Origin of the sequence: Streptomyces sp. NPDC091271 (genome assembly GCF_044757505.1) — a bacterium.
Taxonomy (GTDB): Bacteria; Actinomycetota; Actinomycetes; order Streptomycetales; family Streptomycetaceae; genus Streptomyces.
The window spans coordinates 1-57,083 of sequence record NZ_JBIVVD010000011.1 but is presented as its reverse complement, the minus strand read 5'-3'; the positions used below and the strand labels follow the sequence as shown (position 1 = coordinate 57,083).

The window sequence follows — 57,083 nt, the reverse complement described above, 5'->3', positions numbered from 1 at the left end:
GGTGAGCGCGGCGTGCGCGGCCCCGACGGCGCTGCGGTGATCGTCCAGCACGGCGAGGGCCGTTCCGGCGAGCGCCTGGGCGTCGTGGAGCAGCTCACGTGCGGCTCTGCCCGTCGGCGTCCGGCCCGCCGGCGTTCTTCCCGTCATGTACGTCCTTCTGTCCCCGTGGCCCCTCCGTGACCGGCGGCCGTGCCTCCCCGGGCGCCTCCCATCGTGCCACGGGCGCGGGGCGGCGCCGCACCTCACCGGGAGGCCTGCCGAGTCGCGGAACGGTACTACCGGCGCTGGGTGTCACGCGCTGAGCCCCCGGCAGCCCGGCCGGCCCGCCGGGGCTGCGGTTGTCAGTGCCCGGTGCAAGACTCGGAGGGTCAGGACGTCTGGCGTGAACAAACGCGTGAGACACGGATTCCGCCCGAGGAGCACACCATGCTCGACCCGGCCTTCGTAACCGGCGCCCCCAACTGGATCGACCTCGGGACCCCCGACATCGACGCGGCAACCACCTTCTACAACGGCCTCTTCGGCTGGGACCTGGTGGCCGGCGGCCCCGAGACCGGTGGCTACGGGATGTACCAGTTGCGGGGCAAGACCGTCGCCGGTGTGATGACCGTGCCGGAGGACCAGGGGAAGCCCGCCTGGTCGGTGTACTTCCAGACCCCCGACGCCGACGCCACCGCAAGGACGGTCGAGCAGGCCGGGGGCACCGCCGCGTTTCCTCCGATGGACGTGCTCGACTACGGGCGCATGGGCGGCTTCACGGACAGCACCGGGGCGTACTTCGGCGTCTGGCAGCCCGGGACGAACACCGGCCTCGGCATGATCATGGAGCCGGGTGCGCTGATCTGGTCCGAGCTGTACACCCCGGACGTCCCCGCGGCGGCCGCGTTCTTCCACACCGTCCTCGGCTGGCAGACCGACGAGATGTCGTACCCCAGCGGCACCTACACGATGATCCAGCCCGCCGGCAGCAAGAGCGTCGACTCCTCCTTCGGAGGGATCGTGCCCCTCGACGCGGTGCCCGCCCAGGCCGACGCCGGGCCGCACTGGCTGCCGTACTTCGCCGTGGACGACACCGACGCGGCGGTCGCCGGGGTGGAGCGGCTCGGCGGCCGGGTCACCATGCCGGCCACGGACGTGCCGGAGGTCGGACGGATCGCCACCTTCGCCGATCCCGCGGGTGCGGCGTTCGCGGTGATCAAGCCGGCACCCATGGGGTAGGACGGACCGGGCCGGGAGAGGCGGCAGGCCCCGGACCGGCCTGCCGTTGAACAATCGTTGATCACTTGTTTATCGCGACCGGGCACCGTGTGGCGCATGCCGACCAACACCATGACCGACCCCGACGAGCTCGCCTGGCAGGAGACCGCGCTGTGCGCGCAAGCCGGCCCCGAGTTCTTCTTCCCGGCGCCGGGCAGCTCCACCCGCGAGGCCAAGCAGCTGTGCAACGCCTGCGAGGGCCGGGTGGCCTGCCTGGAGTACGCACTCGCCCACGACGAGCGCTTCGGCGTCTGGGGAGGGCTCTCCGAGAAGGAGCGGGACCGGCTGCGCAGAGGCCGGTCCGACCGCGGCTGAACACCGGGGCGAGAGGCTGTTCCCGTCAGGGGATCCGGAAGGTCTCGCCGTACACCTGCCACACCAGCGGCTTCTCCAGTCCGAGATTTCCCTCGCGGAGGAAGAGCCGCTGTGCTGTGTCGATCCGGGTCGTGTCGCGCTGAAACTTCCGGGCCTTGATCGCCGACCGGCTCTCGTCGAGGAAGGCGTTCAGGTACGCCGTCTCGTCGCCGCCCTCCGCGGCCGTGTCCGCCGAGGCCATCGCGGCGTCACGGATGCCGTAGAAACCGTCCGCCTCGACACCGGGCCCGTGCAGAACCATCGCGTCGTAGTAGACGAACTGCCCCAGGGTGCCGAGGCCGTCCATCTTCGCCAGACGGACCGCGGGCTCGAAGTACAGGCTGTCGCGCGTCGCGTCCTGGGCCTTCCGGAACGCCGGGTCCTCCGCGGCCCTGTGCCAGGCGTCGGTGAAGCCCGGATCCAGGCCCTCGTGCGAATCGGTGCCGTCCACCGAGCGCAGGGCGGGGAGGTACGTGGCCAGCGGATTGTCCGGATGCTCCTCGGTGTACGCCTCGACCAGTTGCAGCATGTCGTTCGTGCCGGAGCAGAAACCGATGATGCCGGCGGTGTAGCCGGTGCCGTCGCCCACGTCCTCGATCGCCCCGTACTGGCTGCGCCAGTCCAGGGTGGACGCCTCCGCGCTGGCCACCAGCCGGGACGCGGTCTCCTTCATCGCCGGGGCGGCGAGGCCGGGCGGCAGGGCGTCGATCTCGTCGGCGTGCTCGTCGGCCTGCTCCGCCGCGGCCGGTGTCGCCGTTCCGGTCTTCCCGGGTGCCTGCCGGACGACGGTGGGCGGTTCCGAGTCGCCACCGCTGAACAGGATCGAAGCGGCGACGGCGATCGGTGCACCGAGAAGAACAAGACGCGTCACTGGTTTCACCCGGCACAGAGTACGTTCCGTAAAGCTGTGGGGACAGCCTGGATGTGCTGTGGGGGCCGTGTGAACGCGCGGCGGCGGCGCACGCGTGATGCGTGCGCCGCCGCTGTCCGGCGGGTCGGGGAGCGGATCCCGAGCCCGGCCGGGCGGATGTACCGCGCGGATCAGCCCTGGGCGGCCCGGGCCGCCATGCGGGCCTTGCGGTTCGCCAGCTTCTCGTCGAACTTCGCGGCCTCGCTGTCCAGGCCGTTCATGTACAGCCCGAGCTCCTCCTGCGCTTTGAGGCCCTCCGGGCCGAGGGCGTCGATGTCGAGGACCTTCAGGTAGCGCAGGACGGGCTGGATCACGTCGTCGTGGTGGATCCGCATGTTGTAGATCTCGCCGATCGCCATCTGCGCGGCGGCTCGCTCGAAGCCGGGCATGCCGTGGCCGGGCATCCGGAAGTTGACGACGACGTCGCGCACGGACTGCATCGTGAGGTCCGGGGCGAGTTCGAAAGCCGCGCCCAGCAGGTTGCGGTAGAAGACCATGTGCAGGTTCTCGTCGGTCGCGATCCGCGCCAGCATCCGGTCGCAGACGGGGTCGCCCGACTGGTGGCCGGTGTTGCGGTGCGAGACGCGGGTCGCGAGCTCCTGGAACGCTACGTACGCCACGGAGTGCAGCATGGAGTGCCGGTTGTCGGACTCGAAGCCCTCCGCCATGTGCGCCATGCGGAACTGCTCCAGCTTGTCCGGGTCCACGGCGCGCGAGGTGAGCAGGTAGTCGCGCATCACGATGCCGTGCCTGCCCTCCTCCGCGGTCCAGCGGTGCACCCAGGTGCCCCAGGCGCCGTCACGGCCGAAGAGGGAGGCGATCTCGTGGTGGTAGCTGGGGAGGTTGTCCTCGGTCAGCAGGTTCACGACGAGGGCGATACGTCCGATGTCGGTGACCTTGGACTGGCCGGTCTCCCACGCCTCCCCGTCCTCGAAGAGGCCGGGGAAGTTACGGCCGTCGGAGAACGGCACGTACTCGTGGGGCATCCAGTCCTTGGCGACCTTGAGATGGCGGTTGAGTTCCTTCTCCACCACCTCTTCCAGCGCGTACAGCAGCTGGGCGTCGGTCCACGCCTTCGAACTGCCTGTGTGGGGAGAGGTGATCGTCACGGGGGCTCCTGGGGACGGGAGAATTACCTACGGCTTCGTAGGTTACGTGACCGTAGGTTAAGGCGGCGGTAAGGCCGCGGCCAAGCCCGGCCCTCGCAGTGTGCGCTCACACGCTGTTATCCATGCAGGTCATGAGTGCATTGGAGGGGACAAGTCAGGCACCCTCACCCCCGACCCCCGGCAGCTGCCCGGGGGCGGTGTCCCGGAGTCCGTCCTCGTCCAGCAGCAGCCACCGGGTGATCCCCAGCGACTTCAGGAACGGCATGTCGTGGCTCGCCACGATCAGCGCTCCCTGGTACGCCGCCAGCGCCGACGTCAGGCGGTGCACGCCGGACAGATCGAGGCTGTTCGTCGGCTCGTCCAGCATCAGCAGCCGGGGCGCCGGGTCGGCCAGCAGCAGCGCCGCGAGCGTCGCCCGGAGACGTTCGCCGCCCGAGAGCGTCCCGGCGGGACGGTCCGCGCGCCCGCCCTTGAAGAGGAAGTGTGCCAGCCTCGCCCGGATGCCGTTGTCCGTGGTGCCGGGGGCGAAGCGTGCCACGTTGTCCACCAGGGACAGCGCGTCGTCGAGGACGTCGAGACGCTGCGGCAGGAAACCCACCGGCACCTGGGCGCCGGCCTCGCCCGACACCGGGCCAAGCTCGCCCGCGACCGTGCGCAGCAGCGTCGTCTTCCCCGCCCCGTTGCGGCCGATCAGCGCGATCCGCTCCGGACCGCGGAGCTCCCACTCGCCCGGCACCCGCGCCCCGTGGAGGAGCTCGAGGTCGCGGAGCAGCAGCACGTCGCTGCCCGGATGCACCTTGGTGTGCGGCAGTTCGATCCGGATCACCTCGTCGTCCCGTACCGCCTCGACCGCCTCGTCGAGGCGCTCCTCCGCGTCCGCCAGCCGTTCGGTGTGCATGATGCGGTGCTTGCCGGCCGACTCCTGGGCTGTCTGCTTGCGCTGGCCCATCACGGCCTTCGGCTCGCGCTTGGTGTCCCACATCTTCTGCCCGTACCGCTTGCGCCGGGACAGTTTGACGTGGGCGTCGGCGAGTTCGCGCTTCTGCCGTCGTACGTCGGCCTCCGCGACCCGCACCATCCGCTCGGCCGCCTCCTGCTCCACGGCCAGAGCCCGCTCGTACGCCGACAGGCTGCCGCCGTACCAGGTGACCGCGCCGTCGCGGAGATCCGCGATCCGCTCCACCCGCTCCAGCAGCGCCCGGTCGTGACTGACCACGACCAGCACACCGGTCCAGGCGTCGACCGCGTCGTACAGCTGCCCGCGGGCGTACAGATCGAGGTTGTTGGTCGGCTCGTCCAGCAGCAGGACGGAAGGGCGTGCCAGCAGCAGGGCGGCCAGGCGCAGCAGCACGCACTCGCCGCCGGAGAGCTCGCCGACGGTCCGGTCGAGACCGATGGCGGACAGGCCGAGCTGGTCGAGCACGGCCCGGGCGCGCTCCTCGACGTCCCAGTCGTCCCCGACGGCGGCGAAGTGCTCCTCGCGGGCATCTCCCGCCTCGATGGCGTGGAGTGCCGCCCGCGTCGTGGCGACATCCAGCACCTCGTCCACCCGCAGGGCGACGTCCAGGACGAGGTCCTGGGGGAGGTAGCCGATGTCGCCGGCCGTGGCGATGTGTCCCGCCGTCGGCGCGAGTTCACCGGCGATCAGCCGCAACAGAGTGGATTTGCCGCAGCCGTTGAGACCGATCAGCCCGGTCCGGCCGGGGCCTACGGCCAGTTGGAAGTCATCGAAGACCTCGCTCCCGTCGGGCCAGGCGAACGAGAGTGAGGTGCAGTGAATATGTGTGGTGGATGCAGGCACAAGGGCCTCCCGGCTGCGTCGAGGAAACACGGAGAACGGCTCGGACACTGGGGTCACGCAGGGCACGCGTGCGGCAGGGCACGCGGCGCGGAATGCGGACACCTCAGATGTGGAGCAACGTCCTTCTCCGATCCGACGACAACAGGGGCATCGACGACGCTACGAGCCGGCCCGTGGCCACGCAACCGAATTCCGGAGGCGCTCCAGGAGGACGGGCCGTCGTCTCAGGCGGACCCGCCCAGGAGGTCGCTCAGATCGCCGTCCAGGTCCATGAAGCGGTACTCGTCCCCCACGGGGACCAGCTCCTGCGCCCGTTTCAGGAAGCGACGCAGCTCGGACGTCCGGACATGGACCATGGCGATGCCCTCGACCGCGTGGAATTCCAGCACCGTACGGTCGTATCCGAACGGCCGGACCCGGACGTCACCGAGGCCGGCCGGCGCGTCCATGCCGGTGGCGAGCAGCTCACGCGAGAACTCCCAGGACACCTCGGTGCCTTCGAGGGTCGCGGGGGCCGGGAACGCCATGCGGACGGCGAAAGGGTCCCTGCGGTCGTAGTGCAGTGTGGCGGGCAGAGTCTCCATACGCGGCGCGGACGCGACCATACGGGCCTGCACGGACTGCTCGATAACGCTGGACAAGACCTGCTCCCTCTCGCCTCGGACGAACGGTTCCCGGCATTGGAGTAGACGTCGGAACGCCTGAATCCGTGCACCGGGGGGCGGCGTGAGCTGCGTCACCGCCCGGTCTCCCTCAGATCAACTGCCCCGTTCGGGGCGGTGCACCCTGGACGCGCGTCCACCGGTGGGTTAGCTTCCAGCGCCATGAGGGCCATGGGGAAGACGAGACGGCTGATCGCACCGCTCCTGTGCGGGGCGGCGGTGACCGCCGCACTGGCCGCACCTTCGGCGCACGCCACTCCGGCCGGGCACGAGGACCGGAAGCCGGAATGGACGCTCACCGCGACGGGCACGGACGCGCGCTTCCGCGGTCTCGCCGCCGTGGGCCGCGACGCCGCATGGGTCGCGGGCTCCGGGGGCACGGTGCTGCGCACGACGGACGGTGGACGCCACTGGCGCGACGTCTCGCCGGACGACGCCGCCGGGCTGGAGTTCCGGGATGTCGAGGCCTTCGACCGGCGGCGTGCGGTGGCCCTGGCCATCGGCGAGGGCGAGGCCTCCCGTGTCTTCCGTACCGAGGACGGGGGCGCGACCTGGACCGAGTCCTTCCGCAACAGCGACGCCCGCGCCTTCTACGACTGTCTGACCTTCTTCGACAGCCGTCACGGTGTCGCGATGAGCGACCCGGTGGACGGGAAGTTCCGCATCCTGTCGACCTCGGACGGCGGGCGTAACTGGCGGGTGCTGCCCGATGCCGGGATGCCCGCGGCGCAGCCCGGCGAGGCCGGATTCGCGGCGAGCGGGCAGTGCCTCGTCAGCTCGGGCCGCGAGGACGTCTGGCTCGCCACCGGCGGCGCGGCGGCCGCCCGGGTGCTGCACTCCGCCGACCGCGGCCTGACCTGGACGGAAGCCGGGGCGCGCATCCCGGCGGGGGACCCGGCGCGAGGCGTGTTCGGCCTCGCCTTCCGGGACCGTACGCACGGCATCGCGGTCGGCGGCGACTACCGCGCGGAGGAGGCGTCGCCGGACGCCGCGTCCGTCACCGGGAACGGCGGCCGGAGCTGGCGGAGCGCGGCCACCCCGCCGCCCGCCTACCGCTCGGGCGTCGCCTGGCTGCCCCACAGCCGGGGCTCGGCGCTCGCCGTGGGGCCGACGGGCACCGACGTCACGCGGGACGGCGGGCGTACCTGGCTGACCGTGGACACCGGTTCGTACGACACGGTCGACTGCGCCCCGGACGGCGGCTGCTGGGCGTCGGGCGAGAAGGGCCGGGTCGCGCGGCTGCGATAGAGCCCGGCCCCGGAAAATCTGATGAAAGGACCGATTCGCTGTGGCGGATGCTCATGAGGACGAAGTTCTGGCCCGGATCGCCAAGGGGCTCGTCTACACCGAGTCGGAAGCGGCCTTCCTGGCCCCTCGGCGCCGCGCGGAGCAGATCTTCGAGTACAACCTGACACCCCCGAACCGGGCGGAGAGGCGCCGGTCGCTGCTCGTCGAGATCTTCGGTTCGGTCGGTGAACGCACGGTGCTGCTGCCGCCGTTCAACGCCGCGTTCGGCAGCAACGTCCATATCGGCGACGACTTCTTCGGGAACGTCAACCTGACGTGCGTCGATGACGTGGACATCCACATAGGCGACGACGTCATGATCGCTCCGGGCGTGACCCTGACGACGACGGGACACCCGGTGCATCCCTCGCGCCGTGCCGACTTCGGGCGGTTCTCCGAACCGATCGTGATCGAGGACAAGGTGTGGATCGGCAGCAACGTGGTGGTCCTGCCCGGCGTCCGCATCGGATACGGGTCCGTCATCGGTGCCGGCAGTGTCGTCAGCCGCAGCATTCCCGCGATGACCGTCGCGCTCGGCACGCCTTGCCGGGTGGTCCGCCCCATCACGGACGAGGACCTCACCACGCGCGCCGCCGGGCAGTAGGGGTGTCATCCGCCCGGCGGACACGGGAGGGACCCTAGCCGGGCTGCTGCTGCCGGTACGGTGCGAGCGCGTCGGCGGTCTTCGTCGCGAGGAACTCCGTGATCCGGTAGGTGCACACCCCGTGCGCCGCGAAGGGATCGGAGGCCGCGATCCTCTCGATCTCCGCACGGTCCTCACCCACCGCCAGGATCACACCGCCGTCGCGGGGGTTCTTGCGCCCCGACGCGATGAACACCCCGGCCGCGTACCGCGCGTCCAGCCAGGCCACGTGCTCCGTCATGAGGGCGTCGACGCGCTCGACCGGTGCGGTGTAGGTCAACTCGAGTACGAACATGATCGCCAGGCTACCGGTGCCTAGACTGACCGGTCATGACGACGTTCCGGATGCCCGCCGACGAGGCCGAAGCCCGCGCCGCGCAGGACGCGCTGCGTGCGCAGGTGGTGCTGGACGAGCCGGGGCCGCCGCCCGGTGCCGGCCGGGTCACCGGCGTCGACGTCGCGTACGACGACGAGCGCGACCTCGTCGTCGCGGCCGCCGTCGTCCTGGACGCCGCGACCCTGGAGGTCGTCGCCCGCTCCACCGCCAACGGCACCGTGACGTTTCCGTACGTCCCCGGCCTCCTCGCCTTCCGGGAGATACCGGCCGTCCTGGCGGCGCTGGAGGGCCTGCCGGTCGACCCGGGGCTCGTCGTCTGCGACGGCTACGGGCGGGCCCACCCGCGCAGGTTCGGGCTCGCCAGCCATCTCGGAGTCCTCACCGGCCTGCCGGTCATCGGCGTGGCGAAGAACCCCTTCACCTTCCGCTACGAACAACCCGGCCCCCGGCGCGGTGACTTCACCCCGCTCATGGACGGGGACGAGGAGGTGGGCCGGGCCCTGCGCACGCAGGACGACACGAAACCCGTCTTCGTCTCCGTCGGCCACCGCACCGGCCTGGACAACGCCTGCGCCCATACGCTCGCGCTGGCACGCGACTTCCGTCAGCCGGAGACCACACGCAGGGCGGACGCCCTCTGCCGGGCCGCCCTGAGGGAAGCGATCGGCTGAGAGGCCCTCGCTCAGGGATCTGTTGCCGACTGAGTACAAATACGGATGTTGTTTGTCGAACATCAGGGGCAGGCTGGTACACATGATCGACCACCACGCACCTCAGATGAGCACCGGAACCGTACGTCTCTCCCAGCGCGGCGTCGCCGTGGGTATGACCCTGGGCGTCCTCGCGGGCGCCGGCTGGACCGTGTCCATGGTCGTCACACTGGCGTCCTGGATGCTCTGACCCACGTGCGGGCGCGCCCTCCGGGTCAGCGCACCGCCGCGACCCGGAAGCGCAGCCCGGCAGCCGTCAGCCGCTCCAGCAGTGCGTCGCCCATCGCCACGGCCGTCGTGACCTGACCCGACGTCGCCGGCAGATCGTCGAGGGCGAGCGCCAGAGCCGCTTCGGCCAGCATCTTCGCCGTCTCGTCGTAGCCCGGGTCGCCGCCCGACACCTCCGTGCAGACCCGTCGGCCGTCGCCCTCCCCGATGAAGCGGACCGTGAACCAGCTGCGCTTCCTGCGCTGTTCGTCGGGGCCGGTGCCCGGCTCGACCCGGGCGGACAGCCAGTTGCGCGCGGCGGGGATCTGGGCGGCCCCCGCCAGCAGGACCGTCGCCGCCGTGCCGCCGAGCGCCACCGGCAGGTGCTTCACCGAGGCGAAGTGCCGGTAGCGGAAGTCGGGGCCGTAGCGCTCCAGCCCTCGCGCGGACCGCTCCACCACCCGGGGGTCCAGGGTCGGCAGCGGCAGTGCCCAGGTGCCGGTCTCCGGGCTGAAGTGCGGTGCTCCCTGCGGGGCGCGGGCCCTGCGGCCGACCAGGCGCGGCTCGTGCAGGCGCCGTTCCCGCGCCGCCCGTGCCATCTGCGCGCCACGGCCCATCGCGGTGAGCGCCGAGGCGAACGTGCCGCCGGAGAAGACCGCGTTGGTGCGGACGTAGCCGTCGACGGTGAGCGGCACTCCCTCGGGAAGCTGCTGGACCGTGAAGTAGGCGCCGAGGTCGTGCGGTACGGAGTCGAAGCCGCAGGCGTGCACCAGGCGCGCCCCCGTCTCGCGGGCCCGGGCGTCGTGCTCCAGGTACATGCGGTCGACGAACTCCGCCTCTCCGGTGAGGTCGGTGTAGTCGGTCCCGGCCTCCGCGCAGGCGGCAACCAGCTTCTCGCCGTACCAGACGTACGGTCCGACCGTGGACGCCACGACGTGCGTGGACCCGGCGAGTTCGCGCAGGGCGTCGGCGTCGTCCGCGTCGGCCGTCAGCAGCGGCAGGTCCGCGCAGTGCGGGTGCCGTGCGGCGAGGCGCTCGCGCAGCTGTTCCAGCTTGGCGCGGCTGCGGCCCGCCAGGGCCCAGCGGCAGCCGTCCGGCGCGTGCGCCGCGAGATATTCGGCCGTGAGCGCCCCGACGAAGCCGGTGGCTCCGAAAAGGACGACGTCATAAGGGCGTTCTGCCCCGCTCTGCCTGTTCATGAGTGCCTCCGCCTGCGCCGGCGCCGATGTAGCAGGCAGAGGGTAGCGGAGGCATTCGTTGTGCCGTGCCGCCGGGGGAGGGCCTCGGTGCGAGAGGATCCCGGAGAAGGAACTAAGCGCTTGCTCGGCCAAAAGGGTTGTGCGGAGCGCGGTCCGTTCTTAGCATCATCGATGTTACATCAGTTGTGTCACACCGCTGGGGGCTTGATGGCAACGACAGGACGCGGGCCGCAGGGCCCACTCACCGGGGTGCGCGTCGTCGAACTGGCGGGCATCGGCCCGGGGCCGTTCGCCGCGATGCTCCTCGCCGACCTCGGCGCCGACGTGGTGCGTGTCGACCGGCCGGGAGGTTCGGTCATCGGCATCGAACCCGCCTTCGACCTCACCAACCGCAACAAGCGATCGGTCCTCGTCGATCTGAAGGCCGAGGGCGGAGCCGGGCAGGTCCTCGACCTCGTCGAGCGCGCCGACGTCCTGATCGAGGGCTACCGGCCGGGCGTCGCCGAACGCCTCGGGGTGGGCCCGGACGCCTGCCTGGAACGCAATCCGCGGCTCGTCTACGGGCGGATGACCGGCTGGGGCCAGGACGGGCCGCTGGCCGAGCGGGCAGGACACGACATCGGCTACATCGCCCTCACAGGGACCCTGTCCATGATCGGCAGATCCGGCGAGCCCCCCACCGTCCCCGCCAATCTGGTCGGCGACTACGCGGGCGGCTCGCTCTACCTCGTCGTCGGCGTGCTCGCCGCCCTCCAGCACGCCCGTACCCCCGGCGGGACCGGGCAGGTCGTCGACGCGGCCATCGTCGACGGGGCGGCCCATCTCGCCACGATGATCCACGGCATGCTGGCGGCCGGCAGCTGGCAGGACCGGCGCGGCACCAACCTGCTCGACGGCGGCTGCCCCTTCTACGGCTCCTACGAGACCTCCGACGGCGGGTACATGGCGGTCGGGGCCCTGGAGCCACGCTTCTACGAGGAGTTCGCCGGGCTCCTCGGACTCGGGGACGAGGCCCCCGACCGCAACGACCTCGGACGCTGGGAGGAGCTGCGCGCCCTGGTCGCCGACCGGTTCAGCACCCGTACACGCGCCGAGTGGACCGAGATCTTCGAGGGGACGGACGCCTGTGTGGCTCCCGTCCTCTCGCTCCGTGAGGCGCCCCGCCACCCCCACCTCGCCGCCCGCTCCACCTACGTGGAGCACAGCGGACTCACCCAGCCCGCGCCCGCGCCCCGCTTCTCCGCGACGCCCGTCTCCGTACGCAGCGCGCCCGCGTTGCCCGGAGCCGACACCGAGGCCGTCGCCGCGGACTGGGGCCTGCCGGGCCTGCTGACCACCGGGAAGGAAACGACCGGCTGATGGAACTCTCCCTGCCGCTGAACTACGCGGGCGATCCGCGCGCCGCCTGCGACGAGGTCGCGGAACTCGAGTCCGCCGGACTCGACGCCGTATGGGTCGCCGAGGCGTACGGCTTCGACTCGCCCACCCTCATGGGATACCTCGCCGCCCGCACCGAACGCCTGAAGATCGGCGCGGCGATCCTCAACGTCTACTCCCGCACCCCCGCCCTCATCGCCCAGACCGGCGCCGGGCTCGACGCCGTGTCCGGCGGCCGCGCCCTGCTCGGCCTCGGCGCCTCGGGCCCGCAGGTCGTGGAGGGCTGGCACGGCAAGCCGTACGACAGACCGCTCGGCCGGACCCGCGAGACCGTCGAGCTCTGCCGCCGGATCTGGCGCCGCGAGGTCATCGACCACCACGGCATCACCGACATGCCCCTGCCGAAGGAGAAGGGCGGCAAGCTCGGCAAGCCGCTGAAGATCCTGACCCGGCCGGTGCGCGACACCATCCCCCTCTACGTCGCCTCCCTCGGCCCGGCCAATGTCCGGCTGACCGCCGAGATCGCCGACGGCTGGCTGCCCACCCTCTACATCCCGGAGAAGGCCCAGCAGGTCTGGGGCACGGCCCTGGCCGAGGGCGCGGCGAAGCGCGACCCGTCGCTCGGCCCGATGCAGACCGTCGCGGGCGGCCTGCTGGCCATCGGCGACGACGCCGCCGCCGTCCGCGATCTCGCCCGTCCGCAGATCGCGCTCTACGTCGGCGGCATGGGCGCGCCCGGCAAGAACTTCTACAACGACCTCGCCGTCGCCTACGGCTACGAGAAGGAGGCCGCCACCATCCAGGAGCTCTACCTCTCCGGGAAGAAGAGGGAGGCCGAGGCGGCCGTCCCGGACGAGTTCTGCGAGCTCATGACGCTCTGCGGCCCCGAGGGGTACGTACGCGACCGCATCGAGGCCTTCCGCGAGGCCGGCGTCACCATGCTCAACGTCACCCCCGTCGGTCCCGAGCCGGCGCGGCTGATCTCCACCGTCAAGAACTGGCTCCAGGGGGCTTGAAGTGCAGCGGCAGATCTTCACCGAAGAGCACGACGCGTTCCGCGAGACCGTCCGCACCTTCCTCGCCAAGGAGGTCCTCCCGCACTACGAGCAGTGGGAGAAGGACGGCATCGTCTCCCGCGAGGCCTGGCTCGCGGCCGGCCGCCAGGGACTGCTGGGGCTCGCCGTCCCCGAGGAGTACGGCGGCGGTGGCACCACCGACTTCCGCTACAGCGCCGTCCTCGCGGAGGAGTTCACCCGGGCCGGGGTCTCCGGGCTGGCGCTCGGCCTGCACAACGACATCATCGGCCCCTACCTCACCGGCCTCGCCACCGAGGAGCAGAAGCGGCGCTGGCTGCCCGGCTTCTGCAGCGGCGGGACCGTCACCGCCATCGCCATGACGGAACCCGGCGCGGGCTCCGACCTCCAGGGCATCCGCACGAGCGCCGAGGACAAGGGCGACCACTGGCTCCTCAACGGCTCGAAGACCTTCATCTCCAACGGCATCCTCGCCGACCTGGTGATCGTCGTCGCGAAGACCTCACCGGAGGGCGGCGCGAAGGGCCTGTCCCTGCTCGTCGTCGAGCGCGGCGCCGAAGGCTTCGAGCGGGGCCGCAACCTCGACAAGATCGGCCAGAAGTCCCAGGACACCGCCGAGCTGTTCTTCAACGACGTACGCGTCCCCAAGGAGAACCTCCTCGGCGAGCTCGACGGCGCGTTCATCCATCTCATGACCAATCTGGCCCAGGAGCGCATGGGCATAGCGGTCGCCGGGATCGCCGCCGCCGAACACCTCCTGGAGATCACCACCGAGTACGTCAAGGAGCGCGAGGCCTTCGGGCGTCCGCTCTCCAAGCTCCAGCACATCCGCTTCGAGATCGCCGAGATGGCCACCGAGTGCGCCGTCACCCGGGCCTTCCTCGACCGGTGCATCGTCGACCACTCCGAGGGAACGCTCGACGCCGTCCACGCCTCGATGGCCAAGTGGTGGGCCACCGAGCTCCAGAAGCGCGTCGCCGACCGCTGCCTCCAACTCCACGGCGGCTACGGCTACATGACGGAGTACCGGGTCGCCAAGGCCTTCACCGACGGCCGCATCCAGACCATCTACGGCGGCACGACCGAGATCATGAAGGAGATCATCGGCCGCTCGCTGCTCTCCTGACCTCCCCGCCCCGCACCGACCCCGAAAGGCAGCTGCCTTGAGTACCGAAGCATTCGTCTACGACGCGATCCGCACCCCGCGCGGGCGCGGCAAGGCCAACGGCGCCCTGCACGGCACCAAGCCGATCGACCTCGTCGTCGGCCTCATCCATGAGATCCGTGACCGCTTCCCCGGCTTGGACCCGGCGGCCATCGACGACATCGTCCTCGGCGTCGTCAGCCCGCTCGGGGACCAGGGATCCGACATCGCCCGTATCGCCGCGATCGCCGCGGGACTCCCGGACTCCGTCGCGGGCGTACAGGAGAACCGCTTCTGTGCCTCCGGCCTGGAGGCCGTCAACCTGGCCGCGGCCAAGGTGCGTTCGGGCTGGGAGGACCTCGTCCTGGCCGGTGGGGTCGAATCGATGTCCCGGGTGCCCATGGGCTCCGACGGCGGTGCCTGGGCCATGGACCCGATGACCAGCTTCGAGACCGGCTTCGCCCCGCAGGGCATCGGCGCCGACCTCATCGCCACCATCGAGGGCTTCTCGCGGCGCGACGTCGACGAGTACGCCGCCCTGTCCCAGGAGCGCGCCGCGATCGCCTGGAAGGAGGAGCGCTTCGCCCGCTCCGTCGTCCCGGTCAGGGACCGCAACGGCCTGCTCGTCCTCGACCACGACGAGCACATGCGCCCCGGCACCACCGCCGACTCCCTCGCCTCGCTCAAGCCGTCCTTCGCGACGATCGGTGAGATGGGCGGCTTCGACGCGGTGGCCCTCCAGAAGTACCACTGGGTCGAGAAGATCGACCACGTCCACCACGCGGGCAACTCCTCCGGGATCGTGGACGGCGCCGCCCTCGTCACGATCGGCTCGAAGGAGACCGGCGAGCGCTACGGCCTCACCCCGCGCGCGCGGATCGTCTCCGCCGCCGTGTCCGGCTCCGAGCCGACCATCATGCTCACCGGGCCCGCCCCCGCCACCCGCAAGGCACTGGCCAAGGCCGGGCTCACCATCGACGACATCGACCTCGTCGAGATCAACGAGGCCTTCGCCGGCGTCGTCCTGCGCTTCGCCAGGGACATGGGCCTGAGCCTCGACAAGGTCAACGTCAACGGCGGCGCCATCGCGCTCGGCCACCCGCTCGGCGCGACCGGCGCGATGATCCTCGGCACGCTCATCGACGAACTGGAGCGGCAGGACAAGCGCTACGGCCTCGCCACCCTCTGCGTCGGCGGCGGCATGGGCATCGCCACCGTCGTCGAGCGTCTCTGACCGTCCCCGGCCACCCCTGCTTACGGAGAAACAGCAATGACCGAGAGCACGACCATCCGCTGGGAACAGGACGAGACCGGCGTCGTCACCCTCGTACTCGACGACCCCAACCAGTCGGCCAACACCATGAACCAGGGCTTCAAGGAGTCCATCGCGGCCGTCGCCGAGCGCGCGGAGGCCGAGAAGGACTCCATCCGGGGCATCATCTACACCTCCGCCAAGAAGACCTTCTTCGCGGGCGGCGACCTCAAGGACATGATCAGGATCGGTCCCGAGAACGCCCAGGCGGCATTCGACGCCGGAACCGCCATCAAGAACTCCCTGCGCCGCATCGAGACCCTCGGCAAGCCGGTCGTCGCCGCCGTCAACGGCGCCGCGCTCGGCGGCGGTTACGAGATCGCGCTCGCCGCCCACCACCGCATCGCGCTGGACGCCCCCGGCTCCCGTATCGGCCTGCCCGAGGTCACCCTCGGCCTGCTGCCCGCCGGCGGCGGTGTGACCCGCACCGTACGGCTGATGGGCATCACCGACGCGCTGCTGAAGGTCCTCCTCCAGGGCACCCAGTACACCCCGCAGCGGGCGCTGGAGAACGGCCTCGTGCACGAGGTCGCCGCCACCCGTGAGGAGATGCTCGACAAGGCCCGCGCCTTCATCGACGCCCATCCGGAGTCGCAGCAGCCCTGGGACGTCAAGGGCTACCGGATCCCCGGCGGCACCCCGTCCCACCCCAAGTTCGCGGCCAACCTGCCCGCCTTCCCGGCCAACCTGAAGAAGCAGCTCGCGGGCGCGCCCATGCCCGCGCCCCGCAACATCATGGCCGCGGCGGTCGAGGGGTCGCAGGTCGACTTCGAGACCGCGCAGACCATCGAGGCCCGCTACTTCACCGAGCTGGTCACCGGCCAGGTCGCCAAGAACATGATCCAGGCGTTCTTCTTCGACCTCCAGGCCGTCAACTCCGGCGCCAGCCGCCCGGCAGGCGTCGAGGAGCGCCAGGTCCGCAAGGTGGCCGTACTCGGCGCCGGGATGATGGGCGCGGGCATCGCCTACTCCTGCGCCCGCGCCGGCATCGAGGTCGTCCTCAAGGACGTCTCCGCCGAAGCGGCGGCCAAGGGCAAGGGGTACAGCGAGAAGCTCCTCGCCAAGGCGCTCTCCCGGGGCCGCACCACGGAGGCGAAGCGCGACGAACTGCTGGCCCGCATCACCCCGACCGGGGACCCGGCCGACCTCGCGGGCTGCGACGCCGTGATCGAGGCGGTCTTCGAGGACACCGCGCTCAAGCACAAGGTGTTCCAGGAGATCCAGGACATCGTCGACCCCGACGCGCTGCTCTGCTCCAACACCTCGACGCTGCCCATCACCGCGCTCGCCGAAGGGGTCACCCGCCCGGCGGACTTCATCGGGCTGCACTTCTTCTCGCCCGTCGACAAGATGCCGCTCGTCGAGATCATCAAGGGCGAGAAGACCGGCGAAGAGGCCCTGGCACGCGCCTTCGACCTGGTGCGCCGGATCAAGAAGACCCCGATCGTCGTCAACGACTCGCGCGGCTTCTTCACCTCACGCGTCATCGGCCACTTCATCAACGAGGGCGTCGCCATGGTCGGCGAGGGTGCCGAGCCCGCGTCGGTCGAGCAGGCGGCGGCGCAGGCCGGCTACCCGGCCAAGGTGCTCTCCCTCATGGACGAGCTGACGCTCACGCTGCCCCGCAAGATCCGCAACGAGACCCGGCGCGCCGTCGAGGAGGCGGGCGGCACGTGGGCCACGCACCCCGCGGACGAGGTCGTCGACCGGATGGTCGACGAGTTCGGACGGCCGGGACGCAGCGGGGGAGCCGGGTTCTACGAGTACGGCGAGGACGGCAGGCGGGGCGCGCTCTGGGCGGGTCTGCGTGAGCACTTCACGAAGCCCGGCACCGACATCCCCTTCGAGGACATGAAGGAGCGGATGCTCTTCTCCGAGGCGCTGGACAGCGTCCGCTGCCTGGAGGAGAACGTCCTGACGACCGTCGCCGACGCCAACATCGGCTCCATCATGGGCATCGGCTTCCCCGCGTGGACCGGTGGCGTGCTCCAGTACATCAACGGTTACGAGGGTGGCCTGCCCGGCTTCGTGGCGCGTGCGCGGCAGCTCGCCGAGCGCTACGGAGACCGCTTCCTGCCGTCCGCGTACCTGGTGGAGAAGGCGGAGAAGGGCGGGACCTTCCACGACTGACGGCTGCCCCACGGGCCGCGTTCACTTCTCCTCGCTCGCGGTGAACGCGGCCCGCAGCTCCTCCTTCAGCGACCGCTGGAACGCTGTCAGCAGGGCCTGGAGCACCATCGGCTGCATATTGGCCGAGAGCGACTTCATCGCCTTCACATGCTCGGGGTCCGACTCCCGCTCCCGGTAGGGGTTCCACACCTCGTCGCGGAACAGGCGCGTCAGTTCATGGGCGGCCGACCGGGTGTGCTCCAGGAGGACCGTCCGTGCCGCCAGGATCGTCTCGTGGGCGATCGGTACGTCCAGGAGCTCCACCCCGAGCCGCAGCAGACCCGGGTCCACCTGGAAGGGCGCCTCGGGCTTCGCGGGGCGCTCCAGTACGCCCATGGCCCCCAGCCGGTCCACGTCCTGCTCGCTGAGCGGCCGGCCCGCCCGGCGCTCCAGCTCAGCGCGCTCCATGTCCTCGGCCGCGTCCGGGGCCCACGACGCCACCAGGGCGCGGTGGATGGCCAGGTCCTGCGCGCTCAGGTCGGGCGGCAGCTGCTGGAGATAGCGCTCGATGGCGGCCAGCGTCATGCCCTGGTGCTGGAGCTCCTCGATGAGGGCCAGCCGGGAGAGGTGGTCGTGCCCGTAGTGCCCGACGCGCCGGGGCCCGATCACCGGAGGGGGCAGCAGACCTCTGGTGCTGTAGAAGCGCACGGTGCGCACGGTGACTCCCGCGCGCGCCGCCAGTTCGTCGACGGTCAGCGTCGGCTCGTCGGTCCCGGTTGCCATGGCTGCTCCTTGTCGCGGGCAGGCCCGTCCTGCCGGGCCTGGGTCGATCAGGTGCAACAGTATTGCTGTATCACCACTGTTGTGAAAGTGCCCCGGAATCGACAGCCCGGCCCCGGAGGGCGCCGGGGTCGTGATCCCCGCGCCCGCGCCCGGCCCGGCGGACTCCTCCCTCCTGACGCCGCTCGGTCTCGAGGGTGCCGAGGACGTGGTCTACCGGCTGCTCGTGGATCGTCCCACCCTCGCGGACCCGTGCCAGGGCGCCCGCCTGAACTCCGGTGGGCGTCCTGGTCTGTTGGCGCCCACGGAGGCCGCGCCGGCGGCGTTGTACCAATCGGGTGCAACAGTATTGCTGTCTCACCAGTGGTGTGAAAGTCTCCGGCACCATCGAAGCGCGTCATTCCCTCCGGTACGGGCCCGTGCGGCCCGGCCGACGGCAACAGGAGACGGCCGTGACCACGATCCTGCGAGTTCCCACCGAGACCGACCGGCTCACCCTGCCGGCCCTGTTGGCGCGTAACGCCGAGGACCACGGGGACCTGCCCGCCCTCTCCTGGCGGAGCCCGGACGGCGGCGACGGATGGACCACCCTGACCTGGCGGGAGGTGCGCCGCGAGACCGCGGTGCTCGCCGCCGGATACGCCGCCCAGGGCGTCCGGCGCGGCGAGCAGGTCCTGATGATGATGGGCAACCGCCCCGAACACTGGCTCAGCGACCTGGCCCTCACACACCTCGGCGCGGTACCGGTCACCGTGTACGGCACCGCCGCCCCCGAGCAGATCGCTCACATCGCCCGGCACAGCGGTGCCCGGCTGGCGGTCGTCGAGGGAGCGCGGGAACGCGCACGCTGGGAGCCCCTCCTCGCAGACCGCACCGTCCCCATGGAGGTGCTTCTCGTCGTGGAGCCGGAGGGCGCCGGTGACCGGACGTACGCCTCCCTGTACGCGACCGGGCAACAGGCCTACGACGAGAAGCAATTCGAGGCGGCCTGGCAGGCCTCGGGCGCCGACGACCCCCTCACGGTCGTGTACACCTCGGGCACCACCGGCGACCCGAAGGCCGTGCCCATCACCCACCGCAGCGTGGTCGTCAACGCGCTGGCCCTCGACCGGGTGGTGGAACTGCCGGACCATGTCGCGCACATCTGCTACCTCCCCTTCGCCCACATCGCCGAGCGGATGCTGGGCATCTACCTGCCGGTCTTCCGGGCCTCGCACGTCCATCTCTGCGCCGACACCGCGGCCGTCGCGGCCACCGCTCGTGCCCTGCACCCCGCCCAGTTCTTCGGCGTGCCCCGGGTGTGGGAGAAGCTCGCCGCGTCCGTCAAGGCCGCGCTCGCCACCCTGTCCGAGGAGCAGCGGGCCGCGATCGGGGCGGCCGGGGACACCGCCCGCGAGCACGTGGCCTTCCGCGAGCGGGGCGAACAGCCGCCCGCGGAGCTGGAGACCGCCTACCGCCGCGCCAAGGAGACGGTCCTCGACCCGGTGCTCTCCCTCGCCGGCTTCGAGCGGCTGGTGTGGACGGCCAGCGCCTCCGCGCCCATGCCACTGGACGTGGTGCGCTTCTGGGCAGGCTTCGGCATCGTCGTCATGGACGCCTGGGGACTCACCGAGACGGTCGGTGTGTTCACCACCAACAGCCCCTCCGGGTTCCGCCTCGGCTCGGTCGGCAGGCCGCTGGACGGGCTGGAGCTGAGGATCGCCGAGGACGGCGAGATCCTGGTCCGGGGCGAGACGGTGTTCGCCGGATACCTGCGCGGCGACGGGACCGTGGAGCGGGCGCTCGACGCGGACGGGTGGTTCCCGACCGGGGACATCGGCCGGATCGACGACGACGGCTACCTGTGGCTCACCGACCGCAAGAAGGAAATGATCATCACCTCGACCGGGAAGAACGTCTCCCCGGCCCTGGTGGAGAACGCGCTCAAGGAACACCCGCTGATCGGCCAGGCGTTCGTCCACGGCGACGGACACTCCTACCTGGTGGCGCTCCTCGTCCTGGACGCGGAGATGGCCCCCGCCTGGGCTGCGGCCCGGGGCGTCGAGGCCGGCGAGGACATGACGGCGCTCGCCGCCCACCCCGCCGTACGCGAGGAGGTGGACCGCGCCGTCCAGGCCGCCAACGCCCGGCTGAACCGCACCGAGCAGGTCAAACGCCACCGGCTGCTGGCCAGGGAATGGGGCCCCGACACCGGTGAGCTGACCCCCTCGCTGAAGCTGCGCCGCCGCGTCGTCCGCGAGCAGTACGGAGAGGTGCTGGACGCCCTCTACGAGGAGGGCGGCACCTGATCCCGGCCCGGTTGTCAGTGGGGGGACGTACGGTGAGGACATGTCGGGGATCACCTACGTACAGGGCGACGCCACCAACCCTCAGGGCAAGGGCGTCAAGCTGATCGTGCACTGCTGCAACGACCTGGGCGGCTGGGGGAAGGGCTTCGTCCTGGCCCTCTCCCGCCGCTGGCCCGAGCCGGAGGCCGCCTACCGCCGCTGGCACCGCGAGCGCGCGGGCAACGACTTCGGCCTGGGCGCCGTGCAGTTCGTCCAGGCCGACTCGTACACCTGGGTGGCGAATCTGGTCGGGCAGCGGGGGATACGCACCGGCAGCAAGGGCGTGCCGGTGCGTTACGAGGCGATCGACGCCGGCCTGGACAAGGTGGCCGCCAAGGCGGCCGAGCTGGGCGCTTCGGTCCACATGCCGAGGATCGGCTGCGGGCTGGCGGGCGGCACCTGGTCCCGGGTCGAGCCGCTCCTCACCGACCGGCTGGTGAGCCGCGGTATCGAGGTGACGGTGTACGACTTCGGCTGAGTGCCGCCCCGCGTGGTGCCCTACAGGCCGTAGCTCCTGCCGATGATGTCGCGCTGGATCTCGCTCGTTCCGCCGTAGACGGTCGACACGACCGCGGCCCGCAGATGCCGCTCCATGTCGTACTCCGTCGCGTAGCCGTAGCCACCCATCATCTGCATGCCCTCCAGAGCCGCGTGCCGCGCCGTCTCGGTGGCCTTGAGCTTCGCCATCGAGGCCTCGCGGGGGAAGAGCCGCTCCGGCTCGGCGTCGCAGGCCGCCGCCACGTCGAATACCAGCAGCCGGGCACACTCGATCTCCGTCGCCAGATCGGCCAGCCGGTGCCGCAGCGCCTGGAAGGAGCCGACCGGGCGGCCGAACTGCTCGCGCCCCCGCACGTACGCGACGGTGTCCTCCAGGATCCGCTCCGCCAGGCCCAGCATGTTCGCCGCCAGGAAGAGCCGCTCCGCGTTGAGACCGGCCATCAGCTGGGTCCAGGCGCGGTCGGCCGTGCCGACCACCGCGTCGGCCGGCAGCGAGACATCCGTGAGGAAGACGTCGTTGACCTCGCGGCCGCCCATCGTCTCGATGGGCCGGATCTCGATCCCGGGCGTCCCGGCCGGAACGTGGAACATGGTCAGCCCCTCGTGCTTCGCGCCGCTCGCGTCGGTCCGGGCGACCAGCAGGATGTGCTCGGCCAGGTGCGCGTTGGAGATCCAGGTCTTGTGACCGTTGACCAGCCAGCGCCCCTCCGGCGTCCGTTCGGCCTTGCACCGCAGCGCCGCCACGTCGGAACCGGCCTCGGGCTCGGACATCGCGATGGACAGCACCTGGCCGTCCACCGCACCGCCGATCGCCGCCTTGCACTGGGCCTCGCTGCCGAAACGCTCGTACGCCTTCGCCGTGATCACCGAGGTGATGAACCCGCCCGCCGGTACGAGGCCGCGTGCCGTCTCCCGGAGGAAGAGGCAGGCGTCCGTCATGCCGCCGCCCGAGCCCCCGTACGCCTCGGGCAGGCACACGCCGAGCCAGCCGAGCTCCGCCAGCCGGGCGTAGAGGGACGGCGCGTGCGGACCGCCCGCCTCCGCCGCCAGCGCGTCACGCTGCTCACGCGTGCCGCACTCGCGCCGGGCGAAGTCGCGCAGGGCCGCGACGAAAGCCCGCTGCTCGGCGGAGACCGAGCGGGGAAGGGCGTGGTCGGTGAACATGGAAGCCTCCATAGGGGAGTTACAAAGAATCGGACCAGGTAACTTTGTTGCGATGTCGATATGGTGGAGTGGTCACGACGGAGAGGGAGGGCTCATGGCGGCACCGGGTACCAACGAGACACTGCTGGCCGAGGCGCTCGGCGAGACCCCACCGTCCGACGCGCTGAGCGAGCAGATCCTGGACGCCGCACGCGAGCAGTTCATGACCTTCGGGCTGCGCCGCTCGACCGTCGACGACGTGGCCAAGCGGGCCAAGGTCTCGCGGGTCACCGTGTACCGCCGGATCGGCAACAAGGACAGCCTGGTCTCCGCCTGCCTGCTGCGGGAGTACCGCAGATTCGTCCTGGACGTCGACAAGGCGGTGGCCGCACTGCCCACCATGGAGGAGCGGCTGGTCGCCGGTTTCGCCGCCGTCCTCCAGCACATCCGTGAACATCCGCTGGTGGGCGGGTTGCTGCGACTGGAGCCGGAGATCATGCTCCCCTTCCTCACGCTGGAGAGCGGTCCCGCCTTCCTCGCGATGCGCGAATATCTGGCCGACCGGCTCCGCCACGCCCAGCGCGCGGAGGGGCGACCGGAGACGGACACGACACCGGTCGCCGAACTGATGGTGCGGATCACCGTCTCCTTCCTCCTCAATCCTGTGAGCTGCTTCGAGCTGGACGACGACGAGCAGGTGCGCACGTTCGCCAGGCGCTACCTGGTGCCGCTGCTCGGCGCCGGGTGAACGCCCTCAGAACCTTGCGTGCAGCTTCCTGCCCAGCTCGACGGCCCGGGCGACCTTCTCCCGGGGCGTCGAGAACGACATCAGGTCCACCGCCGGTGCGAACCGCCGTACGGTGACCGAGCGCGGCGCCGCGAAGGACCGCAGCCCCTCCTCACCGTGGATCCGTCCGTACCCCGACTCGCCCGCGCCGCCGAACGGCAGGGACGGGATCGCGGCGAAGCCCAGCACCGAGTTCACCGACACGGCTCCGGAGCCGAGGCGTTCGGCCAGTGCGAGCCCGGCCGCCCGGGAGCGGGTGAACACGGCGGCGCCCAGGGAGTACGCCGACGCGTTGGCCCGCTCCACGGCCTCGTCCATGTCGCGCACCGGGTTCACCACCACGACCGGGCCGAAGGTCTCCTCCGTCACGGCCGGTGAGTCCTCCGGCACCCCTGACAGGACCACCGGCCCGAGCACGCGGTTCCGCAGGGCGTCGGGCCCGCCCAGTTCGGCGGTGCCACCGTCCACCAGGGCCTGCTTCACATGGTGTTCCACCACGCCGAGCTGGGACGGCAGGGTGAGCGGGCCGTAGGCGTCACCCGGCACCAGTGCCCTCGCACGGCTCACGATGCGCGCGCACAGAGCCTCGTGCACCGAGGCCACCGCGTACACCCGCTCCACACCGGCGCAGGTCTGGCCCGCGTTGCCCATCGCGCCCCACACGATCGCGTCGGCAGCCGCGTCCAGATCGGCGTCCGCCGCGACCAGCACCGCGTCCTTGCCCCCGCACTCGGCGAGCAGCGGTGTGAGCGTGGCCGCACAGGCGGCGGCGACCTTGCGGGCGGTGCCGGGCGAGCCGGTGAAGGCGACCTTGTCCACGCCGGACGGCCCTTCCGCTCCGGCCAGGGCGGCCCCGGTGGAGCCCGGGCCGGTGACCGTCCGCAGCAGCCCCACGTGGTCCGGGACGGCCTCCCCGAAGCTCCGGGCCAGCAGTTCCCCCACCCCGGGTGTGAGTTCGGACGGCTTGAACACCACGGCGTTGCCCGCCGCGAGGGCGTAGCCGATCGAGCCCATCGGTGTGTAGAGCGGGTAGTTCCACGGCCCGATCACGCCGATCACCCCGAGCGGGCGGTAGGCCAGGAGCGCCCGCTGATGGACCGACAGCAGGCCGGACGACACCCGCCGCCTGCCCAGCACCCGGTGGGCGTTGCGGGCCGCCCAGTCCAGATGGACCAGCGTCAGCAGCACCTCGGAGCGGGCGTCGTGCACCGGTTTGCCGGTCTCCGCCGCGATCACCTCGGCGAACTCGTCAGCACGGCCCGCCAGTTCACGCTTCCAGCGCAGGAGCGACGCGCGCCGCTCCCGCGCCCCGAGCGCCGCCCAGCCGCGGCCGGCGCTCCTGGCCTGCGCCACCGCGTCGCGGATGTCCTCGATGCCGTGCACCGCACGGTCTGTTCCGGTCGTCATGACTTCTCCATCGGCAGTGGTTCCAGGGGGCGGCTCTGCGCCCAGTGCGGTCCGAGGTCGTCGAGCTGGTATCCGAAGGGGTAGCTGCGTGGCCGGGGGCGGGAGGGCAGCCATCGGGGCCGTGCGGGCAGCAGTCGTACGCCGTGCGAGCGGGCGTGTACCAGACGCACGGCCGCCGCCCGCACCCATCGCGGCTGCGCAGGGAAGCCCAGCGCCCGCAGTAACGGCTCGTCCAGCAGCGCCAGCGCGAACCTGGCCACCAGAGGGCGCAACGGGGCCGGGTACCAGGCGGCCATGACCCGGAAGGTGGCGTTGGCGACGCGCCGGTTCGCCGGGTCGTACGCGAACATCCGGGCCTCGTAGGAGTCGAGCAGCTCCTCGAAACCCCTCGTAGGTGCCGGGTGCGCCCTCGATCCCCATCATGGCCGCCATCCGCCGCCCCACCTCCGCCAGCGCGCCCGCCTCCTGCGCGCACAGGGGCCGCCACCCGAACCGGTCGATCCAGCGTTTGGGGCCGACGACCGTGGTCGCCAGCACATAGAGGTAGTCCTCGTTCGGGATGCGGTACCTGCCGTGGATCCGGTTGAGGTGGCGGGCGGCGGCCCGGGCGCGCTCCGAATCGAAGCCCTCGGCCGCCATCTCGTATCCGAACAGGACGGTGTCGTCGTAGCGCTTCTGGCCGTTGCGCTCGAACTCCTGGGTGCGGTCGAGCAGTACGGAGATCCTCGGAACCCCGTAGTCGCGCAGGAAGGCGACACTGATGCCCTGCCGGTAGTCCCAGGGGAACTCGTACCGGGACATCAGCCGGAGTATCTCGGCGCAGTCGCTGACGGGGTCCATCCGGCGTATCTCGCGCAATCGGCTGTAGCGGCCCATGGTGTGTGCCCTCCTCCGCTCAACACACGTGCTGCATAAGGCATATGGCCGGACTCTCGCCTGGAGAGTCAAAGTTACAAATACTATTGACTTGTTTCATGTGGCGCGTCAACACTGCCGCGGGATCGCATACTGGAACACACACGGTCCGGGCGCCGCCCCGAGCACCCGCCGACCCCTGGGAGCATCCGCATGACCAGCGCAGGAGAGCCCGCACCGCCCCCGCCCGGCGGCGTCCTGTGGAGCCTCGCCGGAGACATCCGGGGACTGCTGATGCTGCCCGCCGCCCTCACGCTCCAGGTCGCCCACCCCGCCGTCGGCGCCGGTGTCGACGACCACTCGGTCTTCCGTACGGACCCCTGGGGGCGCGGCGAGCGGTCCCTGAGTTCGCTCCAGCTCTGGGTGTACGGGGGAGAAGCCGCCGCCGAGGAGGGGCGCAGGCTCAGGAAGCTGCACCGCACGATCCAGGGGACCGACACCCGCGGCCGCCGCTACCACGCGCTCACCCCCGCGAACTACGCGTGGGTGCACGCCACGGGCTTCCCCGTCTACCAGCACGCCTCGCGCTACCTGGTCCGTCCGCTCACCGACGCGCAGGAACGCGCCCTCTACGGGGAGTGGCTCCAGGTCGGCCGGATCCTCGGCATCCACGACCGGGACATGCCACAGACTCTCGAGGAGTTCTGGCCGTACTACCGCAAGATGCTGGCCGACGAGGTGGAGGCCACCGTCGTCGTACGGGAACTGGTCGCCGCGGACGCTCCCGTGCCACCGCCCGACCGGGGGCCCCTCGCCCTGCGGCTGGTCCTGAAGGTGCTGTGGCCCGTGCTCCTCCCGCCGTCGACGCGGTTCCGCAGATTCATCACGATCGGGCTGATGCCTCCGGACGCCCGCGAGGCCATCGGGCTCGACTGGACCCCGGACCAGGAGCGTCGTCTGCGGCGCTTCGGCGCCGTGGTGCGGCGGATCGTGCCCCTGCTCCCGGAGCGGCTGCGCTATCTGCCGCTCGCCAGGTCGGCGCGGGCCGAGTGGCGGCCCGGGGGAGGGCTCAGGCCGAGGCCCGGCGGACCAGTTCGGTCGGGGTGATCACGGAGTCCGGCCACGCCCCGGTGTCGCTGTTCAGCCGCTCCATCAGCAGCCGCACCATCAACCGCCCCATGCCCTCGACGTCCTGACGGACCGTCGTCAGCGGGGGCACGGCGGCCTCCGCCACCGAGGTCATGTCGTCGAACCCGACCACCGCCACGTCCTCCGGCACCCGCACGTCCCGCTCGCGCAGCACCCGCAGGGCGCCCGACGCCATCAGGTCGTTGGAAACGAAGACGGCGTCGAGATCCGGATGGGTGTCCAGCAGGTCCGACATGGCCCGGGCTCCGCCCTCCGCGGTGAAGTCGCCTTCCACGACGAGTTCCGGTCCCGCGTCCGGCAGCACGTCGTGGTACCCGTCGATCCGGTCGAGTGCCGACGTCTGGTCGCGGGGCCCGGCGATGTGAGCGATGCGCCGCCGGCCGAGCGAGACCAGATGACGCACGGCCTCTCGGGCACCGCCCCGGTTGTCGCAGTCGACGTACGGCACCTGTGTCGTGTCCTCGCCCGCCGCGGAGTGTTCCGGGCGGCCCCCGTAGACCGTCGGGACCCGGAACCTCCGGATGATCGCGGGGAGTTCGTCGTCGGTGTGCAGGGAGAAGGCCAGCACACCGTCCACGTGGCCGCCGGCGAGGTAGCGGGTGACCCGGTCGAAGTCACCGCTGCCCTCCACCAGGAGCAGGACCAGCTGTGCGTCGTGGGCGTTGAGCTCGCGGCTGATCCCGCGGATCTGGCGGGAGAAGAAGGGGTCGGAGAAGATCCGGAACTCGGGCTCGTCGATGATCACGGCGACAGCGCCGTTGCGCCGGGTGACCAGCGTCCGCGCCGCGTGGTTCGGGATGTAGCCGAGTTCGTCGACCGCCTTGCGCACCTGGTCCACCAGGGGCTGACGCACGCCCGCGCCGCCGTTGACGACACGGGACGCCGTGGCCCTGGACACTCCGGCGCGGGCCGCCACGGCCTCCAGGGTGGGCCGGGCGTCACGGTGCGGATCGGGGGTCGGGTCGGGCAAGGGTCGCTCCTCGTACACGCGCGCCCGGGCTGGGAACGGCTGGAACCGGCGGGGCTGGGCACGGCCGCTGTCAGCCTATCGGCCCGGCCGGAGGCGGCCGACGCCGGAGACGCGGACCCGTTCACTCCGTAAACGGTCGCGCGTGTACCGCTCGGGGATCCCGGAAGATGCGCACCGAGTGTGGTACTGCCTACGGAGAGCGAAATATTCGCATTGCGTGAAAGGTGCCATTTGTGTCACACGATGAGCAGAGAACGGGTGGGCGAGGGGAGTATCTGCCGGTAACGGCCGATCTGCCCACCGATCCACACCACGGCCGCCGTGCCACGACCGACCGGGTGGTGTTCGGCGTCTCCGCAGTGCTCACCATCGCCTTCGTGATCTGGGGTGCCACGGCCACCGACTCACTGACAGACGTCTCCAGCACGCTGCTCACCGGACTCATCCACAACGGCGGCTGGGCCTTCATGCTGGCGGCCTCCTGCTTCGTGGTCTTCGCCCTCTGGCTCGCGATCAGCCGTTACGGGAAGATCTCGCTGGGTCAGGAGGGGGAGAAGCCCGAATTCAAGACGGTCTCCTGGGTCGCGATGATGTTCAGCGCAGGCATGGGCATCGGCCTGATGTTCTACGGAGTGAGCGAACCGCTGGCCCATTTCGTCAATCCGCCCCCGGGCACGCACCCCGCCGACGCGGCCGAGGCCATGCAGACGGCGATGGCGACCACGCTCTTCCACTGGACGCTCCACCCCTGGGCGATCTACGCGGTCGTCGGGCTGGCCATCGCCTACAGCGCCTACCGGCGGCACCGGCGCCAGACCATCAGCGCGGTATTCATCCCGCTCATCGGCGAGCGGCACTCCCACGGGGCCGTCGGCCGCATCATCGACATCCTCGCCATCTTCGCGACGCTCTTCGGCTCCGCGGCCTCGCTGGGTCTCGGGGCTCTGCAGATCGGCAGCGGTTTCCAGGAGCTCGACTGGATGGAGAAGACCGGGACCGGCCTGCTGGTCGCGATCATCGCGGTCCTGACGGCCGCCTTCGTCGCATCGGCGGTCTCCGGTGTGGAGAAGGGCATCCAGTGGCTCTCCAACATCAACATGGTGCTCGCGCTGATCCTGGTGATCTTCGTGTTCGTCGTCGGCCCCACCATCATCATCCTGGACCTGCTGCCCACCTCGATCGCGGCGTACTTCGGTGACCTCGCCCAGCTCGCCGGACGGACCGAGGCGACGGGAGAGGGCGAAGTCGCCGACTGGCTCGCCAGCTGGACCGTCTTCTACTGGGCGTGGTGGATCTCCTGGACGCCCTTCGTCGGCATGTTCATCGCGAGGATCAGCCGCGGTCGCACGATCCGGCAGTTCGTCGGCGGCGTGATCCTGGTGCCCAGCACGGTCAGCCTCATCTGGTTCGCCGTCTTCGGCGGCTCGGCGATCGAGCTGCAGAGGGACGGAAAGCTCGGGGGCGTCGGTGACACCCCCGAGGCCCAGCTCTTCGGGGTCCTCCACGAATACCCGATCGCCACCGTGATGAGCATCCTCGTCATGATCCTGGTCGGCATCTTCTTCGTATCCGGCGCCGACGCCGCCTCGATCGTGATGGGGACGCTCTCCCAGAAGGGCGTCCTCGAACCCGCGAAGTGGGTGGTGATCTTCTGGGGTGTCGTCACCGGGGCCGTCGCGGCGATCATGCTGCTCATCGGCGACGGGCAGGGGGACGCCCTGGCGGGCCTCCAGAACCTGACGATTTTGGTGGCCGCCCCCTTCACCATCGTGATGATCGGGATGTGCGTCGCGCTCATGAGGGACCTGCGCCAGGACCCGATGATCGTCCGCAGGGAGTTCGGCGTGGAGGCCGTCGAGTCCGCCGTCATCGAGGGGCACGCCAAGTACGACGGGGACTTCGAGATCCGGATCGGACCCGGCACCGCGGAGATCACCACCGACGAACGCCACAAGCACGACCCGCCGGCCTGACGGGACTGCGGCTCAGCCCACCAGCTGGGCCGCAGCCCGCGCACAGCCCCGGGCCACCGTCACCCCGGCGCCGCCGTGGCCGTAGTTGTGCACCAGCAGTCCGCCGCCCGGCAGCTCCTCCGCCTCGACGCGCACCCCGGCGTCGCGGGCCGGCCGCAGCCCCACCCGGTGGCCGAGGACCCGGGCCCCCGCGATCTCCGGCCGTATCCGCGCGCACCGCGCCACGATCTCCGCGGCCGTCCGCGGATCGGGCGCGGTGCGCGCGTCGTCGGTCTCCGCCGTGCCGCCCAGCACCAGCCCGCCGGGCTGCGGAAAAAGATACGTCGTCGCGCTCGACGCCGGATCCGCGTCGGTGAACCACTCCTCGATGCCCGGGTTCTCCACCACCACCAACTGCCCGCGTACCGGCCGTACCCCGGGGTCGGGGACCAGTTCGCGCGCGCCGAGCCCGGTGCAGTTGACGACCACCCGCGCCTCGGCCGCCGCCTCCGCGAAGCCACGTACCGTACGCCGCTCGACCGCGCCCCCCGCTGCGGACAGCCGGCCCTCCAGCCAGCTCAGATGGGCCGGCATGTCGATCAGCGGAAGCGTGACCCGCAGCCCCTCCGCCACCTCGGACGCGCCCTCCAGGCTGCGGGCCCACGGCCCGAGCGCGGCCAGGCGTTCGCCCCCGTGCACCCCGGCGACCATGCGGACGCCCGTCTCGGCGGGTGCGGCGGCCAGTTCCTCGTAGACCCGGAGGGTTTCGAGCGACCAGTCACCCACCAGCGCCTCGGGCTCGATCCGGTACGGCCACCAGAGCGCACCGGCCACGGCCGAGGTCGTGGCCGCTGCCGGGTCCCTGGACCAGACGCGCACCCGCAGACCGCGCTCCGCCAGCAGCAGCGCCGTGGTCAGCCCGCTGACCCCGCCGCCCACCACGATCACGTCCGCCACGGCGCTCACCCCTGTCTCCATGCCGCCCCCGCGTGCACCGGGGGCGGGAAGGGCCATGGTCGCACCTCGTCCGGGGGGAAGACCGGCCCCCGCGGTTGGTTAGGATCAGCACCCTGATGACTGCCACCCTCGTCGCCAAGGAACTCGCCGCCGGGCACGGCGACCGCACACTCTTCGCGGGACTCGACCTCGTGGTCGCGCCCGGCGACGTGATCGGTCTCGTCGGAGCCAACGGCGCCGGCAAATCCTCGCTGCTCCGCTTGCTCGCGGGGCTCGACCGGCCGGAGGAGGGCGAGCTGAGGCTCTCCCCGCCCACCGCCACCGTCGGGCACCTCCCGCAGGAGCCCGAGCGCCGCGCGGGTGAGTCCGTACGGGAGTTCCTCGCCCGCCGCACCGGGGTCGCCGACGCCCAGTCCGCCATGGACGCCGCCACCCAGGCCCTGGTCGACGGAGCACCCGGCGCGGACGACGCGTACTCCGAGACGCTGGAGCGCTGGCTCTCCCTCGGCGGCGCCGACCTGGACGAACGCGCCGAGGAGGTCGCCGCCGACCTCGGTCTGACCATCGGTCTCGACCTCCCGATGACGGCCCTCTCCGGCGGACAGGCGGCCCGTGCCGGCCTGGCCTCGCTGCTGCTGTCGCGCTACGACGTCTTCCTGCTCGACGAGCCCACCAACGACCTGGACCTCGACGGCCTGGAGCGCCTGGAGCGCTTCGTGTCAGGACTGCGCGCCGGCACCGTCGTCGTCAGCCACGACCGCGAGTTCCTGATGCGTACGGTCACCAAGGTCCTGGAACTCGATCTCGCCCAGCAGGAGATCAACCTCTACGGCGGCGGTTACGCCTCCTACCTGGAGGAGCGCGAACGCGCCCGCACCCACGCCCGCGAGGAGTTCGAGGAGTACGCCGACAAGCGCTCCGCGCTCGAAGGCCGCGCCCAGATGCAGCGGGGCTGGATGGACAAGGGCGTCAAGAACGCCCGCCGCAAGGCCACCGACAACGACAAGATCGGCCGCAAGTTCCGCAGCGAGGCCAGCGAGAAGCAGGCCGCGAAGGCCAAGCAGACGCAGCGCATGATCGAGCGCCTCGATGTCGTCGAGGAACCCCGCAAGGAGTGGGACCTGCGGATGGAGATCGCCTCCGCACCGCGCTCCGGTTCCGTCGTGGCCACCCTCCGCGACGCCGCCGTCGTCCGTGGCGACTTCTCCTTCGGGCCGGCCACCCTGCAGATCGACTGGGCGGACCGGGTCGCGATCACCGGGGCCAACGGGGCGGGCAAGTCCACCCTGCTGGCCGCCCTCCTCGGACGGCTCCCTCTCGACGCGGGTCACGCCTCGCTCGGCTCGGGCGTCGTGGTGGGCGAGGTCGACCAGGCCCGCGAGCTGTTCCACGGCCCGGAGAGCCTGCTGGACGCCTTCTGCGCGGCCGTTCCCGACACCGAGCCCGCCGAGGTGCGCACCCTGCTCGCCAAGTTCGGCCTGCGCGCCGGCCATGTGCTGCGGCCCGCCACGACCCTCTCCCCGGGCGAGCGCACCCGGGCGGGCCTGGCGCTCCTGCAGGGCAGGGGCGTCAACCTGCTCGTGCTGGACGAGCCGACGAACCACCTGGACCTGCCGGCGATCGAACAGCTGGAGTCGGCGCTGGAGGCGTACACCGGGACGCTGCTGCTGGTCACGCACGACCGGCGCATGCTCGACGCCGTCCGGACGACCCGCCGCGTCGAGATCGCCGGCGGCAAGGTCACCGAGACCGCCTGACGCGAAGGCCCCGCCCGTCCCGTCGTACGGGAGGAGCGGGGCCGGTACGCCAGGGCTGCCTCAGTCGACGTAGCTGATGTCGGACGAGGAGTAGATGCAGTTCGTGCCGTCCGCGCCCGAGCCGATCTCGCTCGGCTCGCCGCTCGTCGTGCCCTTGTACTTGGTGCAGATCTTCATGTCACGGTCGCCGTCCTCGTAGATCGTGACGTCCGAGATCCGGGCCGTGTCGCCGTAGTTCGTGTTGATGCCGACCAGGCTCGTGCCGGGGGCCGTCGCCCAGATGTTCTGGAGCTGGATGTGCCGGGCGTTCTGCGTGGAACAGTTGCCACAGGAACGGACCAGCTTGCCGAAGTCGTCGACCTGGAAGTTCTTCACGACCAGGGTGCCGACGCCGTTGTGCTGGAACACCTTGTCCTCGGCCAGCTTCGCGCCGCCGCCGTCGATCGTGCGGACCGTCGAGGAGGAGCCGCCGCGGAAGGTCGCGGCGTCCTCGCCCACGTCCTCCCACCACACGTTCTTGATCGTGCAGGTACCCGCGCAGTGCACACCGTCGGCGGCCGGAGCACCGAGGATGACGTTCTGCAGGGTGGCGCCGTCCGCCAGCTTGATCATCGGGGGCTGGTCCTCGTCCTGACCCCCGCTGCCCAGGTCACCGCTGCCGTACAGGCGCTTCATGCCCCCGTCGTACGTGCCCGAGACCTCGATGGTCGACGAGACGGCCTGGCTGCCGTTGGCCGTCGGCCACGACGGCCGGTCCGTGGGCGGGTCGGTCGGCGGGTCCGTCGGGTCCGTGGGCGGGTCCGCCGGAACGGTGCCGGAGGCGGTGAAGGTCCAGCTCTTGCTGCTCACCGAGTCGCAGGAGTTCTGCTGGACCAGGGCGCCGGACGCCGTCGAGCTGTCCTTCACGTTGAGGCACTTGCCGCCGTTGCTGTTGACGACCCGGTAGGCGTTGCCGCTGACTGCGGTCAGGGTCCACACCTGGGTGGCCGCACCGCTGCAGTTCTGCTGCTCCACGGCCTTGCCGGCACTCGTGGAGGCGTCCCGCACGCCGGCGCACTTGGCGCTGTGCGCGGCGGCCAGGGTGTAGCCGCTGCCCGAGGCGGTGAGCTTCCAGGTCTGCGCGGCGGCGCCGTTGCAGGCGCTCTGCGCGAGCTGCGTCCCCGCGGAGGTGCTGGAGCCCGGCACTCCCAGACACAGCCCGCTCGCAGCGTTCGCCAGGCTGTACGAGCCTGCGGCAGGGGCGGCCGAGGCGGTGCCGGTCGCGAACAGTGCGGTGAGGCCGGCGACGAGGAGCGACACGACGGCGACCAGCGCGGCGGCCGCACGGCCGCCCCGTCTTCTGAACTGCTGATTCTCTGTATTCACTAGGCATCCCTTTCACCGCCTGCGGTATTCTCCGCAGGCACCTGACGGTGGTTGGTGCGGTGGTTGGCGCAGTGGTGAAGCCGTCCCCGGTTCCGGAGCAGCAATCTGCATGATGAACCGAGTTCGCGTACATGAATCGCCGTGACCGTACGTCACTCACCTGTAGCGGTCAATACAGCCGGACGGACGATCAGTAACGGCGACGGGCGGACAGGAGAAGCTCCTGCCCGCCCGCCACCGTGGTCCCTGCTCAGCGCTTGCGGCCGCCCGAGTCGGAGCCGCCCAGTCCGGCCCGCCGCAGCGCGTCCGCCATCGCGCTGTTGGCCGGCGCGGCCGCCGGACGCGGTGCGCCGCCCTGGCCACCGCCCCCACGCCGGTCACGGTCCTGGCCGCCGCCCTGGCGGGCCCTCTGGCCACCGCCCTGCGCCTGCCGCTGGCGCGGCGGGCGTTCCCCGCCGCCGCCCTGGTCGCCCTTCTCGCGCCGGGGCCCCTGGCCGCTGCTCCGGTCCGCCCCGGCCTCGTCGTCGAGCCGCAGGGTCAGGGAGACGCGCTTGCGCGGGATGTCGACGTCCATGACCTTCACCTTCACGATGTCGCCCGGCTTCACGACATCCCTCGGGTCCTTGACGAACGTCCGCGACATCGCCGACACATGGACGAGACCGTCCTGGTGGACACCGATGTCCACGAACGCGCCGAACGCCGCGACGTTCGTGACGACACCCTCCAGCACCATCCCGGGAGCCAGGTCCCCGAGCTTCTCGACACCCTCCTTGAAGGTGGCCGTCCGGAAGGCGGGCCGCGGGTCCCGGCCCGGCTTCTCCAGCTCCTTGAGGATGTCCGTGACCGTCGGCAGACCGAACTTCTCGTCCACGAAATCGTCCGGCCGCAACGACCGGAGGACCTCGGCGCTGCCCATCAGCGAGGCCACGTCACCTCCCGTCCGCTTCACCATCGTCCGCACCACGGGGTACGCCTCGGGGTGCACGCTCGACGCGTCCAGCGGGTCGTCCCCGCCCCGGATCCGCAGGAAGCCCGCGCACTGCTCGTACGCCTTCGGGCCCAGCCGTGCCACGTCCTTGAGCGCCCGGCGGGAGCGGAACGGGCCGTTGGTGTCCCGGTGGGCCACGATGTTCTCGGCGAGCCCGGAGCCGATGCCCGACACCCGCGAAAGCAGGGGCGCGGATGCCGTGTTGACGTCGACGCCGACGCCGTTCACACAGTCCTCGACCACGGCGTCCAGGGAGCGTGACAGCTTCACCTCGGACAGGTCGTGCTGGTACTGGCCGACGCCGATCGACTTCGGGTCGATCTTCACCAGCTCGGCCAGCGGGTCCTGCAGCCGGCGCGCGATCGAGACAGCGCCGCGCAACGACACGTCCATGTCCGGGAGTTCCTGCGAGGCGAAGGCCGACGCCGAGTACACGGAGGCGCCCGCCTCCGACACCATCACCTTGGTGAGCTTCAGCTCCGGGTGCCTGTCACACAGTTCACCCGCGAGCTTGTCGGTCTCGCGGGACGCGGTGCCGTTCCCGATCGCGATCAGGTCGACGTGGTGCTCCCTGGCGAGCCGCTCCAGCGTGGCGAGCGACTGGTCCCACTTGTTCGCCGGGACGTGCGGGTGGATGACGTCCGTCGCCACGACCTTGCCGGTCGAGTCCACGACGGCGACCTTCACACCCGTACGGAATCCGGGGTCGAGCCCCAGCGTCGCCCGGGTGCCGGCCGGGGCGGCGAGCAGCAGGTCGCGCAGGTTCGAGGCGAAGACGCGTACGGCCTCGTCCTCCGCCGCGGTACGCAGCCGCAGCCGCAGGTCGATCCCCAGATGCACGAGGATCCGGGTCCGCCAGGCCCAGCGGACCGTGTCGCCCAGCCATTTGTCCCCGGGCCGGCCGCGGTCCGCGACACCGAACCGGCGGGCGATCATGTTCTCGTAGGAGGACGGGCCGGGCTGCTCCGACGGCTCCTCCGGCTCCAGGACCAGGTCGAGTACGTCCTCCTTCTCGCCCCGGAGCATCGCGAGGACGCGGTGGGAGGGCAGCGCCGTGAAGGGTTCGGCGAAGTCGAAGTAGTCGGCGAACTTCGCGCCCGCCTCCTCCTTGCCGTCCCGCACCTTCGCGACGACCCTGCCGCGCGACCACATGCGTTCGCGCAGTTCGCCGGTCAGATCGGCGTCCTCCGAGAAGCGCTCGGCCAGGACCGCCCGGGCGCCCTCCAGTGCCGCAGCCGGGTCCGCCACGCCCTTCCCCGCGTCGACGAACGCCGCGGCGGCGGCGAGCGGATCCACGGACGGGTCACCGAGCAGCCTGTCGGCAAGGGGCTCCAGGCCGGCCTCGCGCGCGATCTGTGCCTTCGTCCGGCGCTTCGGCTTGAACGGCAGATAGATGTCCTCCAGCCGCGCCTTGGTGTCGGCCGCCCGGATCTGCGCCTCCAGGGTGGCGTCGAGCTTGCCCTGCTCACGGACGGACTCGAGGACCGCCGTACGGCGGTCCTCGAGTTCTCGCAGGTACCTCAGCCTCTCCTCGAGCGTGCGCAGTTGCGCATCGTCGAGCATCTCGGTCGCTTCCTTGCGGTAGCGCGCGATGAACGGCACGGTCGACCCGCCGTCGAGCAAGTCGACGGCCGCCTTCACCTGACGCTCACGTACGCCGAGCTCCTCGGCGATCCTGCCTTCGATGGACGTCGTCACGGTTTTCCCGACTCGCCTTCTCGTACTGGCTGTGCTGGCTGTGCCACTGGGGTGGTCCACACCCGGTGGGCCCCTTCGCCTGCATTGTGCCGGGTTGCCGGGGGCCGTGTCGCGTGACCTGCTCGATCACGGCCCCGACGTCCTGCCGAAGGGCCGGCTCAGGCGCGCCGGGTCCTGCCGCTGCGCGAGGCGCCGCCGAAGAGGCTCGCCAGGAGGCGGAAGGGCAGAGTCACCACGGTGGCGATGGCCGAGCCGACGGTACTCAGAGCGTTTGCGATCGCACGGAACACGGTGTGCCTCCTTCGTAGGGTGTGTCCTGCGCCTGGCCGGTTCCGCGCGTCGTAAACGTGGGCGGGCTCAGCCCTTGCCGACCAGGTCGTCCGGGAACGCGCCCGCCGAGGCCGCGGCGAACAGGAATCCCCGGCCCAGCTCGGTGAGCCTCTCCACACCGTCGGCGCCCAGGTGCTCGTACGGCGCGGCGTCCATCCGGTCCGTCGCCTCCTCCAGCTCCGCCCTGAGCGCGGTGCCCGCCTCGGTCAGCTCGCCCGTCGCGTCCAGGACCCCCCGGTCACGCAGCCGCTTTACCGCCGCGTCCCAGTCGGTGCGCCGCCAGCCGCGGGTGGCGAGGATCCACCGCGGCGCCATGCCCTTGCCGGTGGCGGTGTGGCTCACCAGGGCCTCGACGGGATCGAGACCGGCCGTCAGGAGGGCGGCCAGGTGCCCGTCGCCGCGGTGCTCGCGCAGCAGGGTCGCCGCGTGCCAGTAGGCCAGGTGCGGCTGCTCCGGCACCTGCAGATCCGCGTGCGCGGCGTACAGGGGCCGGGCGTGGCGGGTGCAGGCCTCGGCGGCCGTGAGGGCCAGGCGGGCGGCCTCCGCCATCTCCGGGGACGCGAGTGCCTCCTCGCCGAGCACCCGGCGCAGGGTCGAGTCGGCGGCCCGGAGGCGGGCGTCGAGTGCCGCCTGCGGGGTGATGTCCGACCAGACGGCCGGCAGATGGCGGGCCACGAGTTCGTGGTTGAAGTTGTAGAAGGTCGCGGTGACCGCACCCGCTCCGACCGCACCCAGGGCCGCGCCGCGCGCGGCGAAGTAGACCCGGCTCTCGTTGTCGATGCCGAGCTCCCCGAACTCCTTGCCGAGGTCGGGGGAGAAGTAGACACAGGAGTGCAGCGGATTGAGCGCGTTGTGGCAGCGGCGTCCGGCACGTGGCGGAAGAGTACTCATGCCCGCACGTTACCGACTGGTTGGTACGTGGGACAGGGCCGGGGCGCCGGTGAGGAACTCATGGCAGGAAAGGTGGGAAACTCGTCATTGCGGCCACCGGGCCGTCCGCCCAGGATGAAGGGCATGAAGCAGCGATCCGTACTCGTCGTCCTCTTCGAGGGCGTGCAGAGCCTCGACGTGAGCGGCCCGATGGAGGTCTTCGCCGGCGCCTCCCGCTTCCCCGGCGTCGCCTACGACCTGCGCACCGCCTCGCTGGACGGAGCCCCGGTCCGCTGCTCCAGCGGCCTCACGCTCGTTCCCGACGGCAGGCTCGTGGACGCCCCGGCGCCCGATCTGCTTCTCGTGCCGGGAGGTGCGGGCACGAGGTCACCCGCCCCTGAGCTGGTCGACTGGATCCGCACCCACGGCCCCCGGGCCCGACAGCTGGTGTCGGTGTGCACCGGCGCCCTCCTCCTCGCCGAGGCGGGCCAGCTCGACGGCCACCGGGTGACCACCCACTGGTCCTTCTGCGAGACGCTCGCCCGGACGTACCCGGCGGTGCGCGTGGACCCGGACCCGATCTTCGTACGCGACGGACGGGTGGCGACATCGGCCGGCGTCACCGCCGGCATCGACCTCGCGCTCGCCCTGGTCGAGGAGGAACACGGACGGGACGTGGCGCTCACCGTCGCCCGCCATCTCGTCGTGTTCCTGCGGCGCCCCGGCAACCAGGCGCAGTTCAGCGCCCAGCTCACCGCACAGACCGCCGTCCGTGAACCCCTCCGCGAACTCCAGCACTGGATCTCCGAGCACCCGGACGCCGACCTCTCGGTGGAGGCTCTCGCGGAACGCGCGCGGCTCTCGCCCCGCCACTTCGCCCGCGCCTTCCAGGCCGAGACGGGCCTCACCCCCGGCAGGTACGTCGAGCGCGTGCGCCTCGAACAGGCCCGCCGGCTGCTTGAGGACACGACCGACGGCGTCTCCGGGATCTCCCGGGCCAGCGGTTACGGCACTCCGGAAGCGATGCGGCGCGCCTTCGTCAAGGCCCTCGGGACCGCGCCCGCCGAATACCGGCGCCGCTTCCGGTCCCTGCCCGCCTGAAACGTCCCGACCACCACAGCACCGACGGAAGGAACATCATGCAGATCGCCATCGTGCTCTTCGACCGCTTCACCGCGCTCGACGCAGTGGGCCCGTACGAGATGCTCAGCCGGGCCCCCGGCGCCGAGACGGTCTTCGTCGCCGAGCGGCCCGGGCCCGTCCGCAACGACAACGGCAGCCTCTCGCTCGTCGCCGACCGGGCTCTCGCCGACGTGCCCGCCCCCGATGTGGTGATCGTGCCGGGAGGGCCCGGGCAGAGCGATCAGATGGAGAACGAGACGCTGCTCGGCTGGCTGCGGACGGCGGATGCCACCAGCACCTGGACGACCTCGGTCTGCACCGGCTCCCTGCTGCTCGCCGCCGCCGGGCTGCTCACCGGCCGTCGTGCCACCTCGCACTGGCTGGCCCTCGACGTCCTGAAGACCTTCGGGACCGATCCGACGGACGAGCGGGTGGTTGCCGACGGGAAGTACGTCACCGCCGCCGGTGTCTCCTCCGGCATCGACATGGGTCTGACCCTGCTCGGCAGGATCGCGGGTGACGACCACGCCCGGGCCGTCCAGCTGCTGACCGAGTACGACCCCCGGCCGCCCTACGACTGCGGTTCGCCGGCCAAGGCACCGGCGGCCATGGTCGAGGAGTGGCGGGCGAAGAGCCGCTTCATCCTGACGTAGACGGGTCGCTTCATTCTGACGTCGGCGAGGCCCCGGCATCCCCCGTCGTCCAGGTGAAACGGGGAGTGCGGCGCTCCAGGAAGGCGGCGACCCCCTCGGCGGTGTCGCCGCTTCCTCGTGCTTGCCGCGCCCAGTACGCGTCCCGGTCCTCGCGCCCGTCGGCGAACTCCTTCGCCGCGGCCTGGGTCAGCTGTGAACGCGACGCGAGGACCCGCGCGAACGCGGAGACCCGGGCCGCCAGCCCGCCCTCCGGCAGGACCTCGTCCACCAGTCCCGTGCGCAGGGCCCGTTCGGTCCCGATCAGCTCCCCGGAGAACAGCAGGAACTTCGCGGCGGCCGGGCCGACCAGCGCGACCAGCCGGCGCGTGGACGACGAGGGATAGACGATCCCGAGCTTGGCCGGGGTCACGCCGAAGGAAGCGCCCTCCTCGGCGAACCGCAGATCGCAGGCGGCGGCCAGCTGGCTGCCGCCGCCCACGCAGTATCCGCGTACGGCGGCCAGCGTGGGCCGGGGGAAGGCCGCCAGGGCCTCCTCGGCCCGGACGGCGAGTGCCTGAGGCCGCCCGGCCGGGTCCTGGAGGGAGGCGATGTCCGCACCCGCGCAGAAGGTGTCACCGGCGCCGGTGAGCACGAGGCCCCGCACGCCGGGGTCGGCGGCCAGCCCCTCCAGCAGCACGGGCAGCGCCTGCCACATCTCCGCGCTCATGGCGTTGCGCTTGGCGGGGTTGTTGATGACGACGGTGGCTACGCCGTCCACGACCGTGTGCTCCAGTCGCGGCTCCGTCCGAACCGCCTGCTCCCTGAGGTCCATGCGCCGGATGCTATCCGTACGGCCCGGACCCGTGAGCCGGCCGCTGTGGGCAGCGTCAGCTGACGGGGTGTCAGTCCGGTGACTGGACCAGATGGCGCCCGAAGAGGGCGAGAAGTAGTCCAATCATCTGGCGCTGTCATACCCACTCGGTCAAATTGCTTACAGAAGTGACCACTTGTGGTCAGAGCTGCAGTCCGGACCACGCTCTTCCCGACACTCATTACTCGATAGTCAGTGACATGCGAATCGAGAGCGGGTGGCGGTCCATGGAGAGCCGTGGGAGTGTTCCGGCCCATCCCGTGTCGTACGAGGGGGTGTGGCGCTTCACGGCGCCCGCCGTCGACGTCTCGGTACCGCAGGCGCGGCACGCCGTCCGGGACCTGCTCGACCGGCAGGGCGTACCCGTCGAGGACGACATCCTCCAGGGGCTGCTGCTGATCGTGTCGGAACTGGTCACCAACGCGGTCCGGCACGCGGCGCTGCTCTCGCCCGAGCTGGCCGTCGAGGTGGCCATCGGCGCGGAATGGATCAGGGTCTCCGTCGAGGACAACCACCCCTACCGCCCCACGGCGCTGGTCACCGACTACGCGCAGACCGGCGGCCGCGGGCTGCTCCTGGTCCGTGAGATCACCGCCGAGGCGGGTGGCACCTGCGACGTGGAGCACACCGCGGGCGGCGGCAAGATCATCTGGGCGGCGCTGCCCCTCAAGACGCAGCTCTGACCGCCCCCGGCGCGGCGGGCGGCCTCACCAGCCCGCGGACGGTCCCGTCAGCTCCCTGATCGCGGGCCGGGCGGCATCCAGCACGGTCATGAACCACGCCGAGAACGGCGCGGCGGCGTGCCGCTCCGCCAGCTCACCGGCGGTCACGAAGGCCGTCTCGCCGACCTCCTCCTCGTCCGGCCGCAGGCGCTCCTGCACCATGCCGACGAAGAGGTGGTTGAACTCCTGCTCCACCAGACCCGACATGGGGTCGGGGTGGTTGTAGCGGACCGTGCCCGCCGCGGCGAGCAGCGAGGGCGAGACCCCCAGCTCCTCGTACGTACGCCGGGCGGCCGCCGCGAACGGCGCCTCTCCCGGGTAGGGGTGGCCGCAGCAGGTGTTCGACCACACGCCGGGGGAGTGGTACTTGCCGAGCGCCCGGCGCTGCAGCAGCAGCCGCCCCTGCTCGTCGAAGAGGAAGACGGAGAACGCCCGGTGGAGCTGGCCGGGGGCCTGGTGCGCGGCGAGCTTCTCCGCGGTGCCGATGGTGGTGCCGTTCTCATCGACCAGTTCGAGCATGATCGCGTCTGCTGTGCCGTTCGACGAGCTGTTCGCCGCGGTGGCTGGTGTGGTCGGCATACCCATCCTTCGCTTTGGTTCCCGGCCTCGTGCGCCGGGCCCCTCGAGTGCGGTCAAGTCTGCCGTACAAAAGCCGCTTGTCCGCACTTCGGGTGCTGGCATGTCCGTCCCGCAGCGCCGGAGGGCGCGGCGGGACGGACACGGCGTCAGACTCCGAAGGCCGCCGCGTAGCGGATCGTGCCGCTGGGCACCGGGACGGATTCATCCAGGACCAGCGCCATCATCGCCTCGTCGGGAACCTCGAAGCCCGGCCTGATCCCGAACCGCGACGCCCGCCCGAAACCGAAGGCCGGGTAGTACTCCGGATGCCCGAGCACCAGGACGAGTGACTGGCCCTGCAGCCGTGCGGCGTCCAGCACCGCCCGGACGACCGCACGTCCGGCGCCGCCGCGCTGGTGTTCCGGCGACGTGGCCACCGGTGCCAGCGCGAGCGCGGGAGCGTCCCCGACATGGCACCGGGTCAGCAGGGCGTGGGCCGCCACGGAACCGTCCACAGCCTCGGCGACGTACGACAGGCCGGGCATCCAGGCACCGGGATCGGTGCGCAGCGCGTCGACCAGATCGGCCTCGTCCCGCGTCGGGAAGGCCGCGGCGACGACCTCGTGCACCGCGTCGCGGTCCGCCGCCGTCTCGGGACGCGTCCTCCAGCGGGGATCGAAGGGACGCAGCACATAGCCGTCCCGGTCGCTGTCGGGCTTCGCCGGCACCCCGAGCACGTGGCAGCCCGCCTCCACGGCCGCCGACGGCGAGCCGGCGGTCCGGCCACCGGTGATCACGATCGAGCCGCCGGGGGCGAGCAGCCGCCGCCAGTCCCGCAGCGCGGTGTCGAATGCGGTGATGTACGCCGAACCCTCGGCCCAGACCAGGTCGTAGGACCCGTCGGCGAAGCCGGCCCCGACGAGGCCGGCCGTGTCCGCCCGGACCGTACGGATCCGGGCACCGAGCCCGCGGGCTCCGGCGGCCTCGGAGAGCTCGTCGAGGAACGGCTGGTGCGGATCGACCGCCGTCACCCGGGCTCCCGCCTCGGCGGCGAGCAGCAGAGCGGCCCCGCCCGGGCCGCAGCCCAGGCCGAGGACGCGTGGATGTTCCGGCAGCGGGCCCGCCAGGGCGAGCAGCCGCAGTGTGGTGGCCTCCGAACCGGGGTCCTGCCGGATCAGCCGGTGACGCCGTTCGGGGAAAGCGTTGTACGTGTGGTCGGTCAAGGTGGGAACCCTTGGGTGAGAGGGCCCCGGCCGACGCGGCGCGAAGTGCCGAGTGGTCAGCCGGTGACCCGGGAGACGGTGAGGGAGGACCGATCGCTGCGCCGGGCAGCCGTCGTCGCGACAGTCATCAAACTCAGCTCCTTCTCTCTTCACGGGGCTCACGGGCCTCACGGGGCTCCGGACCCGCAGACCCTAGCACCGGGGCGGCTGTCAGTGGCAGAGCCGTGCCTCGTGCTCCTGGTGACCGCTGGGCTCCAGCTGGAAGGTGCAGTGCTCGACGTCGAAGTGGCTGCCGAGGCAGCCCTGGAGGTCGTGCAGGAGCTTCTCGTGACCGATCGAGTCCAGCATCTCCTGGTGCACCACCACGTGGGCGGAGAGGACGGGCATGCCCGAGGTGATCGTCCAGGCGTGCAGGTCATGGACGTCCAGCACCCCGGGCAGGGCCGTGATGTGGGCGCGTACCTCGTCCATGTCGACCCCCTTGGGCGCCGACTCCAGCAGTACGTCGAGCGTCTCCCGCAGGAGCTTCACCGTACGGGGGACGATCATCAGGCCGATCAGCAGCGAGGCGATGGGGTCGGCGGCCTGCCAACCGGTGGCCATGATGATGCCCGCCGCCACCAGCACCGTCACCGAGCCGAGCGTGTCCGCGACGACCTCGAGATAGGCCCCCCGGACGTTGAGGCTGTCCCGCTGCCCGCGCATCAGCAGGGACAGGGAGACGACGTTGGCGACCAGGCCGACGGCGGCGAACGCGATGGCCAGGCCGCCCTTGGTCTCGGCCGGGGTGATGAAGCGCTCGACCGCCTCGAACACCAGGTAGCCGCCGACGCCGAGGAGCAGCAGACAGTTGGCCAGCGCGGCGAGGATCTCGGCGCGGGCGAAACCGAAGGTGCGGTTGGGGCCCGCGGGCCTGTTGGCGAAGTGGATGGCCAGCAGGGCCATGCCAAGACCCAGCGCGTCGGTGGCCATGTGGGCCGCGTCGGCGATCAGGGCGAGCGAGTCCGCGAGCAGCCCGCCGACGATCTCCATGACCATGACGCCGAGCGTGATGCCCAGGGCGACCCTGAGCCGGCCCCGGTACGCGGCGGCGGCAGTCCCCGTCGGGGGCGGCCCTCCGTGCGTGTGCCCGTGATCGTGGCCAGCCCCCATGTGAACGCCTCCGTACATCCGTCGTGTCCCTCGGACACGTCTGACGCGCCTCGCCCGATGCGGCCAGTGAACTACGGGGGCGGGGTAGGGGGCAACACGGCACTGAACACCGTTGTCATATGCTCTGACCTGCGGAAACGATCGCAGGTCAGAGTGGATCCGGAGTCCGGGCCCTCACTGCGCGGCGCGGGCCTCGGGGTGGCGCAGGCACCAGCCCTCCCAGGCCGACTCCACCATCTCGCGCATGTCCCGGCGTGCCGTCCAGCCCAGCTTCTCGGTCATCCGCGCCGCCGACGCGACCGCCCGGGCCGCGTCCCCGGGCCTGCGGGGCTCGACGAGGGGCTCCGTGCGCAGGCCGGTGACCTCGCCCACCAGCTCGGCGAGCCGGCGCACGGACACGCCCTCGCCCCGGCCGATGTTCACGGTGAGGTCTGCGCCGTCCGAGGTCTCGTCCAGGTGCCTGGCGACCGCGAGGTGCGCCTCGGCCAGATCGGCGACATGGATGTAGTCGCGTACGCAGGTGCCGTCCGGCGTCGGATAGTCGTCACCGAAGACCCGCGGCGCCTCGCCCCGCGTCAGCCGGTCGAAGAACATCGGGACGACGTTGTAGACACCCGTGTCGGCCAGCTCGGGCTCGGCGGACCCCGCCACGTTGAAGTAGCGCAGGCAGGCCGTCGAGATGCCGTGGGCCCGCCCCGTCGCGCGCAGCAGCCACTCCCCGGCGAGCTTGGTCTCGCCGTACGGATTGATAGGCGCGCACGGCGTCTCCTCCGTGATGAGCTCCACGTCCGGGACGCCGTACACCGCCGCGGACGAGGAGAGGAGGAAGCGCGGCACACCGGCGGCGACCACGGCCTCCAGCAGCACTCCGAGCCCGGCCACGTTCTCCCGGTAGTAGAGCAGCGGCTTCTCGACGGACTCGCCGACCTGCTTCTTCGCCGCGAGATGCACCACACCCGTGACGGCGTGTTCCGCCAGGACCCTGTCGAGGACCTCGCGGTCCGAGGCCGACCCCCGCACCAGCGCGACGTCCGCGGGCAGCCGCGCCTCGATGCCCGTCGAGAGGTCGTCGAGCACGACGACCTGCTCCCCGGCCCGCATCATGGCCTTCACCACATGTGTCCCGATGTAACCGGCTCCGCCAGTGATCAACCACGTCATGCAGGTCAGCTTATGCGTTCCCCCGACGCGGTTTGTGGGGCGAGGCATTGATCGACGATGATGATCGCGAACGGCGCCGCATGATGGCCGATTCGGCCGAACGGAGCACGAACGGGCGGTGAACTCGGTCTTCCGTTCATCCGATAGCCTCAGCCGACGCGCCACCGGCCCACCTCCGGGCCGCATGTCCGCGCGCCGTTCCCGTTCAGTGCCAAGGAGTGAGTTCGTCTGTCGACCGCCATCCTCACCGGTGCGCCGGTACCCGGATCGTCGCTCGAGGACGATCTGCGGTCCCTCGGCTTCGACGTGACTGCCGCAGCCGACGCCTCCGAGGCCGCCGACCTGCTCGCCGCAGTCCCCGCGAGCAGGCGCGTCGCGCTCGTGGACCCCCGCTTCGTCGGCCATGTCCACGCGCTCAGGCTCGGACTCACCGACCCCCGCTTCGCCGCCGCGTCGATCCCCGGAGCGCTCACCGCGCAGCCCGAGGCCCGCCCCGCGCTGCTCCGCGCCCTCCAGCGGGCCGTGGCCGCCGTCGGCGCGGGGAGCCCCGTCGCGCCTCCCGGCGCCGAACCCGTCGCCGAGGACCGCACCGTGCCCGGCCGGCTGGCCGTGGCGCTGGACGCGGAGGGCACCACCGTGCAGCGCCCCGAGCTCGGTTCCCTCACGGCCTCCGTGCCCACCGGACCCGAGGAGCGGAGCACCGCGCAGGCCGCCGTCTCCGCCGTCGACGACGAAGCCGTACGGCTGCGCAGCGCGGTCAAGGCCCACGACGGCTTCTTCACCACGTTCTTCATCAGCCCGTACTCCCGCTACATCGCCCGCTGGTGCGCCCGCCGGGGCCTCACCCCGAACCAGGTCACCACCGCCTCGCTGATCACCGCGCTCATCGCGGCCGGCAGCGCCGCGACCGGCACCCGCGGCGGCTATGTCGCGGCCGGAGTGCTCCTGCTCTTCTCCTTCGTCCTGGACTGCACCGACGGGCAGCTCGCCCGCTACTCGCTCCAGTACTCGACGATGGGCGCCTGGCTGGACGCCACCTTCGACCGGGCCAAGGAGTACGCGTACTACGCGGGGCTCGCCCTCGGCGCCGCCCGGGGCGGCGACGACGTATGGGTCCTCGCGCTCGGCGCGATGGTGCTCCAGGCCTGCCGCCACGTCGTCGACTTCTCGTTCAACGAGGCCAACCACGACGCGGTCTCCAACACGAGCCCCACCGCCGCGCTCTCCGACAAGCTCGACAGCGTCGGCTGGACGGTCTGGCTGCGCCGGATGATAGTGCTGCCCATCGGTGAACGCTGGGCCATGATCGCCGTGCTCACCGCAGTGACCACGCCCCGGATCGTCTTCTACGCCCTGCTCATCGGCTGCGCCCTGGCCGCCTGCTACACCACGGCGGGCCGGCTGCTGCGCTCGCTGACCCGCAAGGCGCGGCGCACCGACCGTGCCGCCCGCGCCCTGGCCGAGCTGGCCGACTCCGGTCCGGTCGCCCAGGCCGTCGCCGCCGTGCTCCGGCGTCCGGGCGGCGGCTTCACGGCCCCGCTCCTGGCGTTCGCCGGAGCGCTAGTCATGGTCGCCGCGGCGCTGTTCGCCCCCTACGGCGGCTGGCTGACCGTGGGCGCCGCCGCGGTGTACGCGGCCGTCTCCGGACTGGCCGTCTCCCGGCCGCTCAAGGGCGCGCTCGACTGGCTCGTCCCCCCGCTCTTCCGGGCCGCCGAATACTGCACGATCCTGGTGCTGGCAGCGCGCAGTGACGTACCGCACGCCGTTCCCGCGGCATTCGGCCTGGTTTCGGCCGTCGCCTACCATCACTACGACACGGTGTACCGCATCCGGGGCGGCACCGGAGCGCCGCCCCAGTGGCTGGTGCGCACCATCGGCGGGCACGAGGGCCGGACCCTGGTCGTGGCCGTACTCGCCGCCGTACTGACCTCCGGTTCAGGTTTCACCACGGCTCTCACCGCGCTCGCGGCCGCCGTGGCTCTGGTGGTGCTCGTGGAGTCCATCCGCTTCTGGGTGTCCTCCTCGGCCCCCGCCGTACACGACGAAGGAGAACTCGCATGATCGGCCTCGTACTGGCTGCCGGTGCCGGACGCCGTCTGCGTCCTTACACGGACACGCTGCCCAAGGCCCTGGTGCCGGTGGACGGCGAGAAGACGGTCCTGGACCTGACACTGGCCAACTTCGCCGAGGTCGGACTCACCGAGGTCGCGGTCGTCGTCGGCTACCGCAAGGAGGCCGTCTACGCACGCAAGGCCGAGTTCGAGGCGAAGTACGGCGTGAAGCTGACGCTCATCGACAACGACAAGGCCGAGGAGTGGAACAACGCCTACTCCCTCTGGTGCGCGCGTGAGGTCCTGAAGCAGGGCGTCATCCTCGCCAACGGCGACACCGTGCACCCGGTCTCCGTCGAGAAGACCCTCCTGGACGCACGCGGCAAGGGCCAGAAGATCATCCTCGCCCTCGACACGGTGAAGACCCTCGCCGACGAGGAGATGAAGGTCATCACCGAGGACGGCAAGGGCGTCCGGCGGATCACCAAGCTGATGGACCCGGCCACCGCGACCGGCGAGTACATCGGCGTCACGCTGATCGAGCCCGAGGCGGCCGAGGAGCTCGCCGACGCGCTGAGGACCACCTTCGAGCGCGACCCCGACCTCTACTACGAGGACGGCTACCAGGAGCTCGTGAACCGCGGCTTCACCGTCGACGTCGCGCCCATCGGCGAGGTGACCTGGGTGGAGATCGACAACCACGACGATCTCGCCAGGGGCAGGGAGATCGCGTGCCGGTACTGACCCGCCTCATCCCGTCCCCGGTCGTCGTCGACATCCGTCGCGGCGCGATGGACGATCTGGCCGGTCTCCTTGCCGACCAGCGGATCTCCGCCTCGGGCAAGCTCGCCATCGCGATCAGCGGAGGCTCCGGGCGTGCCCTGCGCGAGAGGCTCGCGCCGGTGCTGCCGGGTGCCGACTGGTACCCGGTCATCGACGGCACGATCGACTCCGCGGTGCGGCTGGCCGACGGAATCAAGGGCAACCGCTACGACGCCTTGGTCGGCCTCGGCGGCGGCAAGATCATCGACGTGGCGAAGTACGCCGCGGCGCGTGTGGGCATGCCCATGGTCGCCGTCGCGACGAACCTGTCCCACGACGGGCTCTGCTCCCCGGTCGCGACCCTGGACAACGACAACGGACGGGGCTCCTACGGGGTCCCCACGCCGATCGCCGTCGTCATCGACCTCGACGTGATCCGGGAGGCGCCCGCGCGCTACGTGCGATCGGGCATCGGCGACGCGGTCTCCAACATCTCGTGCGTCGCCGACTGGGAGCTTGCCCACGAGGTGCGCGGCGAGGACATCGACGGCCTCGCGGCCGCCATGGCCCGCCAGGCGGGCGAGGCGGTCCTGCGCCACCCCGGCGGGATCGGCGACGACGCGTTCCTCAAGGTGCTGGCCGAGGGCCTCGTCCTGACCGGCATCTCGATGTCGATCGCGGGGGACTCACGTCCGGCCTCGGGCGGATGCCACGAGATCAACCACGCCTTCGACCTGCTGTACCCGAAGCGCGCGGCCAGCCACGGCGAGCAGGTCGGCCTCGGCGCCTGCTTCGCCATGCACCTGCGGGGCGCGCACGAGGAGTCGCTGCTCATGGCGTCCGTACTGCGGCGCCACGGGCTGCCGGTGCTGCCCGACGAGATCGGCTTCACCCCCGAAGAATTCGTGCGGGCCGTCGACTACGCCCCGCAGACGCGCCCGGGACGCTTCACGATCCTGGAACACCTCAACTTGTCCACCGACCAGATCAGGGACGCGTACGCCGACTATGCAAAAGCCATCCATAGCTGAACTCCGTCCGGTCGTGCACCCTCCGGGCGTGAAGGACCGGCGCAGTGGCGAGCACTGGGCGGGTCGGCTCTACATGCGAGAGATCTCCCTGCGCATCGACCGGCACATCGTCAACACCAAGGTCACACCCAACCAGCTGACCTACGTGATGACCGTCGCCGGTGTGCTCGCGGCGCCCGCCCTGCTGGTTCCGGGCATCCCCGGGGCCCTGCTCGGCGTGGTGGCGGTCCAGCTCTACCTGCTGTTCGACTGCGTCGACGGCGAGGTGGCCCGCTGGAAGAAGCAGTACTCGCTGGGCGGGGTCTACCTGGACCGGGTGGCCGCCTATCTGTGCGACGCGGCGGTGCTGGTCGGCTTCGGCCTGCGCGCCGCCGATCTCTGGGGCCCGGGACGCATCGACTGGCTGTGGGCCTTCCTGGGCACGCTCGCCGCGCTGGGCGCCATCATGATCAAGGCCGAGACCGACCTCGTCGGCGTAGCCCGTCACCAGGGCGGACTGCCGCCCGTCAAGGAGGCCGCTTCCGAGCCGCGCTCCTCCGGCATGGCGTTCGCCCGACGGGCCGCCGGCGCGCTCAAGTTCCACCGGCTGATCCTCGGCATCGAGGCGTCGCTGGTCATCCTGGTCGTCGCCGTCCTCGACACGGTCAGGGACGACCTCTTCTTCAGCCGTCTCGCGGTCGCCGTCCTGGCCGGCATCGCCCTTCTCCAGACCGTCCTGCACCTGGTGTCGATCCTGGCGTCCAGCAGGCTGAAGTGAGCTCACCCATGAAACTCGGCGCGGTCATCATCACCATGGGCAACCGCCCCGACGAACTGCGCGCCCTTCTCGAATCGGTCGCCGCGCAGGACGGCGACCGGATCGAGGTGGTCGTCGTCGGCAACGGCGCCCCGGTCCCGGACGTCCCCGCGGGCGTACGGACCGTCGAGCTGCCCGAGAATCTGGGGATCCCCGGCGGCCGCAACGTCGGTATCGAGGCGTTCGGCCCGTCCGGAGCCGATGTGGACGCCCTGCTCTTCCTCGACGACGACGGGCATCTGCCGAACACGGACACCGCCGAGCTCTGCCGGCAGGCGTTCGAGGCGGACCCGAAGCTCGGAATCGTCACCTTCCGCATCGCGGACCCGGACACCGGCGTCACCCAGCGACGGCACGTGCCGCGGCTGCGTGCCTCCGACCCGATGCGCTCCTCCCGCGTCACGACGTTCCTCGGCGGCGCGAACGCCGTGCGGAGCCAGGTGATCGCCGAGGCGGGCCCCCTCCCCGCCGAGTTCTTCTACGCGCACGAGGAGACCGACCTCGCCTGGCGTGCCCTGGACGCCGGCTGGATGATCGAGTACCGGTCGGACATGGTGCTCAACCACCCCACGACCGCTCCCTCGCGGCACGCGGTCTACCACCGCATGGTGGCCCGCAACCGCGTCTGGCTCGCCCGCCGCAACCTGCCCGCACCGCTGGTCCCCCTCTACGTCGGGGTCTGGCTGCTCCTCACGCTGGTCCGCAGGCCCTCCCTGCCCGCCCTCAAAGCATGGTTCGGAGGCTTCCGGGAAGGCTGGACCAAGCCCTGCGGACCCCGGCGCCCCATGAGGTGGCGTACGGTATGGCGGCTGACCAGGCTGGGCCGGCCACCGGTGATCTGAGAGGCTCTCCTCTGAGACCATGAACCATATTCAATCCGTACGGGGAACCTGTCCGCCTCGGCCGCGCCCGCGACCGGCTGCGCATTGTGAAGACGAGAGTTCTTAACTGTGAGTGACACGACCCATGACGGCGGGATTGCGCTGAGCAGCCCGCCGTCCGCCGACGAGGGACTGAGCGCGTCCCAGCTGGCCGACAAGTACGGCTTGACGGTAAGCGGCGCCCGGCCAGGGCTCTTCGCGTACATCCGGCAGCTCTGGGGCCGTCGGCATTTCATCCTGGCGTTCTCGAGGGCGAAGCTGACCGCGCAGTACAGCCAGGCCAAGCTCGGCCAGCTGTGGCAGGTCGCCACGCCGCTGCTGAACGCCCTGGTCTACTTCTTGATCTTCGGGCTGATCCTGGGCACCCGGAAGGGGATGCCCCAGGAGGTCTTCATCCCGTTCCTGGTGACCGGTGTCTTCGTCTTCACCTTCACCCAGAGCTCGGTCATGGCGGGGGTGCGCTCCATCTCGGGGAACCTCGGCCTGGTCAGGGCGCTGCACTTCCCCCGGGCGTCGCTCCCCGTCTCCTTCTCGCTGCAGCAGCTCCAGCAGCTGCTGTACTCGATGATCGTGCTGGTGGCCGTGGCGGTGGGCTTCGGCAGCTACCCGGCACTCTCCTGGCTGCTCGTCGTGCCGGCGCTGGCCATGCAGTTCCTCTTCAACACCGGCCTGGCGCTCGTCATGGCACGGCTGGGCAGCAAGACACCGGACCTCGCCCAGCTGATGCCGTTCGTGATGCGTACCTGGATGTACGCCTCGGGTGTCATGTTCTCGATTCCCGTGATGCTGGCGGACAAGCCGCAGTGGATCGCCGACGTGCTGCAGTACAACCCGGCGGCCATCTACATGGACCTGGTCCGCTTCGCACTGATCGACGGCTACGGCTCGGAGAACCTGCCGCAGCACGTCTGGGCCGTCGGGCTCGCCTGGGCGCTCGTGGTGGGCGTCCTGGGCTTCGTGTACTTCTGGAAGGCAGAGGAACGGTACGGCCGTGGCTGAGGAAACGTCCCAGGGACACATCCCCACCGTGATCGCGGACGACGTGCACATCGTGTACCGGGTCAACGGCACAGGTGGCGGCAAGGGAAGCGCCACCGCGGCACTGAGCCGGATCATGCGCCGGGGCAAGGGCGAACCGCGCGGTGTGCGCAAGGTGCACGCGGTGCGGGGCGTCTCCTTCACCGCCTACCGTGGCCAGGCCATCGGTCTCATCGGGACCAACGGTTCCGGCAAGTCCACCCTGCTGCGGGCCATCGCCGGCCTGCTGCCGACGGAGCACGGCAAGGTGTACACCGACGGACAGCCCTCGCTGCTCGGCGTCAACGCGGCTCTCATGAGTGACCTGACCGGTGAGCGCAACGTCGTGCTCGGCGGTCTCGCCATGGGCATGAGCCGCGAGGAGATCCGCGCGCGGTACAAGGACATCGTGGACTTCTCCGGGATCAACGAGAAGGGCGACTTCATCACGCTGCCCATGCGGACGTACTCGTCCGGCATGGCGGCCAGGCTGCGCTTCTCGATCGCGGCCGCCAAGAACCACGACGTCCTCATGATCGACGAGGCGCTGGCCACCGGTGACCGCAAGTTCCGGGTCCGCTCCGAGGAACGGATCCGCGAGCTGCGCAAGGAGGCCGGCACGGTCTTCCTGGTCAGCCACAACAACAAGACCATCAGGGACACCTGCGACCGGGTCCTGTGGCTGGAGAAGGGCGAGCTCCTGATGGACGGCCCCACCGAAGAGGTGCTGAAGGCCTACGAGCGGGAGACGGGCAAGTAACCGTCGCACGCGTGTGGCCCCCGCCGGAGTGCAGCGGCGGGGGCCCCGCGGTGTGCGGGCCCGCGTCGGGACGGCCCGCGGCGGCTGTGGACGCCCGGGTGGATCTCCTCCCGGCGGATGACGTCAATTGCTCAGGATCCGGGGAAGGTTGACGGCGGCCGATGCGTTGCACGGGGCGCGCTGCACCCCGGCGCGGTCCTGTGAGCTGTACAACGTAAGCTGTAGCGGTGCTGATTCGCGGCTATGTGGGGTGATACGCCCCCGCGCATCGCCCGTTGTGTGCGTGTCGCACTCGGCCGGACGAGCGGCGTGTCCGAAAAGGGATGTTTTGGGTCAGCAGTGTAGAACGGGAGATATGACGGCAATGATGGAAAATCTCCAGCTCCGACGTGGTTTCGCCGTCCCCGCGTCGGGCGGTACGCAGTGACTCGTACCCAGCAGGCGCGCGCCGACGCCGCCACCGCCACGCTCGACAAGGCCGCCGACGAGAACTTCCCCGTGGCCCCCTTCTTCCTGCCCCGGGCATGGCGCGACGACCTGATGGCCGTCTACGGATTCGCCCGCCTCGTCGACGACATCGGTGACGGTGACCTGGCTCCCGGTGGCGCCGACGCCCGCCACCTCGGCCTCGAACCCGGACAGGCCGAGGACCGGCTCGCCGTGCTGGACGCGCTCGAAGCCGATCTGTACCGCGTCTTCCGGTCCACCGGCGACGACCCGCGCCACCCCCTGATGCGCGCCCTGCGCCCCACCGTGCGGCGCTGCGCGCTCACCCCCGAACCCTTCCTCGGGCTCGTCGAGGCCAACCGGCAGGACCAGAAGGTCCGTCGCTACGGGACCTACGGGGACCTGCTGGCCTACTGCGAGCTATCGGCCAACCCCGTCGGCCGACTCGTCCTGCAGATCACCGGCACCGCGAGCCCTGAGCGGATCCGCCGCTCGGACGCCGTCTGCACCGCGCTGCAGATCGCCGAGCACCTCCAGGACGTCGCCGAGGACCTGGGCCGCGACCGGATCTATCTGCCCGCCGAGGACATGGCCCGCCTGCATGTCGGCGAAGCGGACCTGGCGGCACCGTCCGCGGGCGCGGCGGTGCGTGCGCTGATCGCGTTCGAGGCGGAGCGCGCCCGGGACCTGCTGGACGAGGGAGTCCCCCTGGTGGGCAGCGTCCACGGCCGGCTGAAGCTGCTGCTCGCCGGATTCGTCGGCGGAGGACGGGCCGCCCTCGGCGCGGTCACTGCCGCCGGCTTCGACGTACTGCCCGGACCGCCCGGACCCACCACGCCCAGACTGCTGCGCGAGGTGGGAGACGTCCTGCGAAGAGCGCACAGAGAGGGGTGAGCCGGACCGTGGAGGGACAGACGACGTACATGTCGGCACCGGTACAGGCCGCGTACAGCTACTGCGAGGCCGTGACCGGACAGCAGGCCCGCAACTTCGCGTACGGCATCCGACTGCTGCCGTACGAGAAGCGGCAGGCCATGTCGGCGTTGTACGCCTTCTCCCGTCGGGTCGACGACATCGGCGACGGCGAGCTGGATCCGGAGACGAAGCGCACCCGGCTGGAGGACACCCGGGGACTGCTCGTCCGGATCCGGGACAACGCGGTCGAGGAGGACGACACCGACCCGGTCGCGGTCGCGCTGGCCGACGCCGCGCACCGGTTCCCGCTGCCGCTCGGCGGTCTCGACGAGCTCATCGACGGCGTACTGATGGACGTGCGCGGAGCGACGTACGAGACCTGGGACGACCTCAAGGCGTACTGCCGGTGTGTCGCGGGTGCCATCGGGCGGCTCAGCCTGGGCGTTTTCGGGACGGAAGCGGGTGCACCCGGCGCAGAACGCGCCGCGGAGTACGCCGACACCCTCGGCCTCGCGCTCCAGCTCACCAACATCCTGCGCGACGTGCGCGAGGACGCGGGCAACGGGCGTACGTACCTGCCCGCCGACGACCTCGCGAAGTTCGGCTGTTCCGCCGGATTCCACCGGGCCACCCCGCCCCCCGGGTCCGACTTCGCCGGCCTGGTGCACTTCGAGGTCCGGCGCGCCCGGGCGCTCTTCGCCGAGGGCTACCGGCTGCTGCCCATGCTGGACCGGCGCAGCGGCGCCTGTGTGGCCGCCATGGCCGGCATCTACCGCCGGCTCCTCGACCGGATCGAACGCGATCCCGAGGCGGTCCTGCGCGGAAGGGTCTCGCTGCCCGGCCATGAGAAGGCGTACGTTGCGGTGCGCGGCCTGTCAGGGCTCGACGCGCGTTACATCTCACGCCGGACGGCGAGGGGGAGGATCTGATGACGGGTCCGATCCGGGTGCGGGGGCGGGCAACCCCGGGGCGCCGCGATGCGTCCCTGTCTGCGACGACACGGCGAAGGGAGCAGGCATGACCGGCCGGAACCCTCGGTCCTCCCGGGCAGTGGTCGTCGGCGGCGGGCTCGCGGGCGTCACCTCGGCGCTGCGTCTCGCGGACGCGGGTCTGGACGTGACCCTGCTCGAAGGCCGCCCCCGGCTCGGCGGGCTCGCCTTCTCCTTCCGGCGCGGCGACCTGTCCGTCGACAACGGCCAGCATGTCTTCCTGCGCTGCTGCACCGGCTACCGCTGGTTCCTGGGCCGGATCGAAGGGGCCCACCTCGCCCCGCTGCAGGACCGCCTCGACGTGCCCGTACTCGACGTGGGCCGGCCGGCCGGACCGCGGCTCGGACGGCTGCGCCGCACCGGACTGCCCGTACCGCTGCACCTCGCCGGCGGGCTCGCCGCCTACCCGCACCTCTCGCTCGCGGACAAGGCCCGAGTCGCCCGCGCCGCACTGGCGCTGGGCCGTCTCGACCCCGCCGACCCCGCGCTCGACGGCATCGACTTCGCCACCTGGCTCCGCCGCCAGGGACAGTCGAGCCGCGCCATCGAGGCCCTCTGGGACCTCGTCGGCGTCGCCACGCTCAACGCCACCGCGCCCCACGCCTCCATGGCGCTGGCCGCGAAGGTCTTCAAGACGGGGCTCCTCTCCGAGCCGGGCGCCGCCGACATCGGCTGGTCGGCCGTGCCGCTCGGGGACCTCCACGACACCCTCGCCCGCAAGGCGCTCGAGTCCGCGGGTGTCGAGATCCATGTGCGCACCCGGGCCGGCTCCCTCGCCCGCGCCGAGGACGGCCGCTGGGCCGTCGAGACCGACGGCGAACGGTTCGAGGCGGACACCGTCGTCCTCGCCGTGCCGCAGGGGGAGACCCACCGGCTGCTGCCCGACGGCGCGCTCGACGACCCCGGCCGGCTGCTCGACCTCACCGACGCACCCATCCTCAACGTGCACGTCGTCTACGACCGCAAGGTGCTGCGCAGGCCGTTCTTCGCCACGCTCGGCTCACCCGTGCAATGGGTCTTCGACCGCACGGCGTCCTCCGGACTCCAGGGCGCCGGGCAGTACCTCGCGGTGTCCCAGTCCGCTGCGCAGGACGAGATCGATCTGCCCGTCGCCGAGCTGCGCAAGCGGTACCTGCCCGAGCTCGAACGCCTCCTCCCGGCAGCGCGTGGGGCCGGGATCCGCGACTTCTTCGTCACCCGGGAACGCACCGCGACCTTCGCACCCACGCCGGGCGTGGGCCGCCTGCGGCCGGGCACGCACACCCGCGCCCCCGGGCTGCACCTGGCGGGAGCATGGACCGCCACCGGCTGGCCCGCCACGATGGAGGGTGCCGTCCGCAGTGGCTTCAGTGCCGCGGACGCCGCGCTCCAGGCCCTCGGCCGGCCACACGAACATCCGCTGCAGGAGGCGGCATGAGCAGTACCACCGGAACAAGAGGAGAGTCTGTGACCCCGGCGAATCCGGCTTACGACACCGTGGCGGACACCACGGACGTCACCGCGCTTCTGGAGCGCGGAAGGGCCCTGTCAGCGCCGGTGCTGCGAGCTGCCGTGGACCGGCTGGCGCCGCCCATGGACACCGTCGCGGCCTATCACTTCGGCTGGATCGATGCCCAGGGCAGGCCGGCCGACGGCGACGGAGGCAAGGCCGTGCGCCCCGCACTGGCCCTCCTGTCCGCCGAAGCGGCGGGCGCCCCGGCAGAGGCCGGCATCCCCGGAGCCGTGGCCGTCGAACTCGTGCACAACTTCTCGCTGTTGCACGACGACCTGATGGACGGTGACGAGCAGCGCCGGCACCGCGACACCGTATGGAAGGTGCACGGCCCCGCCCAGGCGATCCTCGTCGGCGACGCGCTCTTCGCGCTGGCCAACGAGATCCTGCTGGAGCTCGGCACCGTCGAGGCCGGCCGGGCCGCCCGCCGGCTGACCACGGCCAGCCGCAAGCTGATCGACGGTCAGGCCCAGGACATCTCCTACGAGCACCGCGAGCGGGTCACCGTCGAGGAGTGCCTGGAGATGGAGGGCAACAAGACGGGCGCCCTGCTCGCCTGCGCCGTCTCCATCGGTGCCGTGCTCGGCGGAGCCGACGACCGCACGGCCGACGTCCTGGAGGCGTACGGCTACCACCTCGGCCTCGCCTTCCAGGCGGTCGACGACCTGCTCGGGATCTGGGGCGACCCGGAGTCCACGGGCAAGCAGACCTGGAGCGATCTGCGCCAGCGCAAGAAGTCCCTGCCCGTCGTGGCCGCGCTCGCCGCGGGCGGACCGGCCTCGGAGCGCCTGGGCGAGCTGCTCGCCGCCGACGCGAAGAGCAACGACTTCGACAGCTTCTCCGAAGAGGAGTTCGCCGCCCGTGCGGCACTCATCGAGGAGGCGGGCGGCCGTGAATGGACCGCCCAGGAAGCCCGCCGTCAGCACGCGGTAGCCATCGAGGCGCTGCACGGCGTCGACATGCCGGAACGAGTGCGGGCGCAGCTCACCGAGCTCGCCGACTTCGTGGTCGTACGAAAGAGATGATGACCATCCAGATATGACTCGCAGTCGCCGGCGGGGGCCCCCCCGGGGGCCCCCCCCCCCCCCCCCCCCCCCCCCCCCCCCCCCCCAACCAACCCGGGGCCCCCCCCCCCCCCCACACGCCCACCACCACGCCCGCGAACGCCCCCGCCCCCGACCGACCCACTGCCCCCCCCACGCCCCCCACACCC

General features: G+C 71.3%; 52 protein-coding genes and 2 pseudogenes (1 of these 54 running past the window's edge). 31 read left to right on the top strand and 23 right to left on the bottom strand.

The genetic code is table 11. The annotated features are described in order from the left end of the window. Positions 1-147, bottom strand: partial view of a DEAD/DEAH box helicase gene (locus ACIQM3_RS35625; RefSeq protein WP_401632017.1) — the beginning only. 2,034 nt of this gene lie to the left of the window's left edge; the window shows 147 of its 2,181 coding nt (coding positions 1-147); it begins with the start codon at positions 145-147; the stop codon falls past the left edge of the window. Between the two features lie 279 nt (positions 148-426). Here ACIQM3_RS35625 and ACIQM3_RS35620 point away from each other — a divergent pair, with 279 nt between their 5' ends. Both ACIQM3_RS35620 and ACIQM3_RS35615 read left to right on the top strand, forming a co-directional pair. Then, complete coding sequence (locus ACIQM3_RS35620) at positions 427-1,218, top strand: VOC family protein (protein WP_401632015.1); 792 nt, start codon at positions 427-429, stop codon at positions 1,216-1,218. A 96-nt stretch (positions 1,219-1,314) separates the two neighbouring features. Next, positions 1,315-1,572, top strand: coding sequence for a WhiB family transcriptional regulator (locus ACIQM3_RS35615; protein WP_401632012.1), 258 nt, complete (start codon positions 1,315-1,317; stop codon positions 1,570-1,572). A gap of 25 nt (positions 1,573-1,597) precedes the next feature. On the opposite strand, the gene ACIQM3_RS35610 is transcribed toward ACIQM3_RS35615, so the two are convergent. The 4 genes from ACIQM3_RS35610 to ACIQM3_RS35595 all read right to left on the bottom strand — a co-directional run bounded on the left by ACIQM3_RS35610 (position 1,598) and on the right by ACIQM3_RS35595 (position 6,072). After that, positions 1,598-2,482 carry a chitosanase gene (locus tag ACIQM3_RS35610; RefSeq protein ID WP_401632161.1) on the bottom strand — a complete coding sequence of 295 codons (885 nt, stop codon included), beginning with the start codon at positions 2,480-2,482 and terminating at the stop codon, positions 1,598-1,600. 170 nt (positions 2,483-2,652) lie between these two features. Then, on the bottom strand, positions 2,653-3,630 hold the full coding sequence (locus ACIQM3_RS35605) for an acyl-ACP desaturase (protein WP_401632010.1): 978 nt from the start codon (positions 3,628-3,630) through the stop codon (positions 2,653-2,655). A gap of 154 nt (positions 3,631-3,784) precedes the next feature. After that, positions 3,785-5,431 (bottom strand): ABC-F family ATP-binding cassette domain-containing protein, encoded by a 1,647-nt coding sequence (locus ACIQM3_RS35600; protein WP_401632007.1) that lies wholly within the window; start codon positions 5,429-5,431, stop codon positions 3,785-3,787. A gap of 224 nt (positions 5,432-5,655) precedes the next feature. Then, a complete protein-coding gene (locus ACIQM3_RS35595; RefSeq protein ID WP_401632004.1) occupies positions 5,656-6,072 on the bottom strand; it encodes an SsgA family sporulation/cell division regulator in 417 nt (138 codons plus the stop codon). 183 nt (positions 6,073-6,255) lie between these two features. Here ACIQM3_RS35595 and ACIQM3_RS35590 point away from each other — a divergent pair, with 183 nt between their 5' ends. After that, positions 6,256-7,341, top strand: a complete 1,086-nt coding sequence (locus ACIQM3_RS35590; RefSeq protein WP_401632002.1) for a WD40/YVTN/BNR-like repeat-containing protein — start codon at positions 6,256-6,258, stop codon at positions 7,339-7,341. Positions 7,342-7,381: 40 nt separating this feature from the next. Further along, positions 7,382-7,984, top strand: coding sequence for a sugar O-acetyltransferase (locus ACIQM3_RS35585; RefSeq protein WP_401631999.1), 603 nt, complete (start codon positions 7,382-7,384; stop codon positions 7,982-7,984). Positions 7,985-8,018: 34 nt separating this feature from the next. On the opposite strand, the gene ACIQM3_RS35580 is transcribed toward ACIQM3_RS35585, so the two are convergent. Next, a complete protein-coding gene (locus tag ACIQM3_RS35580; protein ID WP_401631997.1) occupies positions 8,019-8,318 on the bottom strand; it encodes a YciI family protein in 300 nt (99 codons plus the stop codon). 35 nt (positions 8,319-8,353) lie between these two features. Between ACIQM3_RS35580 and ACIQM3_RS35575 the strand changes: the two genes are divergently transcribed. Next, positions 8,354-9,031, top strand: coding sequence for an endonuclease V (locus ACIQM3_RS35575; RefSeq protein ID WP_401631994.1), 678 nt, complete (start codon positions 8,354-8,356; stop codon positions 9,029-9,031). A gap of 82 nt (positions 9,032-9,113) precedes the next feature. Then, a complete protein-coding gene (gene mmpA, locus ACIQM3_RS35570) occupies positions 9,114-9,260 on the top strand; it encodes a morphogenic membrane protein MmpA (protein ID WP_014152821.1) in 147 nt (48 codons plus the stop codon). A gap of 25 nt (positions 9,261-9,285) precedes the next feature. On the opposite strand, the gene ACIQM3_RS35565 is transcribed toward mmpA, so the two are convergent. Continuing rightward, positions 9,286-10,476: a saccharopine dehydrogenase family protein gene (locus ACIQM3_RS35565; protein ID WP_401631991.1), complete on the bottom strand. Its 1,191-nt coding sequence runs from the start codon at positions 10,474-10,476 to the stop codon at positions 9,286-9,288. Between the two features lie 207 nt (positions 10,477-10,683). Here ACIQM3_RS35565 and ACIQM3_RS35560 point away from each other — a divergent pair, with 207 nt between their 5' ends. Genes ACIQM3_RS35560 through ACIQM3_RS35540 form a run of 5 tightly spaced genes read left to right on the top strand, consistent with a single transcriptional unit; the run spans position 10,684 to position 17,473 of the window. Beyond that, on the top strand, positions 10,684-11,835 hold the full coding sequence (locus tag ACIQM3_RS35560) for a CaiB/BaiF CoA transferase family protein (protein WP_401631989.1): 1,152 nt from the start codon (positions 10,684-10,686) through the stop codon (positions 11,833-11,835). Then, complete coding sequence (locus ACIQM3_RS35555) at positions 11,835-12,869, top strand: LLM class F420-dependent oxidoreductase (RefSeq protein ID WP_401631986.1); 1,035 nt, start codon at positions 11,835-11,837, stop codon at positions 12,867-12,869. Before ACIQM3_RS35560 ends, ACIQM3_RS35555 begins: the two co-directional genes overlap by 1 nt. Position 12,870: 1 nt before the next feature. After that, a complete protein-coding gene (locus ACIQM3_RS35550) occupies positions 12,871-14,013 on the top strand; it encodes an acyl-CoA dehydrogenase family protein (RefSeq protein ID WP_401631983.1) in 1,143 nt (380 codons plus the stop codon). 37 nt (positions 14,014-14,050) lie between these two features. After that, positions 14,051-15,265: an acetyl-CoA C-acetyltransferase gene (locus ACIQM3_RS35545; RefSeq protein WP_401631981.1), complete on the top strand. Its 1,215-nt coding sequence runs from the start codon at positions 14,051-14,053 to the stop codon at positions 15,263-15,265. 36 nt (positions 15,266-15,301) lie between these two features. After that, positions 15,302-17,473 carry a 3-hydroxyacyl-CoA dehydrogenase NAD-binding domain-containing protein gene (locus ACIQM3_RS35540; RefSeq protein ID WP_401631978.1) on the top strand — a complete coding sequence of 724 codons (2,172 nt, stop codon included), beginning with the start codon at positions 15,302-15,304 and terminating at the stop codon, positions 17,471-17,473. A 21-nt stretch (positions 17,474-17,494) separates the two neighbouring features. Here ACIQM3_RS35540 and ACIQM3_RS35535 read toward each other — a convergent pair whose 3' ends face one another. Further along, positions 17,495-18,235 (bottom strand): MerR family transcriptional regulator, encoded by a 741-nt coding sequence (locus ACIQM3_RS35535; RefSeq protein WP_401631976.1) that lies wholly within the window; start codon positions 18,233-18,235, stop codon positions 17,495-17,497. A gap of 449 nt (positions 18,236-18,684) precedes the next feature. On the opposite strand from ACIQM3_RS35535, the gene ACIQM3_RS35530 reads away from it, so the two are divergent. Beyond that, positions 18,685-20,520, top strand: coding sequence for an AMP-dependent synthetase/ligase (locus ACIQM3_RS35530; RefSeq protein ID WP_401631974.1), 1,836 nt, complete (start codon positions 18,685-18,687; stop codon positions 20,518-20,520). 40 nt (positions 20,521-20,560) lie between these two features. Next, positions 20,561-21,037, top strand: coding sequence for a macro domain-containing protein (locus ACIQM3_RS35525; RefSeq protein WP_401631972.1), 477 nt, complete (start codon positions 20,561-20,563; stop codon positions 21,035-21,037). Between the two features lie 20 nt (positions 21,038-21,057). Here the strand turns inward: ACIQM3_RS35525 and ACIQM3_RS35520 are convergent, their stop codons facing one another. Continuing rightward, positions 21,058-22,221: an acyl-CoA dehydrogenase family protein gene (locus ACIQM3_RS35520; RefSeq protein WP_401631971.1), complete on the bottom strand. Its 1,164-nt coding sequence runs from the start codon at positions 22,219-22,221 to the stop codon at positions 21,058-21,060. Positions 22,222-22,315: 94 nt separating this feature from the next. On the opposite strand from ACIQM3_RS35520, the gene ACIQM3_RS35515 reads away from it, so the two are divergent. Continuing rightward, on the top strand, positions 22,316-22,948 hold the full coding sequence (locus ACIQM3_RS35515) for a TetR/AcrR family transcriptional regulator (RefSeq protein WP_401631968.1): 633 nt from the start codon (positions 22,316-22,318) through the stop codon (positions 22,946-22,948). A gap of 6 nt (positions 22,949-22,954) precedes the next feature. Here the strand turns inward: ACIQM3_RS35515 and ACIQM3_RS35510 are convergent, their stop codons facing one another. After that, positions 22,955-24,394 (bottom strand): aldehyde dehydrogenase family protein, encoded by a 1,440-nt coding sequence (locus ACIQM3_RS35510; protein ID WP_401631965.1) that lies wholly within the window; start codon positions 24,392-24,394, stop codon positions 22,955-22,957. Beyond that, a pseudogene (locus tag ACIQM3_RS35505) lies at positions 24,391-25,270 on the bottom strand (oxygenase MpaB family protein). Before ACIQM3_RS35505 ends, ACIQM3_RS35510 begins: the two are co-directional and overlap by 4 nt. Positions 25,271-25,462: 192 nt before the next feature. On the opposite strand from ACIQM3_RS35505, the gene ACIQM3_RS35500 reads away from it, so the two are divergent. Beyond that, positions 25,463-26,356, top strand: coding sequence for an oxygenase MpaB family protein (locus ACIQM3_RS35500; RefSeq protein WP_401631963.1), 894 nt, complete (start codon positions 25,463-25,465; stop codon positions 26,354-26,356). On the opposite strand, the gene ACIQM3_RS35495 is transcribed toward ACIQM3_RS35500, so the two are convergent. Further along, the gene (locus ACIQM3_RS35495) at positions 26,319-27,368 is read right to left on the bottom strand and encodes a LacI family DNA-binding transcriptional regulator (protein ID WP_401631961.1); all 1,050 of its coding nucleotides are present in this window, start codon (positions 27,366-27,368) and stop codon (positions 26,319-26,321) included. The genes ACIQM3_RS35500 and ACIQM3_RS35495 overlap by 38 nt on opposite strands. Positions 27,369-27,601: 233 nt before the next feature. Between ACIQM3_RS35495 and ACIQM3_RS35490 the strand changes: the two genes are divergently transcribed. Then, entirely contained in the window at positions 27,602-29,341 is a 1,740-nt protein-coding gene (locus ACIQM3_RS35490; protein WP_401631959.1) for a BCCT family transporter, read from the top strand. Between the two features lie 12 nt (positions 29,342-29,353). Here the strand turns inward: ACIQM3_RS35490 and ACIQM3_RS35485 are convergent, their stop codons facing one another. Further along, positions 29,354-30,286, bottom strand: coding sequence for an FAD-dependent oxidoreductase (locus tag ACIQM3_RS35485; RefSeq protein ID WP_401632158.1), 933 nt, complete (start codon positions 30,284-30,286; stop codon positions 29,354-29,356). Between the two features lie 107 nt (positions 30,287-30,393). Here ACIQM3_RS35485 and ACIQM3_RS35480 point away from each other — a divergent pair, with 107 nt between their 5' ends. Then, positions 30,394-32,034, top strand: a complete 1,641-nt coding sequence (locus tag ACIQM3_RS35480) for an ABC-F family ATP-binding cassette domain-containing protein (protein ID WP_401631957.1) — start codon at positions 30,394-30,396, stop codon at positions 32,032-32,034. A gap of 60 nt (positions 32,035-32,094) precedes the next feature. Here the strand turns inward: ACIQM3_RS35480 and ACIQM3_RS35475 are convergent, their stop codons facing one another. From ACIQM3_RS35475 to ACIQM3_RS35455, 5 genes and pseudogenes are all read right to left on the bottom strand, one after another. Beyond that, on the bottom strand, positions 32,095-32,739 hold the full coding sequence (locus tag ACIQM3_RS35475) for a pectate lyase (protein WP_401632157.1): 645 nt from the start codon (positions 32,737-32,739) through the stop codon (positions 32,095-32,097). A 117-nt stretch (positions 32,740-32,856) separates the two neighbouring features. Continuing rightward, positions 32,857-33,333, bottom strand: a pseudogene (locus tag ACIQM3_RS35470) (RICIN domain-containing protein); the annotation flags it as partial. Positions 33,334-33,649: 316 nt separating this feature from the next. Further along, positions 33,650-36,088, bottom strand: coding sequence for a Tex family protein (locus ACIQM3_RS35465; RefSeq protein WP_401631954.1), 2,439 nt, complete (start codon positions 36,086-36,088; stop codon positions 33,650-33,652). Between the two features lie 158 nt (positions 36,089-36,246). Next, the gene (locus tag ACIQM3_RS35460) at positions 36,247-36,378 is read right to left on the bottom strand and encodes an LPFR motif small protein (protein ID WP_356715874.1); all 132 of its coding nucleotides are present in this window, start codon (positions 36,376-36,378) and stop codon (positions 36,247-36,249) included. 67 nt (positions 36,379-36,445) lie between these two features. Continuing rightward, entirely contained in the window at positions 36,446-37,309 is an 864-nt protein-coding gene (locus ACIQM3_RS35455; RefSeq protein WP_401631951.1) for a hypothetical protein, read from the bottom strand. Positions 37,310-37,432: 123 nt separating this feature from the next. Here ACIQM3_RS35455 and ACIQM3_RS35450 point away from each other — a divergent pair, with 123 nt between their 5' ends. Together ACIQM3_RS35450 and ACIQM3_RS35445 are read left to right on the top strand one after the other, a co-directional pair. Further along, positions 37,433-38,389 (top strand): GlxA family transcriptional regulator, encoded by a 957-nt coding sequence (locus tag ACIQM3_RS35450; RefSeq protein ID WP_401631949.1) that lies wholly within the window; start codon positions 37,433-37,435, stop codon positions 38,387-38,389. A gap of 38 nt (positions 38,390-38,427) precedes the next feature. Continuing rightward, the gene (locus ACIQM3_RS35445) at positions 38,428-39,063 is read left to right on the top strand and encodes a DJ-1/PfpI family protein (RefSeq protein WP_401631947.1); all 636 of its coding nucleotides are present in this window, start codon (positions 38,428-38,430) and stop codon (positions 39,061-39,063) included. A gap of 10 nt (positions 39,064-39,073) precedes the next feature. On the opposite strand, the gene ACIQM3_RS35440 is transcribed toward ACIQM3_RS35445, so the two are convergent. Continuing rightward, positions 39,074-39,874, bottom strand: a complete 801-nt coding sequence (locus ACIQM3_RS35440; protein WP_401631944.1) for an enoyl-CoA hydratase/isomerase family protein — start codon at positions 39,872-39,874, stop codon at positions 39,074-39,076. 266 nt (positions 39,875-40,140) lie between these two features. On the opposite strand from ACIQM3_RS35440, the gene ACIQM3_RS35435 reads away from it, so the two are divergent. Beyond that, positions 40,141-40,596 carry an ATP-binding protein gene (locus ACIQM3_RS35435; protein WP_401632155.1) on the top strand — a complete coding sequence of 152 codons (456 nt, stop codon included), beginning with the start codon at positions 40,141-40,143 and terminating at the stop codon, positions 40,594-40,596. A gap of 24 nt (positions 40,597-40,620) precedes the next feature. On the opposite strand, the gene idi is transcribed toward ACIQM3_RS35435, so the two are convergent. From idi to galE, 4 genes are all read right to left on the bottom strand, one after another. Further along, positions 40,621-41,214, bottom strand: a complete 594-nt coding sequence (idi, locus tag ACIQM3_RS35430) for an isopentenyl-diphosphate Delta-isomerase (protein ID WP_401518361.1) — start codon at positions 41,212-41,214, stop codon at positions 40,621-40,623. A gap of 146 nt (positions 41,215-41,360) precedes the next feature. Beyond that, a complete protein-coding gene (locus tag ACIQM3_RS35425; RefSeq protein WP_401631941.1) occupies positions 41,361-42,416 on the bottom strand; it encodes a GNAT family N-acetyltransferase in 1,056 nt (351 codons plus the stop codon). Positions 42,417-42,626: 210 nt separating this feature from the next. Beyond that, on the bottom strand, positions 42,627-43,568 hold the full coding sequence (locus ACIQM3_RS35420; RefSeq protein WP_401631938.1) for a cation diffusion facilitator family transporter: 942 nt from the start codon (positions 43,566-43,568) through the stop codon (positions 42,627-42,629). Between the two features lie 174 nt (positions 43,569-43,742). Further along, a complete protein-coding gene (galE, locus tag ACIQM3_RS35415; RefSeq protein WP_401631936.1) occupies positions 43,743-44,729 on the bottom strand; it encodes a UDP-glucose 4-epimerase GalE in 987 nt (328 codons plus the stop codon). Between the two features lie 306 nt (positions 44,730-45,035). On the opposite strand from galE, the gene ACIQM3_RS35410 reads away from it, so the two are divergent. The 11 genes from ACIQM3_RS35410 (at position 45,036) to ACIQM3_RS35360 (ending at position 56,895) form a co-directional block, all read left to right on the top strand. Next, positions 45,036-46,790: a DUF5941 domain-containing protein gene (locus ACIQM3_RS35410; protein ID WP_401631934.1), complete on the top strand. Its 1,755-nt coding sequence runs from the start codon at positions 45,036-45,038 to the stop codon at positions 46,788-46,790. Next, complete coding sequence (locus ACIQM3_RS35405) at positions 46,787-47,524, top strand: sugar phosphate nucleotidyltransferase (RefSeq protein WP_401631931.1); 738 nt, start codon at positions 46,787-46,789, stop codon at positions 47,522-47,524. Before ACIQM3_RS35410 ends, ACIQM3_RS35405 begins: the two co-directional genes overlap by 4 nt. After that, the gene (locus ACIQM3_RS35400; RefSeq protein WP_401631928.1) at positions 47,512-48,573 is read left to right on the top strand and encodes an iron-containing alcohol dehydrogenase family protein; all 1,062 of its coding nucleotides are present in this window, start codon (positions 47,512-47,514) and stop codon (positions 48,571-48,573) included. The genes ACIQM3_RS35405 and ACIQM3_RS35400 overlap by 13 nt, the downstream gene beginning before the upstream one ends. Further along, positions 48,551-49,330: a CDP-alcohol phosphatidyltransferase family protein gene (locus ACIQM3_RS35395; protein WP_401631925.1), complete on the top strand. Its 780-nt coding sequence runs from the start codon at positions 48,551-48,553 to the stop codon at positions 49,328-49,330. Before ACIQM3_RS35400 ends, ACIQM3_RS35395 begins: the two co-directional genes overlap by 23 nt. Before the next feature lie 8 nt (positions 49,331-49,338). Next, positions 49,339-50,211, top strand: coding sequence for a glycosyltransferase family 2 protein (locus ACIQM3_RS35390; RefSeq protein WP_401632152.1), 873 nt, complete (start codon positions 49,339-49,341; stop codon positions 50,209-50,211). A 108-nt stretch (positions 50,212-50,319) separates the two neighbouring features. After that, entirely contained in the window at positions 50,320-51,249 is a 930-nt protein-coding gene (locus ACIQM3_RS35385) for an ABC transporter permease (protein ID WP_401631922.1), read from the top strand. After that, a complete protein-coding gene (locus ACIQM3_RS35380; RefSeq protein ID WP_329235887.1) occupies positions 51,242-52,027 on the top strand; it encodes an ABC transporter ATP-binding protein in 786 nt (261 codons plus the stop codon). Before ACIQM3_RS35385 ends, ACIQM3_RS35380 begins: the two co-directional genes overlap by 8 nt. 423 nt (positions 52,028-52,450) lie before the next feature. Continuing rightward, positions 52,451-53,368 (top strand): squalene synthase HpnC, encoded by a 918-nt coding sequence (gene hpnC, locus ACIQM3_RS35375; RefSeq protein WP_401631915.1) that lies wholly within the window; start codon positions 52,451-52,453, stop codon positions 53,366-53,368. A 29-nt stretch (positions 53,369-53,397) separates the two neighbouring features. Further along, positions 53,398-54,318: a presqualene diphosphate synthase HpnD gene (gene hpnD, locus ACIQM3_RS35370; RefSeq protein ID WP_393766537.1), complete on the top strand. Its 921-nt coding sequence runs from the start codon at positions 53,398-53,400 to the stop codon at positions 54,316-54,318. An 88-nt stretch (positions 54,319-54,406) separates the two neighbouring features. Continuing rightward, entirely contained in the window at positions 54,407-55,795 is a 1,389-nt protein-coding gene (gene hpnE, locus ACIQM3_RS35365; protein ID WP_401631912.1) for a hydroxysqualene dehydroxylase HpnE, read from the top strand. Continuing rightward, positions 55,792-56,895, top strand: a complete 1,104-nt coding sequence (locus ACIQM3_RS35360) for a polyprenyl synthetase family protein (protein ID WP_398966268.1) — start codon at positions 55,792-55,794, stop codon at positions 56,893-56,895. Before hpnE ends, ACIQM3_RS35360 begins: the two co-directional genes overlap by 4 nt. Positions 56,896-57,083: the final 188 nt, after the last annotated feature.

Coding starts and splice junctions, on each gene's coding strand:
- ACIQM3_RS35395 (WP_401631925.1), top strand. CDS start 48,551: ATGCAAAAGCCATCCATAGCTGAACTCCGTCCGGTCGTGCACCCTCCG.
- ACIQM3_RS35535 (WP_401631976.1), bottom strand. CDS start 18,235: ATGGCAACCGGGACCGACGAGCCGACGCTGACCGTCGACGAACTGGCG.
- ACIQM3_RS35445 (WP_401631947.1), top strand. CDS start 38,428: ATGCAGATCGCCATCGTGCTCTTCGACCGCTTCACCGCGCTCGACGCA.
- hpnE (WP_401631912.1), top strand. CDS start 54,407: ATGACCGGCCGGAACCCTCGGTCCTCCCGGGCAGTGGTCGTCGGCGGC.
- galE (WP_401631936.1), bottom strand. CDS start 44,729: ATGACGTGGTTGATCACTGGCGGAGCCGGTTACATCGGGACACATGTG.
- ACIQM3_RS35620 (WP_401632015.1), top strand. CDS start 427: ATGCTCGACCCGGCCTTCGTAACCGGCGCCCCCAACTGGATCGACCTC.
- ACIQM3_RS35515 (WP_401631968.1), top strand. CDS start 22,316: ATGGCGGCACCGGGTACCAACGAGACACTGCTGGCCGAGGCGCTCGGC.
- ACIQM3_RS35520 (WP_401631971.1), bottom strand. CDS start 22,221: ATGTTCACCGACCACGCCCTTCCCCGCTCGGTCTCCGCCGAGCAGCGG.
- ACIQM3_RS35555 (WP_401631986.1), top strand. CDS start 11,835: ATGGAACTCTCCCTGCCGCTGAACTACGCGGGCGATCCGCGCGCCGCC.
- ACIQM3_RS35590 (WP_401632002.1), top strand. CDS start 6,256: ATGAGGGCCATGGGGAAGACGAGACGGCTGATCGCACCGCTCCTGTGC.
- ACIQM3_RS35615 (WP_401632012.1), top strand. CDS start 1,315: ATGCCGACCAACACCATGACCGACCCCGACGAGCTCGCCTGGCAGGAG.
- idi (WP_401518361.1), bottom strand. CDS start 41,214: ATGCCGACCACACCAGCCACCGCGGCGAACAGCTCGTCGAACGGCACA.
- ACIQM3_RS35565 (WP_401631991.1), bottom strand. CDS start 10,476: ATGAACAGGCAGAGCGGGGCAGAACGCCCTTATGACGTCGTCCTTTTC.
- ACIQM3_RS35360 (WP_398966268.1), top strand. CDS start 55,792: ATGAGCAGTACCACCGGAACAAGAGGAGAGTCTGTGACCCCGGCGAAT.
- ACIQM3_RS35435 (WP_401632155.1), top strand. CDS start 40,141: ATGGAGAGCCGTGGGAGTGTTCCGGCCCATCCCGTGTCGTACGAGGGG.
- ACIQM3_RS35500 (WP_401631963.1), top strand. CDS start 25,463: ATGACCAGCGCAGGAGAGCCCGCACCGCCCCCGCCCGGCGGCGTCCTG.
- ACIQM3_RS35480 (WP_401631957.1), top strand. CDS start 30,394: ATGACTGCCACCCTCGTCGCCAAGGAACTCGCCGCCGGGCACGGCGAC.
- mmpA (WP_014152821.1), top strand. CDS start 9,114: ATGATCGACCACCACGCACCTCAGATGAGCACCGGAACCGTACGTCTC.
- ACIQM3_RS35440 (WP_401631944.1), bottom strand. CDS start 39,874: ATGGACCTCAGGGAGCAGGCGGTTCGGACGGAGCCGCGACTGGAGCAC.
- ACIQM3_RS35580 (WP_401631997.1), bottom strand. CDS start 8,318: ATGTTCGTACTCGAGTTGACCTACACCGCACCGGTCGAGCGCGTCGAC.
- ACIQM3_RS35450 (WP_401631949.1), top strand. CDS start 37,433: ATGAAGCAGCGATCCGTACTCGTCGTCCTCTTCGAGGGCGTGCAGAGC.
- ACIQM3_RS35540 (WP_401631978.1), top strand. CDS start 15,302: ATGACCGAGAGCACGACCATCCGCTGGGAACAGGACGAGACCGGCGTC.
- ACIQM3_RS35575 (WP_401631994.1), top strand. CDS start 8,354: ATGACGACGTTCCGGATGCCCGCCGACGAGGCCGAAGCCCGCGCCGCG.
- ACIQM3_RS35390 (WP_401632152.1), top strand. CDS start 49,339: ATGAAACTCGGCGCGGTCATCATCACCATGGGCAACCGCCCCGACGAA.
- ACIQM3_RS35525 (WP_401631972.1), top strand. CDS start 20,561: ATGTCGGGGATCACCTACGTACAGGGCGACGCCACCAACCCTCAGGGC.
- ACIQM3_RS35510 (WP_401631965.1), bottom strand. CDS start 24,394: ATGACGACCGGAACAGACCGTGCGGTGCACGGCATCGAGGACATCCGC.
- hpnD (WP_393766537.1), top strand. CDS start 53,398: ATGTCGGCACCGGTACAGGCCGCGTACAGCTACTGCGAGGCCGTGACC.
- ACIQM3_RS35405 (WP_401631931.1), top strand. CDS start 46,787: ATGATCGGCCTCGTACTGGCTGCCGGTGCCGGACGCCGTCTGCGTCCT.
- ACIQM3_RS35455 (WP_401631951.1), bottom strand. CDS start 37,309: ATGAGTACTCTTCCGCCACGTGCCGGACGCCGCTGCCACAACGCGCTC.
- ACIQM3_RS35420 (WP_401631938.1), bottom strand. CDS start 43,568: ATGGGGGCTGGCCACGATCACGGGCACACGCACGGAGGGCCGCCCCCG.
- ACIQM3_RS35560 (WP_401631989.1), top strand. CDS start 10,684: ATGGCAACGACAGGACGCGGGCCGCAGGGCCCACTCACCGGGGTGCGC.